Below are 50,905 nucleotides of genomic sequence, written 5' to 3'. Positions count from 1 at the left end.
AAATCTCTCCTTTTCCTCTTTTTTATCAGTGTTGACACATAAAAAGAGGTTCAGACACAAAAATAGGCTGTGGAGAAGACTTTCTCCACAGCCTGGAAAAAGCCAAGGATATTTTCCTTGGCTTTTTTCTATGTAGTTAATTAATCTTTTGAAGTCAAATCATTAGTTACAGCATGATCAGCATCTTCAATAGCGGTTTCTGGCATTCCGTATAATCCGTTCATTGCTTGTTCTTCGATATTAAGATTTGCAGTATTATTATTTTGAATAGGTGTCGTGTTTTCGATAACATTTTCTTTTTTAGTTACATTTTTGTTATTCATGTATGAATCCTCCAAACATCAGTTGATTTATGTATAGTATGTGGTTGGATTTCAAGAAATATGTGAATAGATTTTTGCAGATGTTATATAATTAAATAAAAACTTGAGGATAAATTTAAATTGTAAGGAGTGAATAGCTGTGGTGAAAACAAGAAAGTTAGCCTTCTAAAATAAAATGGAATTTTAGGAGGCTATTAAAATGAGGTTTCATATAATTGACAGAGAAAATTGGAATAGAGAGCAGTATTTTGAACATTATTTAAAGTTGAAATGTACATTTAGTATGACTGTGAATGTTGATATCACGAGGTTATTAAAGGGATTACATCAAAAGGGAATAAAGTTTTATCCCGTTTTTATATATTTAATTTCTAGAGTAGTAAATAATCATAAAGAATTTCGAACATGTTTTAACGATGAAGGAGCTTTAGGATATTGGGAAGAAATGATACCAAGTTATACAATCTTCCATAAAGATGATAAATCTTTTTCAAGTATATGGACGGATTATTCTAGTGATTTTCACATTTTCTATAAAAACTATGAAGAGGACATGAGGTGGTATACTAATGTTCATGGTCTCTTCACGAAAGAAAATATTCCGCTAAATGTTTTTCCGATTTCTAGCATACCTTGGACTAGTTTTACTGGATTTAATCTAAATATTAATAATGATGGTGATTTTCTATTACCGATTATAACTTGTGGGAAATATTTTAATGAAGAGAATAAGGTTATGCTACCAGTTTCATTACAAGTACATCATTCGGTTTGTGATGGATATCATGCGAGTCGATTTATAGAGGATTTACAGAAGTTAAGTAATAGTTGCAACGAGTGGCTTAAGTAATATCTAATTTTTAATTATACACAATTGAAAATGAAAAAAGAAGAGAACATGTTTATATAGCATGGTCTCTTTTTTTCATTAATACTAATAAATAGTGGAAGATATAGGTTGATTTGTAGTTTAATAGTAAATAGGACTATCGATTTTAATTTTCTGTATTTTACATCTATTTCGTTCGCAAAACTTATTATTTTGTAACAATGAAGGGGAAAACAAAAATGACAATAATATCTATAGAAAAAGCTACAATTTTAGATGCCGAAAAGTTAACAGAAATAATGACAAAAACATTTGATGAAGAAGCAAAACGATGGTTATGTGGTCAAGATGATGTTATTGACTATAACATCCAACCACCAGGATATTCTTCAGTTGAAATGATGAAATATTCGATTGAAGAATTGGATTGTTACAAAGTGATAATGGATGAAAAAATAATCGGGGGAATTATAGTAACAATCTCTGGTAAGTCATATGGCCGAGTTGATCGTATTTTTGTAGATCCTGTTTATCAAGGAAAAGGAATTGGATCACATGTTATTAAATTAATAGAAGAGGTATATCCGAGCATACGGATTTGGGATCTCGAAACATCTAGTAGACAAATAAGTAATCATCATTTTTATAAAAAATTGGGCTATGAAATCATTTTTAAATCTGATGATGAGTATTGTTATGCAAAAAGAATCACTGTAAAGTCAGCTGAAGAGAACCAAATTAAAAATAAAGATTTGAAAAATAGCCAATACGAAAACTGTAATCTAGCAAATACAGAGTATTATCAAGTGAATGCAAAAAGCAGCTCATTCATTGGGAGTAATATAATGTATTTGAATATGAGTAATTGTAATGTAAGTCAATCAAAATTTAGAAATATAAATTTTAGAAGTTCTTTATATGCCGATTTAAATCTTTCGGGTAGTACATTTAATTTTGTGACTTTAGGTGGGGTTCAATTTAAAGATACAAGTCTTGGAGAAGATAAACATCCTATTTTATTTAATAGATGCGATTTAGAAGGTAGTACGATTAGTAATAGTAATCTGAAAAATATGGAAATAGAAAATTGTGATATATCCGGTATGAAAATAAATGGTATTCCAATTGAAAATCTACTTGAGTTATATAATAAAGTAAAAAGTTAACCTGTATGTGGAGTAGATATGCTGTTCGTAAATCGGGTTTTATACTGAAATAATTGTGTAAAAATAACACAAAGAAACACAGAAGAGAAGGGGTTTCACCTAGAGGGCTAGAATGGAAATGTATTGTAATGAATATGGAGGGAAGAAATTATGGGGATTAGAGTAAGAGCGGTAGAAATTCAAGATGCTAGAGCCATTCATCGTATATGCATACAAGATGACGTTTTACCTTATATGGTTTTTTTACCGAGCATGCGTGTGGATGCGATGGAAAATAGAATTCGTAATTTAGCGCCAAATCAATATGAATTTGTTGCAGAGTATGATGGAGAAGTTGTTGGATTTGTTGGGTTAACCCAAAGTCCTGGACGTAGATCTCATTCGGGTGATTTGTTTATAGGGGTAGATAGTGAATATCATAATAAGGGCATTGGAAGGGCGCTTCTTACAAAAATGCTTGATTTGGCTGATAATTGGTTAATGTTAGAGCGAGTGGAACTAGGTGTTTTAGAAACGAATCCGAAAGCGAAATCGCTATATGAAAAATTCGGATTTGTAGAAGAGGGAGTAAAGATAGGGAATTTGAAGGCTCACGGAAAGTTTATTAATGAAATTATGATGAGTCGTTTTAGACCTGATGGTTTAATCGTACATAACGGATAGTGAAAAGCATGACAGTATAATGTCATGCTTTTTATTTGTTAGTTGTGATTAGGCAGTTTTGGTTGCATTAAAAATAATACTAAACCAATGAAAATAATTGAAATACCTAGTGCTTGTTGTATTGAAATAGCCTCATTTAATATAAAGTACGCTAATATACAAGTTCCAATTGTTTCTCCTAAAATACTCATAGAGATTACAGTAGCACTCATCCATTTTAATAACCAATTGAATATTGTTTGACCTAAAATCGTTGCAACAAACGCTAAGCCAATAAAGCATAGCCAAGTTTGTGTAGAGTAGTGAATGAAAGATTCATTTTGCATATAAGCAAATATACCGAGAAAACAGGCGCTACTTCCATAACTAATTACCGAATACGGAATAAGTGATACATCTTTACGAACATGTTGGCTAATGAAAAAGTAAGCTGTAATAATTCCGGCAGCAATAAACGCTAAAATATCCCCGTATAAAGCTTCTCCACTAATTTGGAAGTCTTGCCATCCGATAACGATACTTCCTGAAATAGCGATGAGGCAACCAATAATCGCTCCTTTTGTAAATCTCTCTTTAAATAGAAAGTAACCACCCATCATTGAAAATAAAGGTTGTAACGTTACGATAACTGTAGAACTTGCTACAGAAGTATATTGTAATGATTCAAACCAAAGTACATAATGTGCAGCTAAAAATAGCCCAGATATGAATCCGAATCCCCATTGTCTTCTTGTTACTGTTTTTATCTCGTTTCGATTATTTTTATTAAAAAGTAACAAGGGTAACAGAATTAGTGCAGCAAAGAATAATCGATAAAAAGCACTGATAGCAGCAGGAGCATCTGCTAATTTTACAAAAATTGCTGAAGTTGATAGGGCGAATACGCCGAAAAATAATATGCAATATGAAAGAATAGGTGATTTCACAGTTTGTCCCTCCAATAGAATGTTTATTATAATGAACTTGATACGATATAATGTACAAAGGTTAGTATATAAGTCCCTGAGAAGTTAGGAAAGGATTATTTGCCTTTGTTTACTATGTCAGCACAAATGTAATGAAACATGCAATATGATGGACGAAAGGAAGTTTTTACAATGATACATGATAGACTCGGACAAACTGTATTAAGTTATCGCAAGAAAAATAATATGACGATTCGTGAATTTGCTGATTATGCCGGGATTAGTACTTCATTAATTAGTCAAATTGAACGAGGATATGCGAATCCTTCTTTAAGTGTATTGGAATTAATTGCGAAAGCATTAAATGTACCACTATTTACACTTTTTATTAATGAAATCGATACAGATTCACTCATATCTAAGAAAAAAGATCGAAAAAAAGTATATCGAGAAAATAATGATCACATTGTATATGATGTATTAACACCAGATTTTATGAAAGCGCGTATTGAAATGTTAATGATGGATTTAAATAAAAAAGCAATTACAACGGAAAGTCACTATTCACATGAAGATAAGGAAGAGATTGCTGTTGTTATGAAAGGGGAAGTGTATGTGGAATTAGAAGGAAAAGAGTATTTTTTAGAAGCAGGTGATGTTGTACGTATTCCGCCAAATGTGAAACATCGTTTTTTAAATAAAAGTGATGAATCTAATCATATTTTATTTGTATTGACGCCATCTTTAGGATGAGTATAAAGTGATGAGGGATAAAAAGATGGAAAATAAAACTGTTTTAAGAGATGGCCTTTCAATTATTTCTCAATGTAAAAGACAAACAAATGATATTTGGCATGCACATTTCGGAGCAGCTGCAATTGCTAGTTATTTTTTCATGAAAGATAATAATATGGAAGAAAAGATAACACGTAGTATGTATTCCCAAACGAAAATGATGCTAAGCAAGCATAACTTAGGTGACATCATCGCTCAAAAAGAAGAAATTGATTTTAAAATCGCTGAAAGAATGATTATAGAATCATTGGAACAAACAATTGATGAACTTCATTGGGTGGGGCATAATGTCATTTATGCTGCATTAAGTTTATTAGCTATAAAAGAGTTACAAAAATGGGGAGATAATCAAGAGATTGAAGGGATTACTAATCTTATATTATCGTTTCGAAAAACAATTCCAGGTAGATCATGGATTGGTTTTACAACAAAGGAAGTAAAACAATTACATATAAATGATGAGATAGTAAATGAATTAAGAAATCCGAAACAATTATCTAAGTTTATTTTAAAGGAGCTCTCGCAATTTAATATTATTTATAGAGCGGAAGCACACCATGATTTAATTGGTCATTTACTTACTTTTTCTCATGCAATTAATATAATGTATGACTTAGGGCATAGTGATATATTTCATCGAGGGATACGCCCACTGTTAAAGCTAGTATACGTGTTACGTGCTAGTCAAAATCTTATGCCGAATACTGAAATAAACTTGCACTCACCTATAGATCGTTTACCTTTAATCGAATCTAGACTTGCTCATGTATTACCAACAGAAAATCAATTTTGGCTAAAAGACTATAGTGCATTTGATTGGGATTTCGGACATGTCTTTAAATTTTCATATAGTTACTTTGATCATATTAAGAGGGCTCCAAAATATAAAGATATAACATTAGAGAAATTTCAATTTATTATTAATACGTAGTGAAGTTTAATGATTTATATAAAGGACTCAATTTAAATTTCTTGTTGATAGTATATTATTTTAATATTTGTAAGATTTTACATATGTATTTTACTTTTACTAATTATGTAAATAGGCTATACTAAAATACATACATTTTAGTATTGGAGAGAGAAGTAAAACGACATGGAATTAGTGAAATTGGAAAAAGTAATTGAAATAAAGAAAGAAGAACTTTTTTATTTAGTATCGGATTATGGAATTCAACATGAAAAAGTATTGGAATTAAGCCAAGAATTAGACAAACTGATTAATTACTTTATGTTTTTAAAATAGAAAGAACTATGACATGATGTGAAAATGTTATAGTTCTTTTTTATTTGGAAATTCAAATGTATATTCTATATACTAATAATAGATAGAATATTCTGTTTCAAAGAAGGGGGATATATGATATTACATACGCACATTTCAGGTGAAGGGGAACCAATGGTACTATTACACTCTGGTGGTATGACAGGTTTAGTAGAATATGAAGAGCAGGTAGCATTTTTTCGAGAAAAAAATTATCAAGTCATTCGTCCTGATTTAAGAGGGCATGGAAAGTCAGGGGGGACATTGGAGAATTATTTCCTAAGTTCCGTAAAGGATTTACATGATACGTTAATGCATTTACAAATTGATAGATGTCATATAGCTGGTGTTTCACTAGGAGGATTAATCGCTTTACTATTTGCCAAAAAATATCCAGATAGAATGAGAACATTAACTTTTTCAGGTATCTTTCCAATTAAGAGAGACAATTGGGAGGAGTCTCAGGAGTATGAAGAGAATTGTCATCAGAAACTGATGGAAAACGAAGAAGTAGTAACGTATATGAATCAAATTCATGAAAAAAGTGATTGGAAAGCATTGCTGGAATCGTGGCAAGTTAAAGATTGGTACCCATTCGACGAAACTGGTGATGTAGCTAATCTTCAAGTACCTACACTTTGTATTGCTGGGGGAGATTCAGAAGATGAAGTTGTAGCTGCTACAACGTTCAAACAATTAAATAACAATATTCATATTGCTGTTATTCCATTTGCTGGTCATCTAGTACATAATGATCAACCAGGAGTTTATTCGAATATATTGTCTAATTTCTTACAGAATGCGCAAGCTGCTAGTCGAATATAAGGACTTTTGGGTATAATAAGAAAGGAATTATTAATTGTATCGGTTAGGAGCGCAGCACATATGAAAACAGTTGTTGTTATCGGTGGAGGTATAACGGGACTTTCTACTATGTTTTATTTAGAAAAATTCAAAAAGGATAATAATATAGATTTAAATTTAATCCTTGTAGAAAAAGAAGAGTGCTTAGGTGGTAAGATCCATAGTGTAGAAGAAAAGGATTTTATTATGGAGTCAGGAGCAGATTCAATCGTTGTTCGTAATGAATATGTTATGCCGCTTGTGAAAGATTTAAATTTAGAAGAAGAAATGGTGTATAACGAAACGGGTATTTCTTACATATATTCTGATAATACTTTACATCCAATCCCTTCTGATACTATATTTGGAATACCGATGAGCGCCCAGTCATTATTTAGCAGTACATTAGTATCAACGAAAGGGAAAATTGTTGCTTTAAAAGATTTCATAACGAAAAATAAAGAGTTTACGAAAGATACTTCACTTGCTGTATTTCTAGAAAGCTTTTTAGGGAAAGAGTTAGTGGAAAGACAAATCGCCCCAGTGCTTTCAGGTGTATATTCCGGTAAATTGAATGAACTTACTATGGCATCGACATTACCGTATTTACTGGAGTATAAAAATAAATATGGAAGTATTATTAAAGGTTTTGAAGAGAATAAAAAACAGTTTCAATCAGCAGGAAACAAAAAGTTCGTATCATTTAAAGGTGGCCTATCTACGATTATTGACCGTTTAGAAGAAGTACTGGCTGAGACAGTAGTTAAGAAAGGCGCTATAACGACAGCTGTAAGGAAACAAGGTGATCGCTATGAAATCTCCTTTGCAAATCATGAATCGATCCAAGCTGATTATGTTGTTGTAGCAGCTCCGCATGATATCGCAGAAAATTTGTTGCAGTGTAATGAGTTAAATGAGCAGTTTCATACATTTAAAAACTCATCTCTTATAAGTATTTATTTAGGATTTGACATATTAGATGAACAATTACCGGCGGACGGTACAGGATTTATCGTAACGGAAAACAGTGATTTACATTGTGATGCTTGTACATGGACAAGCAGGAAGTGGAAACATACATCTGGAAAACAAAAGCTATTAGTAAGAATGTTTTATAAAAGTACCAATCCAGTATATGAAACGATTAAAAATTATAGTGAAGAAGAATTAGTACGAGTCGCTTTATATGATATTGAAAAGAGTCTCGGAATTAAAGGTGAACCAGAAGTAGTTGAAGTTACAAATTGGAAAGATTTAATGCCGAAATATCATTTAGAACATAATCAAGCGGTTCAAACATTACAAGAAAAAATGGCGGATCTTTATCCGAATGTATACTTAGCCGGTGCTTCATATTACGGTGTCGGAATCGGTGCGTGCATTGGAAATGGCAAGAACACTGCAAATGAAATAATCGCAACATTAAATGAATCGTCAAAATAGAATACATATATAAATAAAACGTCCCTCCAGTATATTGGACGGACGTTTTATTTATTTCACTTGAATGGAGATTTTTTTATTAGTTGTATTATTTTCAGTAATCGTTAATGTAATGTCCCCGGACTCTTTAAATGAATAGGAGGAGAGTTGATAAAGTTCTTTTATACCGTGTTTTTCTTTTAATGTATTAGCAGGAAGTAACGTTATGTTCGGTTTCCATGATTCTTGTTTTCCTGAAGGATAGTTTACTATTATTTCTGGATTATTTAATTGCATTTGTTTCCAAGATGCCAAATGTAGTTCAACTTCTTTATGTTTTTTTAGTAACTCTTCTGAGAAATATCCAACCTCTCCAATATTACCGAAAACAGTAAAGTTTTGATTTTGTAGTTTGATATCTAAATGTTTAGGTTGATATGTTGCTGCGTGGTAGATTCCATAGGAAAGTGAAAGAGTTGCGGCAATTAAAATGGTGATTGAAAATGTTTTAAAGCTATTGCCTTTAAAACTAGTCATCATGAATGAGTTTGGAGCGAACTTTTTTGCAAATAAAAATATGAGTAATATGAGTAAGAGGGATAAACCGATGAATATATACATAGAAAATATACACCTCCATAACAAATTTAATTTTAACTATATTTTACCATAAATGTATGGTGTAGGATGTTAATTTAGAAGGGAAAAGTGAGCAAGGAATCGAATTAATAAGACATATTACTATGAGCGGAGTGATGGAAATAATACAATTAATTTTAAAATTAGAGAATAAAGAGATGGTCATACTATTTTGATCATCTCTTTATTTTTTTAATCATATAAAAGCAAGAAGGGTTACTCTTAGTTCATATTGAATTAAGAGAATAAGCTTCTCTTGAAATATTTGATTAATGGGACATTAAGGACTTTCCTAATTATAAATATTTTTTCTGCTATAATGAATAAGTAGAAAGAAAGGAATGATTCTATGGCATTTCCTATATTAGAAACTGAACGTTTACGTTTAGTTGAAATAGAACAATCTTATTGTCAAAAAATATATGAAATCTTTTCATTAGATGAGGTAACATGTTATTACGGTATGAATTCTTTTACGGAGTTTGGACAAGCTTCACGTATGATTGAATCTTTTTCAAAAAATTATTTCGAGAAAAAGGCGATACGATGGGGAATTGTATTAAAAGAAACTAATACTTTAGTAGGTACAATTGGATTAAATAATTTACAACTATGGAGTAAACGATCTGAAATTGGATATGACTTACATCCTCGTTATTGGGGGAATGGTTATGCATCAGAAGCGGCCGGGGAAATTATTCATTATGGATTTCAAGATTTAGGCTTATTTAGAATTGGAGCTATTACATACCCTGAAAATGTTACTTCTTGTAAAATGTTATCTAAAATAGGGTTTCATAAGGAAGGGTTATTACGTGGATATATTCATCAAGGAAATAAGCAACATGATGCACTGCTGTATTCTATAGTTCGAACGGATGTAGAGGAAATAAATTTATAACAAAAAACCCCTCTTATAAAAGAGGGGTTAAGTAAAAGTTAACCTAACTTAGGTAATAAACGTTCTCCGCTTTTCATACTACTTTTACATAAAGGGCATTTAGGCTCTTCTTCAAATGAAAAGTTCTTTCTCATCCATCCTAAACAATCCTCTGCTTCACATTCCCAAACAGGGGTTTGTTCTGGTGGTACTTCTGCTACATCGTTCTTTCGATTGCGATACATGTAACCACTCCTTTTATGTAAAAAATTTTTGTTATATATTAAAAAGGTTGTTAACCGTGCTGGTAACAACCTTTTTATTGTTTGAATTATAGCTTTACAACGTTTTTAGCTTGAGGTCCACGGTTACCGTCTTCAACTTCGAAGCTAACTTCTTGACCTTCGTCAAGAGATTTGAAGCCGTCGCCAGTGATAGCTGAGAAGTGAACGAATACGTCGTTACCGCCTTCAACTTCGATGAAACCGAAACCTTTTTCGCTGTTAAACCATTTTACTTTACCTGTTAATGTCATGGTAATGCCTCCTAAAATTTAAAAAGATTACAATATGATCGGCCTTATTTGAATGAAAAATAAAAGTTCACATATTATCAAAAACCAATAAGTAGTACAAAATGTTCCTGATTGATACTTGATAATATGCAAAGAAAATATAGTGTTAAATTGACCTTAATTACTATCTTACAACAAATGGTGGGAAATAGCAAGTGCTGGTAATACCAGTAAATAATCTTGGTGATAATAGTAAAACGCACAAAGTCATCTCTTTTATTTATATATTATTCCTAATTTGGGTTTATGCTAAACTAAGAACATTTTTATTGGGAATTTGTATTAGAAAAACGATATGTAGTATTGATATATTTGTTATGGAGGCGAGAATATTGCAATTTACTCAATTTAAAATAATTGAAGCAGCTAAAGAAGGAAGAAAAAAAGTTCATCCGGTATTCGCTGTTATACTTGCAATTGTATTTTTAACTTTAGGTGAATTGTTCATGTTATTTATGTTGTTTTTACCGAAAGCAGAAACACTTTTAATGAAGGCAATTTATAGTGATATTGAGATGATATTAACGTTTGGAGGAGCTATATTTTTTATTTTTTTATGGATTAGATTTGTAGAGAAAAGATCAATTTCATCCATTGGCTTTTGGAGAAACGAGTGGATTAGAAAATATTTGAGAGGTGCATCATTAGGTTTTATTTTCATTTCAATACCAGTCCTGGTCCTTCTATTAACAGGAAATGTACAATTACAAATGCAACAAATTACACCAACAGCTATACTTGGAATTGCGGGGTCTTTAGTTGCTTTTTTAATACAAGGTGCAACAGAAGAAATCGTTGTTCGAGGTTGGTTATTTCCAGTCCTTTCTGTTAGAAGCCGTATATGGATTGGGATTGTTGTTACTTCTTTTTTATTTGGCTTTCTTCATTTACTAAATCCAGGTATTACAATTCTTTCAATATCGAATATAATATTAGTTGGTGTATTTGCAGCTTTTTACGTTTTGAAAGACAGTAGTCTTTGGGGGATATGTGCATGGCATTCCATTTGGAATTGGGCGCAATATAACGTATTTGGTTTTGCAGTAAGTGGAATGGCAATGTATTCTACACCACTTTTTAAACCTGTAACAAACGGATCGGAATTCCTTCATGGAGGTTCGTTCGGAATTGAGGGGAGTATCATAACGACAATATTGCTTTCGATCGCTTCCATTGTTCTATGGAGACAGTTATGGGGCAGAAAAGTGAAGCAAAGAGATTAACTTAATGAAAGTGGGAGAAATTATGGGGATTATAGCGTTTGAGGGAGCGAGCGCGGTTGGTAAGAGCACCACGTGTCGTGAGTTAGAAAAAAATTATGGTGCGTACATTATACCTGAAGTGAATTTATTATTTGAAAGACCAAAAAACGAACATAGAACATGGTATTTTGAAAAACAAGTAGAGCGCTGGGAAATAGCAGTGCAGAAGTCAAAGCAATATGAATTAGTAATACTAGATGGGGATATTTATCAGTCACTTAGTTATAATTGGTGTTTCCATTTTGATATATTTGATCAGCCATTATCTTTAATAGAAAACTTTTATAAAGAAAAGCTGATCAATAAGGAAATTGGTTTTCCTGATCAATATTTTTATTTATATACGAATGATAAAGAACTTAGAAAACGGAAAGAATGTGACAAGACAAAAAGAAGAAGAAACTTTGAAATACATTTACATATATCAAAATCGTTTCAACGTTATTATGAAAATTTAAATACCGTTACAGACGGGTACTGTAAAATGATTGACGCGAAAAGTGTAAAATCGAATGAATTAGAAATTGTAAATAGTTTGAATAGTTTAAATGTGTGTGAAAAGAGCCGTTATGATGTTTCGAGGTTAGATGCAATTACGAAGTGGTTGAAAGAACAACGTGCATAAAAACGACGAGTGCCTTATAAGGCGCTCGTCGTTTTTTTTATGTATTATATATTGAATTTAAAATTTGTAAGTTTGCTTTTTCATTTTTTTAATAGCATTTTTATATTTAGCTAGAAAGAGTTGAGAAGGATAAACTGGGAGTTCACCGCAAATATCAATACCATAGATAGATTTATTCATAATAAGACAATGAATAAATTGTAAAAGTATAGATAGTTTCATATGCCCTTGATCCCAATTTGTAATAGTAACTTTTGGATCTAAAACATCCTTATCAATACTTACATATATTGTTTCTGTATGAATATGTGAAAGTATTGTATGTATCGATACTTCATGTGAGATATCAATCGGAAAAACTTCTACGTATGAACAATCATTAGAATGAATTGTTAGAGAAGAAGGCCCGATAATAATTACTTTCTTTAAATTACCATTATTTCGAAGAGAAAATGATACCCAAGATCCGCAGGAAATAAGAGTCTGTTCATTTGCTTCCTTTAAGTTCATATCAGTATGATGATCAAATAGTATAAGGGTAAAAGGTTTGTCTATTTCTTCTAGTAATAAATAAGATACATAATGATAATTTCCAGAACCGATAAAAGTGATTCCTTTTTGCTCTCTACGACATAACTCCCTTTTTATATGCATTAAAGAAGGGGTCTCGCAATATAGATTTGAGTGCTCTAAATGACTAAAATCAACATCTTCATGTGAATAAGAATGAAGTTTATTTTGTAATAAATATGTATCGTCAAAGTTTAAAAAAGTTAATCCGCTATACAATAAACTCATATTTATTCATCTCCTATATATGTAGGCTAGCATATATTTTTATAAATGAAAAACGAAATGCTTAGAGGTGGATTTGAAATAGGTGGATTATTTTGACAGAATAATCTTTCAATTTGTAAAGAAAAGAAATATAATATAAGGAAATATGTATGTGTTTCAGGAAATAGAAACTATGTAATAAATGAAAATGAGACTTGAAATGGAATTGAGAAAAAAGTAGGTAAAGAATAACTACCAGCCAAAGCTCAGTTAATTCAACAAATAATTAATGTTCAAGTTATTATTTGTGAAAGGAGAATAAATGTAAGTATGAAAAAGATTATTATTTCAGATCTTGATGGGACTTTATTAAGAAGCGATAAAACAATTTCAGAGAAAACTATAAATATTTTAAGGGAATGTAAAAATAATGGAGACGAATTGATTTTTGCTACAGCAAGGCCGCCAAGAGCTATAAAACAGTATATTCCCAACTTGTTAAAGAGTGAGATTATAATTTGTTATAACGGGGCTTTAGTTCTTAAAGGTAATGATATTTTATATGAAATGAAGATTTCTAAAAAAAACATTTTAGAAATCATAGAAATAGCAAAAAAGTATAATCTTCATGAGATTTGTCTTGAAATAGGTGATAAGTTGTATTCAAATTTTGATGTTACTGGTTATTTTGGTAATGTACCATGTGAAATTATGGATGTAAGAGATTTAGACTTTGAAAAAGCTTCTAAAGCAATTATTTGTACTAAAGGCTCAATAAACAAGGAGTTCATTAAAGAATTGCCTCGTGAATGCAAGGCGGTAATTACAGATGACGGGACATTGTGTCAAATTATGCATGCAGAAGTTTCAAAATGGAATAGTATTCAACATGTTTTACAGCACTTAAATCGAGACGTATCTGAAGTAATTGCCTTTGGGGATGACTACAATGATATGGAAATGATAGAGAAATGTGGGATTGGTGTAGCGATGAGCAACGCTGTTGAGGAATTAAAGGCAGTCGCTAAATTTATTGCTAAAAGTAACGATGAGGATGGAGTTGCTACATTTTTAGAAAGTAAAAGTTATGTTTATGTTAACTAGTATGAAAAAAATTGTAGTAAGCAGCGAAAAAAGAGATGCTGCATCTGTTTATGATAAATAGATACTATGAATGGGATACGTGGGAGGAAACAAGCAAGATGAAAACATTATTTAAAATAATAGGTATTATAGCTGGTATGGCGATAATCGGCGTAGGTGTAACATATGGTATGCTGTATTATTTGAATAACAGTAAACCAGCTGCGAAAAAGGCATCTCCAGCCGCTCCAGCAGCAGAAGTACTAGCCGATAGTAATGTAAAAACTGAAGATGCAAAGCTTTTAGAAAATGGCAATCATTCATTACCGAATAGCGGTTTTAATAAAAATTTCAAGTGGACAGATGAGAACATACAGACAGCATTACATGAAATGGCTCATCAAAAAACGAAAGCTGATCAAAAGTGGGGCTATATTTTTATCACACAAGAACGTATTGAAAGTTTACTTGATATTGTAAAGAGTAATGATTTAGTACAAGGAAATACATATGCAGACATTTTAGAGAGATGGAAACAAGGGAAATATGAAAAGATGGACGCGGATCACAATAAGATTTGGAAATTACAAAGCGGGAATTTAGGTGAAGGGAAAGGAGTACTGTCAGAAGCGGAACAAAAAGAGTTAATTAATCAACTGTTTATGCAAAAAGGCACATATTCAGGCAGTAAATTAATTGCAGGTGGGGGACAGGCTAATAAATAAGATAATATTGGAGGAGAGTAATTGCTTTTTAGGCAGTTACTCTTTTTTGTGTGCACTTTTATTCTTTCTCTAGTAAGGAAAGAAACGATTGTAAAACCGGTGAAATCCATCTCGATTTATGATAGATTACATGACTTTGAATAACTGCTGGCGTTTCGATAGGCTGAAAACAGAGTTGCTCTTTTTGACAACTTTCTTGTACAACGATGTAAGGAAGAATTGAAATGCCTAACTCGCACATGACAGATTGTTTAATGACTTCAACGTTGGAAGTTTCAAATGTTTTAGCTGGAATATTCCCGCTTTGACGTAAAAAACGATCTACCATCGGTCTATAGCCGCAGCTTTGTTCCGTAAAGATAAATTGGGTATCGTTTAGTAAACAAAATGGATTAGAGTGTGTTGAGTAATGTGTAGGTAAAATCCATCCAAATGATTCATTACAAAAAGTACGTGTAATAAAATCATTATGTTCCATACTTTCCCCAATTATGAAAATAACATCTGTTTCTCCTTCACGTAGCTTATTCATTGCTTGTTCGTTTGTATTTGTTTCCAGTACGATATTTACTTTCGGATTTTCCTGTTTGTAAGTACGTAATAATTGTGGTAATCGGTACACTGCTAATGATTCGTTAGATGTAATGCTTAATGTTCCCTCTAAATTATCACTATTTTGAGGAATTTCTTGTGCTTTTTCATAAATAGTAAGTAACTCTAGGGCATAAGGATGAAATTGATGACCTGCTTTTGTAAGAAGTACTTTTTTCCCTAATCGATCAAAAAGGGGGAGGTGTAAATCGTTTTCTAATGCTTTCATATGCGCTGTTACAGTAGATTGCGCATAACCTAACGCATGAGCAGCTTTAGAAAAGCTACCATACTTAACGATGGCACAAAAAGTTTTAACATGTCTCATTTCCATAAGCAATCCCTCTTTTATTATCATGATTTGTGAATGATTATATCACATATTTCAATTTTCCAAATGATTAAATTCTTTATAAAATGAAATTATAGAAATATTCATTTAAGTTATATTGGAGGAGAAATGATGATCAAAAAGAGCTATCATGTAGCTGTAGTTGGTGCTACAGGTGCAGTTGGACAGAAAATTATTGAACTGTTAGAGAAAGAAACTAATTTTAATATAGTTGAAGTTACATTGCTTTCGTCAAAACGATCCGCTGGTAAGGTAGTGCAGTTTCAAGGACGAGAGATAATAATACAAGAGGCAAAAACAACTAGTTTTGAAGGTGTAGATATTGCCTTTTTTAGCGCTGGAGGAGAAGTTTCAAAACGATTTGTTAATCATGCAGTGTCTAGTGGCGCAATCGTAATTGATAACACAAGTGAATACCGAATGGCTCACGATGTACCGCTCGTTGTTCCAGAAGTGAATGCGCACACTTTAAAGGAGCATAACGGTATCATAGCGGTTCCAAATTGTTCAGCATTACAGATGGTAACAGCTCTTCAGCCGATACGAAAATCATTTGGTTTAGAACGAATTATCCTTTCAACATATCAAGCTGTATCTGGCTCAGGAATTCATGCAATTCATGAATTAAAAGAACAGGCTAAATCAATGCTTGCAGGTGAAGAAGTGGAGAGTACTATATTGCCCGCGAAAAAAGATAAAAAACACTATCCAATTGCATTTAATGTATTGCCTCAAGTAGATATATTTACAGAGAATGATTTTACATTTGAAGAAGTAAAAATGATTCAAGAAACGAAGAAAATTTTGGAGGATCAAAACTTGAAAATGGCAGCAACTTGTGTGCGTGTTCCAGTTGTTTCAGGGCATTCAGAATCGGTGTATATTGAACTTGAAAAAGAAGTAACTATTGAAGAAATAAGAGCAGTGTTGCTGGATGCACCAGGTGTTATATTGCAAGATAATCCCAGTGAACAGCTGTATCCTATGCCATTATATGCAGAGGGGAAAATAGATACATTTGTCGGGAGAATTAGAAAAGACCCTGATACGCCAAAAGGGTTCCATCTTTGGATTGTTTCCGATAATTTATTAAAAGGGGCTGCTTGGAACTCAGTTCAAATTGCAGAGACGTTAGTAGAGGAAGGTATTATTTAGTATAGAATTACACAAAAATAAGAACTAGGAAACTATAGATTCCTAGTTCTTATTTTTGTGAAAATTTAATATAAATTAGTTTTTATAGAGTTTTTATAAATATCTATCTTATTGGCGGAAAATATTAACGTTTTATGTTCTTCGTTAATAGTAAGATTTATATGAATTGTTACAGGTAGTTCAAGCTTTTTTACTACATCTTCTATAGCGATATACTCATCTTCTGTTTCATTATAGTAAACAACAGATCTAATTGATACCTCTTCATGTTCTATATCAATTTCACACATCATAGAGAATTTTTCGTCATTATGTAAGAGTAATTCGCCAAGTACTATTGAACCGTTTAACTCTTCTGTAAAGTTAGTTGTTGACGCTGGTTTCACCCATGTTTCATCATATTCTTCGTTTTCTTCTTCATCTATTGCCCATTCCCATATTGGGTTTTGTTTCAAATCTTCAATCGTTAATTCATCAATCGGTTTGCAAATACCCATAAATATGTTCTCCTTTTGTAACGTAAAATAAGTTTTTATCACAATAATTAGTTGATTAATTATAAGTAGATTCAATATAGAATTTTCTTCATTTAATATAAAACTACTTTATTTTGAAATAAAGCTATTACGGTAATATTAACAAGTGTCTAGTTATCTATCAAATAATTATTAGAAGAGATTTTTAAATGGGATTGTTTTAAGGGGGGAATAGTAAAAAACATTAAGAATGAATAAAATTCATTTGGTATGATATGGATATAATCAATGCGAGGGGGAAATGTGATGTATGAAGTAAAGGGGTATTTTTCATCATTAAAAGGAAGTCATTATGATATTGGAAAGCAACAAGGGGAGTTTGTGAAAAATCATCCGTACCTTATTCCGCAATTTATACAAAAAGAACATTTAATATCAAATAACTATTGGACAGAATCTAGAAATATATTAAATCAATATTGTCCTGGAATTAATGAAGAAATTGAAGGCTTTTGTGAAGTGTTGAAAATTCCTGCTAAACAAATGATGTATTATTATCAAACATTATTAAAAGCAGGATGTAGTCATTGTGTCGTATCACCTAAAAAAACAGATTCAAAGCACACATATGTATTAAGAAATTATGATTTGTCGCCAAAAATAGATGATATGCGTTTCTGCTCGACACATGTTGAAGGTGCATATGTGCATAGTGGCTTTTCTACTCAATATTTTGGACGAACAGAAGGAGTTAACGAGCATGGGTTATCTGTTACATTTTCAGCATGTGGTCAACCGGTAGGAAATATTGCAGGTTTACGAAAGCCAGTGTTAAGTGGTTTACAATGTTTTGCGGTAATTCGATTATTATTGGAGAAATGTAAAAATGTGCAGGAGGCGAAATCACTTATAGTTGAAATGCCGATTGCAAGTAATATTAATCTAATTGTAGCGGATCCATTAGACGCGGCAAGAATTGAAATATTTGACGGGTATAAATCCATAACCACAATCGATGAGGAAAACCAAGATTTTATCGTATCAACAAACCATGCGATCAGTTTACCTATTCAAAAATTGAATAATAGAAGATTAGAACAATCTATAAACAGATATCACACATTGTATGATCATTTAAATAGAAATGAACAAATGAGTATGGAGTCTTTAAAAGGATTAGTAGAAAAAGAGTATCCTACTGGGCTGACAGTACACAATTATGAAGAATGGTTTGGAACTTTACATTCTGTCTTATTTGATTTACATAATCGTACAATGAATATTTGCTACGGATCTCCACTTTTAAACGACTGGTACTCATTGAAAGTTGGAGAAAGTCTATCTTTTTCTAAGGTGAATGTGAAATTTAAAAATAAAACGTATGCTGACTTTTGGAGAGAAGAGCGTTATTAATTGATTCCAAAAAGAGCAATGGGGTAATATGGTAATAGCGAGGCGTACATACGGGAGGGAATGCCATTGCTAAAAGTTATGTTACCGGTTGTTTTTATCTTACTTGTTGTCGTTTCAATGTATATTACTTACGAAAAAAGAAAAAAAGCAGGGGTAAAAGGATTGAAGAGCGCGTTAACTTCAATTTGTTTCTTTACACTAGCAATCTTAAATTTGTTTGCATATTGGTTTAACTTTGGCGGGATTTTTGTTTGGTTCATTTCAATTGTTTTATTGCTCGTTGGAGCATATTTTACGAAATATATTCCAATAACTAAAAAGGTACATTGACATTTATATGAGTTTAAATATTTTGTTTTGAAAAGAGGTTATTCTACTAAGTCGTTGTGAAACGGGTTCATAGGATAATCTCTTTTGTTCGTTTAGCTTTGTAAAGAGCGTACTGTTCTTTTTAGTTGCTCAATAAATTCTCGAGTTGCAGCACACATATATTTATCTTTTCTGTAAATAAGTCCTATTTCAATTGTGGGAGTAGGATTTTCTATCTTAATAGCTTGAATGCTTTTATTTTGTAAAAAGTCTATATAAGGTTTTGGTAACACTGTAATTCCCATTCCTTTTGAAACCATTTGGATTAAAGATTCCATCGTACTAATTTCTAAAATTGGTTTTGGTTTAAAGTTGAATTTTTGACAATGAGATGTAATTAGTTCGGTTAAAAAGAAATTTTTAGGTAATAGAATTAAAGGGTAGTTCTGTAATTCAGCAATAGATACATGATTACGTCCATCTAATCGATGACCGGTCGGTACGACTAATGTAAGTTCACTTTTGTATAGAAGGATAGAAATAATCTCCTTATCTTGCACCGGGAGAAATGTAATGCCAATGTCTAGTTCATTTTGTAATAATTTTTCACGAATATCTCCGGTGCGAAGCCCTAATACAGAAAGTTCTATATTGGGATATAAATGATTAAAATTTAAAATAGTTGATGGTAGTAAATAATTTACGACGGTTAGCAAAGATCCAATTGTTAAGGTACCTTGCTGTAATCCGTTTAAATCTTGAATAGCAGAACGAGCTTGTTCGACTTCATGAAAAATGGTTTTACTATGTAATAATAAAATCCTTCCTGCATCAGTTAAAGATATTTTTTTGCCAATGCGATCGAAAAGTGGCATTCCTATTTCGTGTTCTAATGCACGTATTTGCTGACTTAGAGAAGGCTGTGAAATATTTAATTTCTCAGCTGCTTTTGTGAAATGTAATTCTTTTGAAACAGCTGAAAAATATTCAAGTTGTCGTAATTCGATTGGGATCACCTCAAGTTTAATGATAGGTTATACCTATCATTATTATATAAATAATTGGATTGAACAATGATTTTTCAGGTTTTATAATCATCTTTATATAACAGAGATAGTTGTGAAAATAAATCGAGAAAGAAATTCATGTGACACCTTTAAAGGAGGAGAAAGAATGGCTAATGAATATCAATTATTATCTTTAAATATAGGGTTACCAAAAGAGGTTACATACGGCGGAAAGGTAATTCATACAGGCATAAATAAGAAACAAGTAAAGGAAGCGGTGTTTTTATCCTTTGTAAAATTTATTGGGGATGGTCAGGCGGATTTGGTTCATCATGGCGGAGTAGATAAAGCGGTGTGCGTATATTCGGCGGAACATTATGGCTATTGGGAAAAAGAGTTGAATCAAGGTCTTGTATATGGAGCATTCGGAGAAAATATAACAATTAGTGATATGCGTGAAGAGGATGTTTGCATTGGTGATACATTTCAAATTGGAGAAGCAATTGTACAAGTAACGCAGCCAAGACAACCTTGTTTTAAATTAGCAAAGAAATACAATATTCCAAAATTACCATTATATTTTCAAGAAACAGGATATACAGGGTTTTATTTTCGTGTATTAGAAGAAGGCTGGGTATCACCTGTTGATACGTTAAAGTTAATAAAGTCTGATCCGAAAGGTGTTACAGTAGCATTTGCTAATCGTATTATGCATAAGGAAAAACAAAATATGGAAGGGCTAAAAAGGATCTTAGAAGTACATGCGCTTTCTACAAGTTGGAGAAATACATTTGAAAAGCGAATGAGGGGGGAAGAAATTAATACGAAGGAGAGACTAGAAGGAAAAAAATAATAAAAAATATTTTTTTATAAATGGTGCATTTCTATGAGTAAAAACGAAGTAGAAAGCACTATTTTTATATAATAAACTTATTAATATTCAAAAATCTTAATATTGTTTTATTCGACTTAGTTTCGAATAGTCAAAACATAAAATTAATTAGACTCTTTTTTTATATTTTATGATAGTATATTGATTGGTAAGACCTATTACATTAAGAGCAGGTTATATAACTAAATCTAATTTGATGGAATTAACGTATGGAGGGACAACATGGGGAATGTTGAAATTTTTGAAAAACTTCTTTTAGAAGAACCGAAAAGAGAGCAGTTATTTCCTTTATTTGAAGAAGTGTTTGGAATTACAATTCAAACATTGAATGATTTTTCAGAGAGAGGTTATTGGGATGATACATACAAAGCTTTATCATTTTTACATGACGATAAAGCGATTGCAAATGTTGCGGTATTTTCGCTACCATTGCTAGTAAATGGTGAAAGAATAAATGCAGCGGGCATTCAATCGGTAATGACTCACCCTAATTTTCGTAGACAAGGACTCATGACAAAATTAATAAGTAAAATGATAGAAGAAATTGATAAGAAATGTGAATGTACATTATTGTTTACGGAAAAACCTGAACTATATGCATCATTTGGGTTTAAAGTTGTGCAGGAGTATTTGATGACTATTCTATATGATAAAAAGAATAATAATGATTCCTTACTTAGAAAGTTAGATTATTATATGGAAGAGGATAGAAAGTTAATACATGAAACTATTGATAGTAGCCAAAGGCTTTCAAATAAATTTTCAACATTAAACTTCCATCCTTCGTTTTATTTGAATATGTACAATTCGGAATGGAATAAGAAATTGTATTATTCAGAGAAACTAGATGCTCTAATTGTATATGAAGTAGATAATGAAAAGTTGAAATTATATGGGGTGTTTGCATCAGTAATTCCAGTTTTAGATGAAATATGCGGAGAAATCGCTGAAAGATTTACAGAAATCGAATTTTACTTCTCTCCAGATCAATTAGGGGTTGAGGATGTCCAGTTTACAGAATTACAGTCTAGTAAGTATTTAATGGTTCGAAGTAGTAGAGAGTTGGATTTGAAAGGTTATAAATTCCCAGTATTAGTAGAATTTTAAATGTGCATACAGATGCTTTATTATGGAGGAACTATGAAAATATCATATATACCAGATCATATTGCGCAACTTACTATAATGAATGTACCTGAATATTATAAGCTTAATAACAATCATGCGTTGATTGTCCGCTCGAAAGCCGAAACAGATTTTTGGCTTAAAACACATTATGGTTTTGATGTAATGAATGGTCATGTATTTTATACTGAGATGATGACAGATTTTCAAGCTGAAGTTCAATTGCGTATGAATCCAAATTCAAAATTCGATCAAGCTGGTCTTTTTGTTATGATTTCGGAAAAGTGTTGGCTGAAAACTTCATTAGAATATATTCCAGATGGTCCATCTCATTTAGGAGCTGTCGTAACGAATAATGGATATTCCGATTGGTCCACACAAGACTTTCCAACAGAATTAGCTAACGAGCAACTTCGTTTTCGAATTGTTCGTAAACGTGGTGATTATACAATATATGTGAAGAAGATCCACCAATGGGAACAAATAAGAATCGCTCATTTGATGGAGGATATAGGAAATGAGCCTGTTAAAATAGGTTTTTACACGTGTAGTCCTTCTAAAAATAATGGATTTGAGACTGAGTTTTTAGAGTTTACAACTGAAAAAATATAGATGAAAAACCGTATTCTTTTCATTAAGAATGCGGTTTTTATATTTATATAATACAAAGCACATTTATTGACCGGAAAGTCATAAATGCTTATCATTTAATAATGTTAAATATTAATTTGCATAATATAATAGAGGTAATGAAAAAATCAAAAATTATAGGGCTTAAGTAGAGGAGGGTATGTATTATTAAATGGTAATTTCATAGAAAAAAGGAGATTATGTATGAAATCATTTCGCAAATTATTACAGTATTTAAAACCATACATGTTCTTCGCTATTATTGGACCGCTATTTATGGTACTTGAGGTTGCGATGGACTTGATTCAACCGACTATTATGCAACATATTATTGATGTTGGGATAGCGAATCGGGATATGAATTATGTAATAAAAATGGGGCTTCTTATGATAGGGGCAGCAGCACTCGGTTTAGTTGGAGGACTTGGGTGCATGATGTATTCTACAAAAGCAGCTGTTAATTTCGCTACAGATATACGAAAAGATGTATTTGCGAAAATAGAAACATTTTCTAGTGAAAATCGTGATTCATTTGGAACTGGGAAATTATTAACGATTGTGACAAATGATATTACTTCTATCCAATCGGCGATGACGATGACATTACGTGTACTTGTTCGTGGCCCGCTGTTATTTATCGGAAGTATAATAATTGTTTTTGTAACAGCACGTGAGTTATTTCCTATATTACTCGTAGTCGTTCCAATTTTATTGCTTGCGATTATATTTATTGCAAGTAAAGCAAGCGGGACGTTCAAAAAAGTGCAAGAAGCTTTAGATAAAGTGAATACAAAGTTACAAGAAAATTTATCTGGTGTACGCGTTATTAAAGCGTATGTAAGACAAAAATATGAAATCACTCAGTTTGGAAAAGTGAATACAAATTTAACGAAAATAAACATTCGAGCAGTGCAGCTTATTTCCATAATGATGCCAATTATTATGTTAGTTGTAAGCGGCGGGATTGTCGCAACCTTATGGATTGGTGGAGAAAAAGTATTTAATGGAACTCTTCAAGTAGGAGCTATATTAGCATTTATAAACTATTTGAATATTATTTTAATGTCACTTATGTCTATAAGTATGGTATTTATGCAAATCGCGCGAGCATTTCCGTCTGCGGACCGTGTACAGCAAGTGTTAAATACTGAGGTTGATATTACGAGTGAAACAAATGCGCTTGTACCTAAGCAAATTGAAGGTCAAATTGACTTTAAAAATGTAAGTTATAGTTATACAAAAAATAATGAATATGTTTTAAAAGATATTTCATTTCGCATATGTAAAGGTGAAAAAGTGGGGATTATTGGTTCTACTGGGAGTGGTAAATCTACTTTAGCAAAACTGTTACCCCGTTTATACGATGTTGATCAAGGTGAAATATGTATTGATGGAATAAATGTTAAGGCGTATGATTTACAAAAACTTCGTGCTTCTATAGGTTTTGTACCTCAAAAGGCATTGTTGTTTTCAGGTAGTATAGAAGAAAACTTACGTTATGGTAAAGAAGATGCAACGAAGGACGAACTGGAAGTAGCAGCTTCAGCAGCTTGTGCGACTGAGTTTATTAATAAGCTAGGAGATTCTTATCAATATCATTTAACACAAGGTGCTACGAATTTATCAGGAGGACAAAAACAACGTGTATCAATCGCAAGGGCGCTTGTGAGAAAGCCATCTATTCTTGTATTAGATGATTCAACATCTGCTGTAGATGCTAAATCAGAATCTAACATTCAATCGGCATTAAGAACAGAATATAAAGGAACCACAACGATATTAATCGCCTCTAAAATTTCATCTATAATAGATGCTGATAAAATTCTCGTTTTAGATAACGGTGAATTAGTGGGTGATGGCACACATGAAGAACTGGTAGAACAATGTGAGGTATATCAAGAAATCTATCTTTCCCAAGGTGGTAATTTATATAAAGAAGGTGGGAAAGAACATGCGTAATTTTCAAGGGCAATTTGCTAATAAAGGTGGGCGTAACGCACCTAAGGTGGGTAAAGCTAACAATACGAAAGGAACTGTAATGCGCGTATGGAACTATATGGGCTATCAAAAGGTTGCTCTTACGTTCGTTATATTTTTAGTATTTGTTACGACGTTACTCGGGCTGTTAGGTCCATATTTAATGGGAGTAATTATCGATCAATATATTGTGCCGAAAGATTTAAGTGGTACGGCGAGAATGTGTTTGTTACTTATTGCGATTTACGGTGTAACAGTATTATTAACATGGTTGCAAACATTTGTCATGGTTAACGTTGCATTAAAAACGATACAAAAAATACGACAAGATATTTTTGAGAAAATCCAAACGCTTTCTTTACGGTTCTTTGATGTACGTTCTCAAGGGGATTTAATGAGTCGTGTGACAAATGATATAGATAATTTGAATCAAGCCTTGACACAAAGTGTTGTACAAATTATTTCATCAGCGCTAACCTTTATAGGTGTAACGATTGCGATGTTCGCGTTAGATTGGATTTTAGCGATTGTTACTTTAATTACAGTACCTATTATGTTTTTCGTTACAAAAAAACTAGTTGCTTATAGTGGTAAAAACTTTGCGAAGCGTCAAAAAGATTTAGGAGAATTAAATGGATTTATTGAGGAAGCTATAACAGGAGCAGATGTTACAACGTTATACGGGAAGGAAAAAGAAACCGTACAAAATTTCAATAAAATTAATGAACAATTAAGAGTTTCAGCTACGAAGGCGGATACATTTTCAGCTTTCATCTTTCCGAGTATGAACTTTATTAACAACTTAGGTATGGGACTTGTAATAGGGACGGGATCAATTATGGTTTTAAATGGAATGACAACAGTTGGTGTCATTGCCGCTTTTATTAATTATTCTCGTCAATTTTCAAGACCACTCAGTCAATTTGCAACTTTAATGAATACGATTCAATCAGCAGTTGCTGGTGGAGAACGTGTCTTTGAAATTATGGATGAAGTACCAGAAATCTATAATAAAAAAGATGCATTTATCGTACAAAATTTACAAGGATATGTTGAGCTTGATAATGTTTCATTCGGTTATGAGGAAAATAAAACAATTTTAAAAGAAGTGAGTCTTAAGGCGCAGCCAGGGGAGACAATTGCTTTAGTTGGTCCAACTGGATCGGGTAAAACAACAATTATTAATTTGCTAACACGTTTTTACGATATACAGCAAGGGAAAATTCATATTGATGGAAAAAATATAAAAGATTATGATATTAATTCGTTACGCAGTAAAATAGGAGTAGTTTTACAAGATACGTATTTATTTGCTGGGACGATTATGGATAATATACGTTATGGTCGATTAGATGCTAGTGATGAAGAAGTAATCAATGCAGCTAAGGCAGCATCTGCGCATTCTTTTATAAAGCATTTACCGAATCAATATGAAACAAAAATAGCTTCAGAAGGATCGAATTTAAGTCAAGGACAAAAACAACTTCTTGCGATTGCACGGGCAATTTTAGCAGATGCAGATATATTAATTCTTGACGAAGCAACTTCTAATATTGATACGAGAACAGAATTACAAATACAAGAAGGACTAAATAATTTAATGAGAGGTCGGACAAGTTTCGTAATCGCTCATCGATTGAAAACGATTGAAAAAGCGGATCAAATCCTTGTTATAAAAGATGGAAGTATTTTAGAAAAAGGAAATCATGAATCTCTTATGGAAGATAGAGGATTTTACTTTGACCTGTATACGAGTCAGTTTAAAATTTAATAACAATTTTGAAATGGTGCGGTTTCTCTAAGAAGGAGAAACCGCATTTTTATATTTGTAAAGATAATTAGAAATATAGAATTGAAGTTTTTAGATACACGGATTGTTAGTAAAAACAAGCAACTTCAGTGCCAAATAGAAGAATTAATTTACGTGAAATTGTAATAATCTCAAGAGCCATCTGTGCTGAACAGAGAAGTATTGGAGTTAAGTCTAAAGCATGAGTTAATAATAATAGAAAACTTGTTAGGATTGTAAAGCTCCCCCAAAAGAAACTTTTTGAAGTGTTACGGAAATCTTTTATTAGAGAAAAGAAAGAAAAAAATGCTGTAACAATGAGTATCAAAAATTTATATTTATCTGCCATTAAACCCCTCCTAAAGAACAGTAACTTATATTATAACGTATTTTTCTGTATTACAATAAAAAGATTTCTAAATAAATAGTTTAAATAGATAAATGTCGTAACTTAAAATATTTGTTTTAGAGAATAGATTAGTGCCCTAATTATTGTTTGCTTGAGCTGTACAGGATATTTGACCGGACAATAAGACGAGCTTTGAATATATTAATAAAAAAGGATGTGGAACAATGGCTAGATATAGTTTACATGGAGGTCATAATAGTATTGTACAAGGTGCAAATTATGGGAATCGGAAAGAACACATTATGGATCGACAAGTTAAGGATGCAGTTGTTGCTAAATTAAGAGCTTTAGGGCATACAGTTTATGATGACACTGATGAAGTAGGGACAACACAAGCTCAAAATTTAAATAACATCGTATCTAAAACAAACTCACATGATGTAGACTTAGTAGTTTCATTTCACTTAAACTCATATGATACGAATGCTAATGGTGTTGAAGTTCTGTACTATGACCAACAAGCTTTATCAGCAAAAATAGCAGCGCAACTTTCAAAAGATATTGGCTGGACAAATCGTGGTGCTAAGGAACGAAAAGACCTTTATGTATTAGCGAATACGAAAGCACCTGCAATTTTAATTGAACTTGGATTTATCGATAATGAAGCAGATATGGCAAAATGGGATCCAGATAAGATCGCAAATTCAATTGTGTATGCTTTAACTGGGCAGTCTAGTGGGACAACTCCGCCATCTAAACAAAATATCATTCAAACAGGAGCTTTTTCCCCTTATGAAACACCTGATGTGATGGGAGCATTAACATCCCTTAAAATGACGGCCAAATTCATCTTACAATCGGATGGTCTAACATATTTTATCTCTGAACCAACTTCAGATGCGCAGCTTAAAGGAATGACGGATTACCTTGATCGTAAAGATTGGTGGTATGAGGTTAAGTAAAAGTTTTAGTTTGAGGAACAGTATATTTAAAATACAATCGGCACAAAAAAGAGGATTACTCATTAAAAGTAATCCTCTTTTTATAATTTTATCCCGCATTAACGGGCAGTAAGACCCCCATCCGAAAATTCAGCGGAAGCAAAGAAGTTAGATGGGGGTCGGGCTGATTAAAGTTTCACTTTATTTCGTATGAATTAGATTAGATAAAGGTGACTCCTGCCTTGAAAATTAATAAGTATTGTATGAGAGAGTTTTATTGGTAACACATAGTATTAAATAGAAATTTAGAATTTGAATTTAATTAGCTAAAATTGAAATAGCGCTAAAAATTAATAAAACGGCCATAATGATATTAAATGATTTCGTATGCTTTAATAAAAGTTTTTGAAACATGGAACCAAATAAGCTCCAACTAAATGTACTCATTAAGCCGACTACACCTAGAAATAATGAAAAAAGTAGATAGCTTGAATATGAATTGTAGTACGGGAGAATAAAAGTTGATACTACAGTTAGTCCGAATAGTATCCCTTTAGGATTAACAAACTGAAGGAAAATCCCCACTGTGAATAAATTTTTATTATATTTTTCATCGGGATCTGCACTAGTTTTACTAGTGAGTATTTTAAAAGCTAAATATAGCATATAAGCTACACCTAAAATTTTTAAAGGGAATTCGATTATAGGTAAGATATTGATGAGTACAATATTAAAGAAACTACATAAGGAAGTGAGGATGAAAAATCCGAAAGCGACTCCGAAGCAAAATTGCATACTTCTTTTTAACCCATGTTGATTGGCGTATGTCATAGCTAAAAAATTGTTAGGTCCGGGTGTGAAGCTACTTATAAAAACAAATAACAAAAAAGAAAATATAGGCATTTCAAAACCCCCTAATTATTTGGTGTATGTTATAATGACCGAAAAGAACAATATAACGTGTGCTTTTTATTATACATAATGGTCGTTATATTGTATATAGTGTGGGAGTGTTTCTTATGGAAGAAATTCAACTTATTCTGGCGAAAAATTTAAAAACAATACGAGAGAAAGAAAAATTAAGTTTAGAAAAAGTTTCCCAATTAACAGGTGTAAGTAAAACGATGATTGGACAAATTGAACGTGGAGAGTCAAGCCCGACATTAACAACGATATGGAAAATAGCTAATGGGTTGAAAGTATCTTTTACTTCTTTAATCAATAATCCGCAACCGGATACGAAAGTTGTTTTACGAAATGATGTCCAAGTATTATTAGAAGACAATGGAAGGTATAAAGTGTATCCTTCTTTTCCTTTTCAAGATGATAGGAACTTTGAAATCTATACGGTTGAAATTGAAACGGAAGGAAAATTAAGTTCAGAAGGTCATAAAGAAGGGACCGAAGAATTTATAACGGTATTTGAAGGGGAGTTGACAATTGAAATAAATGATTGTCAATATAAATTAAATAGCGGGGATGCAATGTGCTTTAAGGCGGATAGACCACACTTCTATCATAATTCCGGAAGAACGCTAACTCGGTTAAGTATGACCATCTATTATCCGGTTATATAAATTTATTATTGCATAAAGAATATAAAGAAAAGTGCCCTGATAAACCATCTATAAAAGATGGTTTTATTTTTTGAAATTCATAAAAAAGGACACTCGTTTGAGTGTCAACATAGTATTGCTCTCGCGTATAGGATTGGAGTTTGTTTCTCAAATACATTTTGAGATGGTTCGCATTTAAGAAACTGTCTTCTTATTCAATGTAACATTGGCGGGGGGCAGTGTAAATTGATAATGTATATACGGAAAATTTAGTATAGATAATTTCTACTATGAATATAGTGTAATGTATTTATTATTCCGTATTAACGAGCGGTAAAATTCCTATCTCAAAATTCAGGTCGAGCAAAGAAATTAAGTGGGAGTCGAACTTGATGTAAACACCCAATTGATTTAACTAATTATATATAGGTGATGTACCAAACTCCTACTGATTCAACTTTCGCTTTTTTTACTTAAGTTTTTAAGATGGTGTTTTATAAAAAAAATGAATCATTTTTTAATCGATTCGTATAATTGATAGAGAGACATATGGTGAAGTGAAATTATAATATTAATTTGAAGTTGATATTGTGGAATAAAAAAGTAGAGCCAGGAAGTGAAAGTTTTTGTAGTAGTTATAATAAAGATAAAAAGTTTAATAAAGTAATCACTTGGAAAGTAAAAGAAAATAGCAAATAAGTTATTCTATAATAATAGATTTATAATGATTTGAATGAATAAAAAACATGTGGAATGAGGTATTAAATTGAACCGCAATGACAAATCATCGTTGAATAAAGGTATGATAGGACCTGAAAATATTGGACCTACCTTTCCGGTTCTTCCACCGATTTATATTCCAACAGGAGCAACAGGACCAACAGGAGCAACAGGCATAACAGGGGCAACAGGTCCAACAGGAGCAACAGGCATAACAGGGGCAACAGGTTTAACAGGAGCAACAGGACCAACAGGAGCAACAGGCATAACAGGGGCAACAGGTTTAACAGGAGCAACAGGACCAACAGGAGCAACAGGACCAACGGGAGTAACAGGAGCAACAGGAGCAGAGGGCAAAACAGGAGCAACGGGAGTAACAGGGGCAACAGGAGCAGAGGGCAAAACAGGAGCAACAGGAGTAACAGGAGTAACAGGAGTAACAGGAGCAGAGGGCAAAACAGGAGTAACAGGAGCAACAGGAGCAGCGGGCATAACAGGAGCAACAGGAGTAACAGGAGTAACAGGAGCAGCGGGCATAACAGGAGCAACAGGAGCAACGGGAGCAACGGGTATAACAGGAGCAACGGGAGCAACGGGAGCAACGGGAGCAACGGGAGTAGCGGGCATAACAGGAGCAACGGGAGCAACAGGAGTAGCGGGCATAACAGGAGCAACGGGAGCAACAGGAGTAACAGGAGTAACAGGAGTAACGGGCATAACAGGAGCAACGGGAGCAACAGGAGTAACAGGAGTAACAGGAGTAACGGGAGCGACAGGTTTAACAGGACCGACTGGAGTTATCGGTCCCATAACAACAACTAATTTATTATTTTACACTTTTGCAGATGGAGAGAGGCTTATATATACAGATTCAGATGGGATAGCTCTATATGGAACAACTCACATATTATCTCCTGATGAGGTTTCATATATTAATTTGTTTATTAATGGAATACTTCAGCCACAACCATTTTATCAGGTCAGTACAGGTCAGCTAACTTTATTGGATGATCAACCACCCTCGCAAGGTTCATCAATTATTTTGCAATTTATTATTATTAATTAAAAAAGACAGATTCTTAAATTAATAAAAAGAATCTGTCTTTTTGTTCTACATTAAAATAATTAACATTAAGTGACGATAAATTCGATTGTGATTGGAATTCCGCCGTCTAATGCATCTCCGCCAGGAATTGTAATAGCACCAGTTGGTCCAGTAGTAACACTGGAGTTCACACTAGGTTGAAGAATGCCGTTTACATATAAGTTGTAATACGTAAAAGTGGGAAAAGCAGTTGCAGTAGTACCGGCATCATTTAAACAAGCCGTTGCAGCAATTGCAAAAGCTGCACCTGTTCCTGTTCCAGCTCCTAGTGTAGATGTAAATCTTCTAGATGCCATAAATGGTTGGATGATTGGCAATTCATTCTCACCTCCTAAATTATTTTTGAACAAAATATAGAATAACTTGTCCGATATATTTTATGTGAGTTTTCTATAATAGAAACGGCTTCATGATAATAGAGGGAACAAAATTTTAGTAAAGGTATCATTGTTACTAATCTGAAAAGGCGGTGTTGTTACTTGTTGTTTATATGCTAATGCTTAGTTATTACATACAAATTAAAATGTGCTTTTGGACCTAAGAGATAAACGTGGAAAAATAAAATAAACTCTTAAGTTTAGGTGTTTAATCTAAGCAGTCAATCAGGTCCAACAGGAGACACAGGTCTAGCGGGAGCGACAGGAGCAACAGGTCCGACGGGAGATACAGGAGCAACAGGCCCAACAGGTCCAACAGGTCCAACGGGAGACACAGGTCCAACAGGAGCAACGGGAGCAACAGGATTAACAGGAGCAACTGGTGCAACTGGTGGCGGAGCTATTATTCCGTTTGCTTCAGGTACAACACCAGCTGTATTAGCTAACGCGGTATTAGCTAATACAGGAACCCTCCTTGGATTTGGATTTAGTCAACCTGGCATAGCTCCAGGAGTTGGAGGAGAACTCACAATACTGCCAGGTATTGTAGGTGATTATGCATTTGTAGCACCACGTGATGGGATTATCACGTCGTTAGCAGGATTCTTTAGTGCAACAGCGGCATTAGCTCCATTAGCACCTGTTCAAATTCAGCTGCAAATATTCATCGCACCTGCTGCAAGTAATACGTTTACACCAGTAGCGCCACCTCTATTATTAACACTAACATTACCAGCAATAGCAATTGGTACTACAGCAACAGGAATCCAAGCTTATAATGTTCCAGTAGTTGCTGGGGATAAAATACTGGTATATGTTTCATTAACAGCAGCTAGTCCAATAGCTGCAGTTGCTGGATTTGTAAGTGCAGGTTTAAATATCGTCTAATTCGTTACACTATTTAGTTGAAATTTAAACATTGATTTGTATACAGTCCTTCCTAATTTTATTAGGAAGGACTGTATTTTTTTGGGGGAAGAAGTAATCAATTAAAAATTCACTCAAAAAAATTGTGATTTATGATTTACACTTTATAGCTTCTGGAATAAGTTATATCATTAAAAATTTCTCATAAGCAAAAAAAGATGAATTCTATTAAAAATAGAATTCATCCATTAACCTATACTAGTCAAGTAAATGGTTTATCGTGATTAGTGAAATTTCATTTCTCAAATTAGAAATAAACTATTTGTTTTTATTACAGTTACATCCTTTTTTCTTTACATAGCCTTGATTGGCTAAATCTCTTTGCGATTGGGAATTGGAAGATTGAGAATTGGAAGACTGAGAGGATGTTGATGAACTACTATTTTTATTATAGGAGTAGTTTTTTCGGTAGTTATAATTACTCATAGTACTATCACCTCCAATTAAATATATAAATAGTATATGTATGTACTCTATTAATTGTTACGATAAAAAATCTCCTAGGTATTTTCCGAGGAGATAAATAGTTATTTATTTTTGATATAAATCAATATCCCCAATAAAGAGGGAAATAATAAGAATCATGATAGTATAGATTTTGTTGTTGAGTAGGAGGCAGAGTTGGCTGGCTTTTTATTTCGCGGTTTTGATTACAGTTTGCAGGAGGACCAATTACTGTAGTGGATTGAATAGGGGATACCGCTTGTTTCCATTGTTGTTCATCGAGACAGTAAGTATGAGCCATAATATTAGCGGGAGTTAATCTTAAAATATCAGAACCAAAAATAACTTCTGGGGTTGGGGCGTCGAAAATAGCTAATAAATGAGTGCCATCTGCTGTAGCAATTTCATAATGCCACCACGCTTGTGGGATGTTGGCAACTTGCCCTGGTTTTATCGGTAAGTTTAATATTTGATTAGTAAAAGGATTTAGTAAAGAAACAATAGCAGATCCTGAAATACAGTAAACAAGTTCAGCTGCATTTTGATGAATATGTGGCTCTATAACATTTCCTGTACTTAAATAGATATCTAATAAAGAAGTATTTTCTAACGTATTTAATTGTTTCATGCCAAGTACGTTTATATAATTTTGCGCATCTTTCTGAAAAAAATTACTTTCACTTAAATCATGAGTGAAATTAGTTGAGGGGGAAGTGTAGTCGATATTAGAAGTCATTTGTATTACCCGCCTTTCTATAAGTAAGTTAGGTTACAAAATTAGGGTATGTGTCTAGTCTTTATTTTGTGCAGTTGTCGGTAGCTTAATAAATTCGCTTATTCCATAAAGAATAAGGTATTAAGATTAAACTATATTCGTATTCCCGTTCATACTTTGGATTGATGGAAAAAAGTAATGAAAGTGTTACTTTAAAATTACATCAATCATTTATAAGGAGTGAATGTCCATGTCATTTAGTGAAATGATTAGAAATGAAGTGCTCAGCTGGGCGGGTGTTTCTGAAAAACCGCATCGATTTGGTGGCATTGAAATAAATTATGGTAAGAAGGAACTTGGTCATCTGCATGGTGATAAGTTAGTTGATTTACCATTTCTAAAGTTAAAGCGAGATGAATTAGTGAACCAAGGATTGGTGAAACCACATCATGTATTACCTGAATCAGGTTGGATAAGTTATTATATAAAGAGTGAAGAGGATATTCCATTTGCAATTGAGCTATTCCGTATGCAATATGACCGAATAAAAAAGTAATGAAATAAAGTAGAGTAATAAAAAATTTTTATGTCACATCCCTCCTTAATCGTTCGTCTTGTATGTAGAACGGATAAGGAGGGATTTTATTATGAAAAATTTTGATGTAGCTATTGTTGGTGGTGGGCTTGCTGGATTAACAGCATCTATATATTTAGCGAAAGCTGGAAAGAAAGTTATTGTATTAGAAAAGTCAGGTCACTTCGGTGGTCGAGGGATGACTATAAATAAAAATGGCATTTGTATGAATCTTGGCGCACATGCTTTATATAGAGGTGGAGAAGCGTTGATAACTTTTAATGAGCTCGGTATAAATCTTCCAGGTGGAATTCCATCTACAAAAGCACATGGTATATGGAAAGGGGATATTTTTACCATCCCAACAGATTTTCGCTCTATTTTATCAACACCGTTACTTTCATGGTCTGCAAAAGTACAGTTCTCTCGTCTAATGATTTTTTTAGGGAATTTAGATGTAGGAAAAGTTCCCAAAATGAGTCTAACTACATGGGCGGAAAAGGAAATTAAAGATCCAATGGTTCGGAATATATTTTATGCATTATGCCGAACGACAACATATACGTATGCTCCTACAATACAATTAGCATCTTCTGTACTAAAGCAAATACAGCTTTCTATGAAAGAAGGAGTACTTTATGTAGATGGGGGGTGGGAGACGATAATAACAAATTTAAGGAATATAGCGAGTGATAGTGGTGTGCAATTTCTAGCTAAAAAGCATGTGTTGAAAATAGAGCATTGTGAAGGGAAACAAAGAATACAATGTTTTGACGATGAAGTATTTGAAGCAGGTGCAGTCATTGTAACAACTCCGCCGAAAGAGGCTTGTAAAATTATAAAAGGTGCAGAGGGAACAAGTTTGCAAAAATGGTGTGAACAATCTATACAAGTGACCGTAGCAGCATTAGATATTGGTTTAAAACAATTGACGAACCCTTTGCATCATTTTGCATTGGGGCTAGATCAACCTATATTTTTCACAAATCAATCGAGAGCAGCTAAATTAAGTGAAAATGGATCAATTGCAGTGAGTCTAATTAAGTATCATAACCCTGTACTAAAGCTGAATCAAATTCAAGATGATAAAGAGCAGTTAGAAAATACGATGGAATTGTTACATCCGAATTGGGAAACGGAAGTAGTTGCAAAGCAATATTTACCGAAAATAACAGTAGTACATGATTTTCCTCATATTAACCGTGTTGAAAATCCTGGGCCTAATATACATGAAATGCCAGGTGTTTATGTAGCAGGAGATTGGGCAGGGCATGATGAAATATTAGCTGATGCTGCAGTAGCAAGCGGAAAACGTGCAGCGTTACACATTTTAAAGCAATTCGAAAGTGGGGCAGTACATCATGGAAACGGAGCAGTTATATGAAACGTACCAACCATTATTATTTTCATTAGCATACAGAATCCTTGGGAGTGTTATGGATGCTGAGGATATCGTTCATGACGTTTTTATCTCGCTAAATAATATAGAGGACGTTCAATCTATAGAAAATATGAAAGCATATTTATGTAAAATGGTAACAAATCGTTCAATTGATAAATTACGTTCAGCAGCACATAAACGGAACGTATATGTCGGAATGTGGTTACCAGAACCATTTGTGGAAGAGACTGATGACCCATCAGAGTCATTTGTAATGAAAGAATCAATTTCTACGGCATATTTATTACTTTTACAACAACTGACTGAGGTAGAGAGGGTTGTTTTCATATTAAGAGAGATTTTCAGTTATGACTACGAAGAAATCGCATCAATTGTAGATAAGAGTAGTGTGAATTGCCGAAAAATCTTTCAACGTGCACGAAAAAGTATTTTAGATAAGCCGAAGCAGTCAAAGTTAAGTACGAAAAAAATGGCTGCTTATGTTGAAAAGTTTGTATCATCATTACAGTGTGGGGATGCGCAAGGCATGTTAGAAGTATTAAAAACAGATGCGATATTGAAAGCAGATGGTGGGGGTAAAGTTACAACTGCAATTCATCCAATTTACTCTGCAGATAGAATTATACGTTTATTCTTTGGAATTGGGAAGAAGTTCCCGCCAGTGTACAATGTTGAGTATAAGATAGTAAATGGCGCCCCTGGTGTTATTGTTAAAGTGAAAAATAAAGTGACTTATGTGCTTTCATTTACATTTGAGAATGAAAAAATCGCAAACATTTATATGATGGTTAATCCTGAAAAACTTATACACTTAAATGTGTAATAGTATAAAAAAGACGCATTTCTTTAGAAGTGCGTCTTTTTTATTATTTCTCTAACATTTCAAGAGGTACATCTTTTTCGCCTGCTACTTCAAATTTAATTTCCCCGTCTTCTTCATAAATACGTGAAATAATCGGTATAGTAATCATTAATTTTTTATGCTGTTTTCGCTTTCGAGCAGCATCTAAGCTAATCACGTTCATTGTAAGCATCCTTTCTTCTAGAAATATATAAACAAAAGAAAATGCGTCCGGAAAGGGCGCTTAATTGAATTTGAAATACCGATTCATTTAATTGGGGTTTATATGATTTAATAACTGCAATTGAATTAAAAATAGTATGAATGGAATAATTGCACGTAGAAATTAACTTTACCAAAAAACGAAACAATATGCTATAAAAAAAATTAAATCTTTGTCATATAACGAGAAAAAGGTTTTCGTTTCGCATATAATGAAAGTAGACGGGCAACAAGAGCTTTTTCATCATATTGCTTTAGAAAGGCGATGAAAAGAATGGATACGTTAGATTCATTATTATTTCAACTTGAACAATATGGAGAAGAGCATGATCGAAATAAAAAAACACGGGAAGAAAAATTACGGAATATTTCTCGTGAGATGGGGCAGTTTTTATCAATTTTAGCAAAAGGGTGTAGCGCAAAAAACATTTTAGAAATTGGAACTTCTAATGGTTATTCTACATTGTGGTTAGCTAACGCGGTAGAAGAAACAAATGGAAATGTAACAACTGTAGAGCTTTCTTCAGAACGAGTTGGAGAGGCACTTGTTAATTTTGAAAAGGCAAACCTGTTGCAAAGGATTGATGTTCATAATCAAGAAGCAGGGGCATTTTTAGATGCGCAGCTAGATCATTCATTTGATTTTATTTTCCTAGATTCAGAGCGTACGCAATACATGTGGTGGCTTGAGCATATAAAGCGCATTTTACAACCAAAAGGTATTCTTGTTGTTGACAATGCAACTTCTCATGCAAGTGAATTAGCCGAGTTTAGAAAAATGATTGAAGAAGATGAAATGTTTGAAACGGTATTACTGGCATTTCAAAATGGAGCATTTGTAGCGCGTAAGAAGAAATAAGATAGAGCGTAATATAATTATCACATTGAAAAAGGGTGTATGTCAAAAGATTCAGTACAGTAGGATAGGAAGAACATAGTTTTTATACGTAACATACGAAGAATCCGCCTTCAGCATGTTGTTCTCTAGGTCTTAAGTCTGAGGAAAATTATACTGAGAACAGGTATACTTATAGTAAGAAACAGGGAATGACTGCATAAACAGGCATTTCTAAATAAATCGATTTCAAGCAATCAGAATGTATATGAAATACGATATAATAGATGAAATATAGTGCATATAAATTCGCACATATAAATAAAGGAGCGATTTTGTTGACTGAACTCGAGAAAAAAGAACCTGTATCGATTGTGAAAGATAATAATGTAGAAGTAGTCGTTGATACAGTTATAAAAGATGCGGAATTAGAGGAACTGAATAAAGAAGCGGATCTTTATGTACAAAAGTTAAATAGCGAGCAAAATACAGATTTATCAAAAGTATTGTCTCAACTAGGAGATTTAGGGGATAAAGAGCAACAAGCAGCAGGACAAACGTTGTCAGCATTAAAACGTCCTGTCACAGCGATGATGAATGGAAAGAACGAAGAAATTCCAAATACATTGTTAGAATTACGCAAAGTGGTATCAGAGCTTGATCCGAATTCACTTAAAGCAAGTGGTATGAAAAAAATTATGTTTAAAGTATTCAAGAAAAACCCACTTGAAACATACGTGCATAAATATCAATCTATAGATAAGCAAATTGAGGAGATTATAAGATCCCTTTTAATTGGTCGTGACAACTTACAAGAAGATACAGTAGGACTTGAAATGCTTAAAGAGCAATCGCACGATAAAATTCACGCGCTTGATAAGCAAGTATACTTAGGGAAAAAACTTGCTGGCATGCTGGAAGCTGAGAAACAAAATCCAGAACGTCAAAGAGATATTCCATTAATTAATGATGCTTTAGAAAAGATTTTAGTGCGTACGCGTAATATGCAGCAAGCGAAAAGTGTGTTATTACAATCCATCGCATCTGTAGACATTATTAAGAAAAATAATGAAAAGCTAACAGAGGCAATTCGTAATGCAATTACGATGACGCAAAACGTTGTAACAGTTTCTGCTGCTATCCAGTTAGCATTAACGAATCAACGTAAAACAATTGATGCAGTGAATGCAACAAATGAAGCAATTGAATCAATGGTATTAAGCAATTCTCAAGCATTAAAACAAAATACAGAAGAAACAACAAAACTTCTTGAAAATCCTGCAATAAGCATGGATAAATTACGCGAGTCATTCCAAAACGTATTCGCTGCAATTGAAGCTTCTGAGAAATCGTCAGAACGTATTATCGAGTCAAGTAAGAAGTTTGTTATTGAACTAGACACATTTAATGATGAAATGAAACAAAAACTCATTCAGCGCCCAAGAAAATAGCAGACTTTTAGAGGAGGTGAAAAAATGAGTTTCATTCAAACCGTATTAGTACTATTGGGTACATTGCTTTTAATCGCATTTACTGTCGTTGTTTTAGTTGTATATTTCGGACGTAAACTGTATTTTTCATGGGCGAAGCCATATAAAAGAGCACATGATTCTTTAGATAAGTTATCGAATAAATCATTACCATTTCTACAAGAATTTACACAACATCCACTCTTTTATCGCTGGGTTCGTACGGAAGGAAAGAAAGAACAACATACATTAAACACTCTTTTCTGTACATCGGGTCAACGTACGAGAGAGCAAGTATTCTCAATGTTACCGAAAGAAAAACAGAAAAAAGTACATGTAATGGCAAAAACAACGAAAAAACTTACAAATGAAGATATTGATGTAGCGGCGATGAAAGTAAAAGAATTTTTAAGACAAGAAACGCAGCAAACAGTAAAACCGACAGACTTATCGTTTTATAAATTGTATTTTTATGATCGATATCCAGATGCATTAAATACAATTCAAGCGTATAAACGCTCAATAAATCCTTCATTACAACGCACGGTTGATGATATTACAATTTCAGTATTAAATGCCTTGCCGTATTATCAGGAGCAGCGTATGTTTGAACAACAACATAAACTTGAAACGTTTTTAATGAAAGATTTAACGGCGATGCTGTCGTTAGTCGTACAATTACCCCCTTCACAACGACCAGAAAAAGAAGAAGAGTTAAAAATCTACTTGCAAAATTTCCAAAAAGAAATGGAAGTAGTCGAGCGAGATATTCGTGATTCCATTGATCACGATTTGAATGTGAAGATGAGAGCAGCAACTGAGAAGTTTAAGAATAAATAATAAAAGCGCCTTAAAGCTATAGTTCTTAGCTTGTAAGGCGCTTTTTTATTAGATGTTATTTTGCTTTAACGGTTGTATGACTAGATGCAACACTTTCATTATGCAATCGATCAACTGCAGTTACTACATACGTATACGTTTCTCCAGAAATAGCTGTTTTATCTACATAAATTTCTCCAAGTTTTGTTTTTCTTACAGTAGTAAGTAAATTTTTTGGATTTTGTATATCCACTTCATTTTTTCCATTCACACGGTAAATGGCGTAATAAGCAGAGTCATTCTCTCTATCATCAATGATACCTACAGCAATACCTTCCTCTCTTGGAATGGCTCCTTTTAAAGTCGGTGGTTTTGGTGGTTCATGATCAAGCCAAGGCATAGGCGGGATTAATGCAGGATGTTTATATACGTCTTTTACGAGTCTATCTTTAACTCCAAGTGGATTGTTATTAATATCTTTTAAGCTAAAATGCATACTACCTTTTATTTCTGGATATAACCAGTTTAATGCAATTTGTCTTGGATATTCTTCCGGATCAGACCAAGCGGGGACAGAATTATTATTAATTTTATAGGCCGCCTGACCGATGTATAGGTGAATCGGTTTATTATTTGTTTCTTTTACCCACCAGTCTACTAATATGTCATATGCAGCTGGTGTGAAACCAATATTCCAATATATTTGCGGTGTAATGTAATCGATATAGCCTTTTTGTATCCATTCACGTGTATCAGCATAAAGATCATCATAGTTTCTTTGACCTGCAGTTGTGTTAGATCCAGTTGGATCGTCAGCTATATTTCGCCATACGCCGAAAGGGCTTATGCCAAACTTTACGTATGACTTTTCTTGTTTTATAGCAGTATTTAAATCTCTTACAAGTTCATTTACATTGTCACGTCGCCAATCCTCTATATTTGTAAATCTACCGTTATTATATGTTTCGTACGTTTTTTGATCGGGGAATTGTTCACCCGCCACTTTATATGGATAAAAATAATCATCCATATGCAATGCATCTACATCGTAATTTTGTACAATTTCTAAAGCACCTTCAGTTATAAATTTTTTTACTTCTGGAATGCCAGGGTTGTAATATAACTTTCCTCCATAAGGTACAACCCAATCGGGATGCTGTTTTGCAGGGTGATTATCCGCTAATCGATTTATATCAGTGTGATTCATCGTTATTCGGTACGGATTAATCCATGCGTGGAATTCTATATTTCTTTTATGTGCTTCTTCAATCATAAATGCGAGTGGATCATAACCAGGATCTTTTCCTTGTGTACCTGTAATGTATTCAGACCAAGGACCGTAATTGGAAGGATAAAAAGCATCAGCGGTTGGTTTTATTTGTACAACTACTGCATTCATACCAGTGTTTTTTACATCGTCTAATAATCTAATAAACTCTTGTTTTTGATTTTCGATAGGTAAGCCAGTTTTTGAGGGCCAATCAATATTAAGAACAGATGCAATCCATACAGCACGTAATTCATGTTTTTTGTAAGTAGTACTTACTTCAGCGTAAGTAGAGTGAGGGGACATGAAAGGAATAAAAAAGATGACGATACAACATATCATTAATATACGTTTAACGATCATTTATACGCCTCCCTATTATATCGTTAACTAATATAATATCTGAGGCGAGGTTGGCCTTACAATTGAGAAAAATAAATATTGAAACATTAATTTAATAGGAAAAATATTTTTACTGAAATTTACTTTCAGTATAACTAAATTCTTTCACTTCTTCATATGCTTGTTAATAAAGTGAAACTTCCTTTCATCCGAAGGGGATAATTTATAAGTATAGGAGGATTAATAAATGAAGGTTTTATTCGTTTGTTCTGGAGGGATGTCCAGTGCAATTATTGTAAACGCTTTAAAAAAAGAGGCGGAGAAAAAAGGTGTAAACATGGAAGTGCATGCGATTGGAACAAGTGAGGTGGAAGAAGAAGTAAAGAATGGCTGGGATGTTGTAATGGTTGCACCTCAAGTAAGACATCGATTTGACTCTGTTAAAAAATTTGCAGAAGAGGAATCTATCCCGTGCGGTATTATACCGCCACAAGCATACACACCGCTTGGTGGACCCACTTTATTAAAAACTGTAAATGATTTAATTAGTTAGGGGGAAGTGTTATGAATAAGTTTGTCACGTTTCTTGATAAAAATTTATCTGGACCGATGGCAAGGCTTTCTGAACAGAGGCATTTACAAGCAATTCGTGATGGAGTTATTTCGGCGTTACCATTTATTATTGTAGGAAGTTTCTTTTTAATCGTAGCATTTCCACCGTTACCGAAAGATAGTTTCATATCTGTTTGGGCATTAAAAAATCAAACGAGTATATTAATACCATATCGTTTAACGATGTTTATTATGTCTTTATATATAGCATTTGGAATAGGATATAATTTAGCGAAAAGTTATAAGCTAGATGCTTTATCAGGAGCACAGCTTGCAGTATGTTCATTACTATTAACATTAACGCCTGAATTGATTGATAAAAAAGGGTTTATGCTTCCGATGACAAATCTCGGAGGTCATGGATTATTTGTGACGATGATTGTTTCTATTTTATCAGTAGAGATTTTAAGGTTTTGTAAGAAGAAAAACGTAACGATCAAAATGCCAGAACAAGTACCACCATCAGTAGCGCGTTCGTTTGAAGCACTTATACCTGCGGCTTTCGTTATTATAATTATGAGTCTTATTACGGTTGTTTTTAAAGTGGATGTACATTACGTTGTGGATAAATTAGCAGCACCGTTAGTTAAAGCCGGTGATAGTTACTTTGGTGTTATCATCCCTGTATTTTTAATTACATTTTTCTGGTCTTTCGGGATACACGGTGTATCTGTTGTAGGTACTGTCGCAAGGCCGCTTTGGGATGTGTATTTAGGGAAGAACGGTGAAGCTGTAGCAAGTGGGGCGAGTCATTTTCCATTCATTGCACCAGAGCCGTTTTATCAATGGTTTATTTGGATTGGTGGCTCGGGAGCAACGTTAGGACTTGTGTTAGCTATGATTGTATTTGGCCGGTCAAAATATTCGAAAGCACTATCGAGAACTTGTATTGTGCCCGGCATTTTTAATATTAATGAACCGGTTATATTCGGTTTACCAATTGTCCTGAATCCAATCTTAATTATTCCATTTGTTATTACACCATTAGTAACAGCTACTATAGCTTATTCTGCAACTGCAATGGGATTTGTAACGCCAACGCATATTATGCCACCGTGGACCTTGCCAGCTCCGATTGGTGCATATTTAGCTACAGGAGGAGATTGGCGTGCAGTTGTATTAGTGTTAATAAATATAGCAATATCATTCCTTATTTATCTACCATTCTTTAAAATGTACGACAAAAATATGCTTGAAATTGAAAAGAATGGAGACGGAGAATCTGTTAATTCGTAAGCTTCATACTGTATTTATGAGTGATAGGCATTCTGTCTATCACTTCTTTTACATGAAGTTCAGAGAGGATGAATTGGAATGAATATAAAATTTAGTTATAAAGGTGTATTTTTATTACTATTTGGAGTAATATGTTCAAATTTTCTTTTTGTACCTTTATTAAGAATGCTAAATCTATCACAAATGCATAGTATATGGCTCGTTACAAGCATTGCGGCAAGTGTTTTGCTTACAGTAGTTGTTTCTTTTATTGATGGATCGTTTGCATCAAAAACGCAGTTGTTTTTTAGATTTATATTATTTTCGGTCGGTTGTACGTTTGTAACTTACATCATTGTTTTTTTAGTAATGGGAGGTCATGCATGTTATGTATATTGCAGGGATAATGTCCGGTACTTCGTTAGACGGAATAGATGTAGCGCTCGTTCATATAGAAGGGAGCGGTGTAGATTCTAAAGTTGAACTCATCCATTTTACTACTGTGCCATTTTGTAATGATATGAAAAATGAGATCCAGCAGGCATTATCAATAGAAAATTCAAATGTCCAACTCATATGCAGTTTAAATTTTAAACTCGGTTTACGTTTCGCAAACGCTGTAAAGGAAGTTTGTAAAGAGGCCAATTTTCCTTTGGGACAATTAGATTTAATTGGTTCTCACGGACAAACGATTTATCATCAGCCACAGCAAGATGGAAGTATGATTCCTTCCACATTGCAAATTGGAGAACCGGCAGTTATAGCGTATGAAACGAATACGACGGTTATTTCTAATTTTCGAACGATGGATATGGCAGCAGGGGGACAAGGTGCACCACTTGTACCATATTCAGAGATTATTTTGTATCGTCACCAAACTAAAAATAGACTACTACAAAATATTGGCGGGATTGGTAATGTTACTGTTATACCAAGTGAACGAAGTGAGAAGAGCGTTATAGCATTTGATACAGGTCCAGGGAATATGATAATTGATGAAGTATGTCAAAGGTTATTCCAGTTGCCATATGATCAAAATGGTAAGATTGCAAAACAGGGTGTAGTTGTAGAAAAAATTTTGACATTTTGTATGAACCATCCATTTTTGAAAATGAATCCACCGAAATCAACTGGTAGAGAACAGTTTGGAGAAGAATTTGTCAGTGAGTTATTGAAGCAGTTTGAAAAGCATAGTAAAGAAAATATATTGACGACTGTCACAATGTTTACAGCAAGTTCAATTGTTTATCATTATAAGGAGTTTATTTTGCCGTATTATGAAATCGATGACGTAATTCTAGGTGGTGGCGGAAGTTATAATGATACACTTGTAGAAATGATACGATATGGATTGAAAGAAGAAAAATGTGCATTATTCCTTCAAGAAGATATAGGCTATTCTTCAGAAGCGAAGGAAGCAATCGCCTTTGCGATTTTAGCAAACGAAACGCATCATCGTAATCCGAGCAATGTGCCGAGCGCAACAGGTGCAAAGCAATCTGTAGTTCTAGGGAATATAACATTCCCTCCAATTTGAAATGAATGAGGCGAATATATGAAATATATGATTGGAGTAGACGGCGGGGGAACGAAGACAGAAGCAATTGCATTTGATAAAGACGGAAATGAACTTGTAAGAGCTACAAGTGGTTTTGGGAATATATTAATAGATTTTGAAGAAGCTCTTGTGCATATTATGGAAGCTATCGATGAATGCCAGAAAGGTTTATTAAATGAGCATTGCGTTTGTATTTGTTTAGGATTGGCTGGTGTAAGTGGAGCAAATACGAATGAATTTACATTACCTTTAAAAAAGAAGTACGGAACACCAATTGAAGTATTTAATGACGCAATGATCGCACATGCAGCTACTTTAAAAGGGAAAGATGGAATTTTAACAATTGGCGGTACAGGCGCGATTTGTATTGGAAAGAAAGGAGAAGTGTACGAGTATAGCGGTGGATGGGGGCATATTCTAGGTGATGAAGGAAGTGGGTATTGGATTGCGTTACAAGGTTTAAAGAGAATGGCAAATCAATTTGATCAAGGAGTTATACTTTGTCCATTAAGCATAAGGATTCAAGATGAGTTTCAACTTTTGACGTCGTCTCATATAAAAAGACTAGTATATAGTTCTTCAAAAGATAAAGTGGCTGCAATTGCACCATTCATTATTGAGGAAGCGAGAAATGGGAATGATGATGCACATGAAATTATAGTGCAAGCGGCTAAGGAATTAACGAGAATTACGGTGAATATTTATAATAAAATGCAGTTTGATGTAACAACTTCAATTGCAGTAAGTGGCAGCATTTTGCGTTTCGTTCCTGAAATATATGCTGAATTTAAGAGATGCTGTGAGAAAAGTATGGGAGACGTTACATTTGTACCACAATCAGAACTAGCAGTGAAAGGAACATATTATTTAATGAAGAATAAATATTTTAAAATATAACTGCATGAGAATTTTTGTATGATTTGTAAATATATGATGTTAAAATGTATGAAGGGATGTAGATAAAAAAGTACAATATACATAGTTCTTGAATATTGTATATGTATTCCCATATAGAAAGTGAATGATTACATGATTAATAGTATGCAGTTTTTGTATTTGGTCGCTTCTTATTTATTTGGAAACATATTGACCGCTTATATAGTAACGAAATGGAGACATAACGTTGATATTCGGGATGAAGGAAGCGGTAATCCTGGCGCAAGAAATATGGGGCGTGTATATGGAAAAGGATATTTCATCGCTACATTTTTAGGTGATGCAATTAAAGGGGCAATCGTAGTTTCTATTGCAAAATACCTTTTTGGAGATTCTACATTTGTAATGTTAGCTTTACTGGCTGTTTTACTTGGACATATTTATCCAATTGTATTTAAAGGCAAGGGCGGAAAAGGCATATCAACTTTTATTGGAGGATTAATCGCATTTGATTATTTGATAGCGCTTACTCTTGTTGTTGTTTTCGTTATATTTTATTTAATCTTTAAAGGGTTTACTAAGCCAGGGTTAATTACAATCGCTTGTTTGCCAGTGTGCATGATTTTGTATTCTTACTCTATTGTTACGACTATTTTAAGTGCTCTTATCATTGTACTTATTTTATATGTAAATCGGGAATGAAATGAATTTTTAATAAGTGGAGTTAAGCTCCACTTATTATTTTTATTAAATACATAAAGGAGATTAGGCATGGGGTTAATTTATAAAGTTGCTGATCAAGCTTGGGAATTTGAACGTATACATAAATTGAATTACAAAACATTTGTAGAAGAAATTCCGCAACATGAAGAAACGAAAGAGCGTGTTCGTATTGATCGTTTTCATGATGAAAATACATATTTAATTTGTTTAGATGACGATAAGTTAGTAGGTATGGTTGCGTTGCGAGGGAAACGACCATTCTCATTAGATAATAAAATTTCAAATTTAGATTTTTATTTGCAAGAACATGGAGAAAACGTATATGAAATTCGTTTACTTTCAGTAGAACGTGAATATCGAAATGGAAGAGCGTTATTAGGTTTAATTCGCTTTTTACATCGTTATTTGCTTCTAAATGGATATGAATTAGCACTCATTTCTGCAACAACACGTGAACTACCTTTATATGAGCAAATGGGATTCAAATCTTTCCATTCGTTAGTTGGTACAGAAGAAGCAGCCTTCCAGCCAATGTATGTTACCCCTGCTATGTTTGAAGCATCGAGTGTTGGGGGTATTATGACGAAAGAATATACGTTTTTACCTGGTCCAGTAGATATTGAAGACAATATTCAAAAAGCATTTTCTGTTAAGCCTATTTCGCATCGTTCTAAGTCATTTCAAGTGACGATGGAAAATGTGAAAAAACGTTTACTGCAAATGACAAAAGCGAAACGTGTGCAAATTATGTTAGGAACAGGGACGTTAGCAAATGATGCTATTGCTTTACAGTTACGTTCTTTAAAAGGAAAAGGGCTAGTATTAACAAATGGGGAATTCGGTAATAGATTAGTTGGACAAGCAGCGCGCGCGCAATTACATTTTGATACGTATAAAAAAGAAATGGGAGAACCATTTATTTATACCGAATTAGAACAAATAATGGAAACTGGAAATTATGAATGGCTTTGGTTTGTTCACCATGAAACATCAACTGGTATGTTAAATGAGTTAGACGAGTTAAATGTTTTATGTAAAAAGTATAAAGTGAAACTATGTGTAGATTGTATTAGTTCAATTGGAGCAATACCGATAGATTTAAAGGATGTATATTTTGCGAGCGGTGTTAGTGGAAAGGCAATTAAATCGTTTACTGGTTTATCTTTCGTTTTTTATAGTCATAATGTGAAAGTAAACGAGACTTTACCGGCCTATATGGACATTGGCATGTACGAAGAAAATGAAAGTATTCCATATTCTCATTCATGGAATTTAATTTATGCATTGCAAGAAGCGTTGAAGAGATTTGAAGATGAAGAAGTATTTGAAAAAATAAAAGAGACGTATGCATATATTGAACAAGCTATTACTACTATGAGTTTAAAACTTGTTTCACCTAAAGAACATGCTGCGCCAATTATACTTACCATTCAATTAAATAAAGATCTTTCTTCTAAATCGGTAGGTGATGCGTTAGCGTTACAAGGATATATCGTCCATTATGAATCAGCGTATTTACAAAAGAATAACTGGATCCAAATCGCATGCCTGAATCATTACAAAGAACGTGATATGAAGAGGATGTTAAATTGTTTACAAATGTTTGTATTACAGAGTGAGGTACATATATAAAGACTTTTTCTTAATATTGATGGTTTCGTATAAAGGAGTTGCTACATACGAAAACTTAGGAATAGATCATTGGAAGAGGTGTTAGTATGATAACTAAAAAACTACCGTTACAAATAGAGGATATTAAAAAAGCTCAAACCATTATAGACAGAAATGCTCGTAAAACGCCATTAGTAAAATCATTTTATTTGACTAGTAAAACAGGCGGAGAAATTCACTTGAAATTAGAAAATATGCAATTAACGGGTTCTTTTAAATTTCGTGGTGCATTTAATAAAATGTCACAGCTAACAGTTCAGGAAAAAGAGAGAGGAGTAATTGCTTGTTCCGCTGGTAATCATGCACAAGGAATTGCTTTATCAGCTCATTTACTTAGTATTAAGAGTAAAATTGTTATGCCAATTTCTGCACCTCAGGCGAAAGTTGAAGCAACTAGAGGATATGGATCAGAAGTGATTTTATATGGTGAAACTTTTGATGATGCGAAGGCAAAATGTGAGGAGATTATTAAGGAAACAGGTGAAACATACTTACATCCATATGACGATGTAGAAGTAATGGCTGGTCAAGGTACAATAGGATTAGATATTCTTGATGATATGTGGGATGTTGATACTGTCATTGTACCAATTGGTGGAGGTGGAATTATTTCTGGTATTGCTGTTGCATTAAAATCTTTTAATCCATCCATTAATATAATTGGTGTCCAAGCAGACAATGTTCATGGGATGAAGGCATCTTATGACAAAGGTACAATTGTAGAACATTATGAGGCACCTACAATAGCAGACGGCTGCGCAGTTAAAATACCTGGCGATTTAACTTTTGAAGTAGTAAAAGAATTAGTAGATGATATTGTAACGGTATCAGAAGGTGAATTAGAAGTAGCGATGAAAGACTTATTACAACGTGGTAAAGCTGTTGTAGAAGGGGCTGGCGCATTAGCTACTGCTGCTCTACTTGCGGGGAAAGTGGATCCATATATTAAAGGGAAAAAAGTAGTCGCGGTTATATCTGGTGGAAACGTAGACTTGCAGCGCATTTCCAGTGTTTGTGAGCAATTCTTTGTAGCTAATGAAGTGAAATAGTATTTTTAAAAATAGTGTTAAGAATGAGGAGCTAAGAGGATTGATCTTAGCTCTTTTTAATTATGCCTGAGCTGAAGTAAATAATGACTCCATTTTTATTTTACTCTTTTCTCGAATTTCAGCATCTGCATGGCGCATTACAAATTTATGCGCTATAGCGATTGCTAAAACATCATCTAATAAGCCAATCCCAATAATAGCAGCTATATCTGGAATGAAGTCTATTGTTAATACGTAATAAGATAAAGCGGCTAATATGATGAATTTCGCTTTAGTAGGTAACCCTTTTTTTCTCATTGTGTAGTATAAAATAATACTTTCATATACGCTTGATTTCCCGAGGTTTGCTGAGCTTTTTTTGAATTTTTTCCAAAGTGTCTGTTTCTCCATATAAATACTCCTTTTACAAAAACATAGATTTTTTAAAAGGATAGACAAAGAAGTGAGGAAATAATCAATTTTATTGTTTTTCTTATTTTATATTTCCATAAAAATAGGGAATTACCTGTTCAAAATAATAGACTGATCAAAGTTACTTAAATTCACGCAACCACCTTATTCATTAGGATAAAGATTCTGATATGTTTCCACTGTAAGTTTGATTAAATTCTTTAAAACATCGATGTCGATATTAGCTAGTTTATTAACATAAATGCAAGCCTTACTTTTTGTGTGTTTACCAAAGCTTTCTAATAGTTTTTCTCTTTCCTCACTTTCATAGGTCAAATAAAGACTAATTTTCGCTTTTCTTGGTGAAAAACCGACTAAAGGCGCATCGCCTTCACGTCCTGATGCATACTTATAGTGATAGCTACCAAAGCCTATAATACTAGGACCCCACATTTTTGCATCGTAACCAGTTACTTCTTCAAAAATTTCTAATAACTGATAGGCATCTGCCTTTTTCTTCTCATTTTCCACACTTTCAATAAATTCAATTACACTATTTTCAGTTTCTTTCATCTTAGGCTCATTCATATATACACCCACCTATTCTCTGAATAAATTTATCTTAACATAAAACTTAAACTCAGTATTCTAACCAAATGTATCTGTACAATACATAGTTTTTGTAATATGTTAATGTACATGTCGTAAACTATCCTATGACATCAATATTTCCTCTTTGTTTTGTAATGATTGCACAAACCCTATTTGCAGTTGTTCCTTCATATCTTTAGTTACAATTAGTTTCGGTATTTTATTCGAATTATTCAGTGTTTCTCTAATCTTTTCGTATAGTTCCCGTATTCTAGCCATTCGTTATCAAGACCTAAACCTTAAAAAGCAATAAAAAATAAGGGATGACGCATAGTATACATGACTAATTCATGTTCAAGAGCATCCAATGTGGTAGGGGCTAGAAGTGCTGGAGGAACTAAGGCCACAGTTGGTCATTATGAATAAGAGCCCAATAGAAAATCCCTTGTATGCAAGAGGATTTTGTTTTTGGGAATAGTAAGCGTGAGGGGAGGTGCATTACATATGGGAAAAGGTAGAAGTAATAATGCTGGTAAAAAGCAACCGAATTTCGATGATTCATCTAATTTCGCTAAACAAAGCCAACCAACAGAAAAAAAGAAGAAATAAGAAAAGGAGCTCTCTTGATATAGAGAGCTCCTTTTTCAGAGTGTTGGGAAACCCTGAAGGGGTTCCCAACACTCCGGAATCTTTTTTGATTTTAGTGAAAGAAAACAATATAAAATCATTGAATTTAGAAAATAGCCCACCACTAACCCCTTTTTGGTTAGATGGAGGGCTATTTTTTTCATGTTTTGACAAGCAGCGGTGAGGTAAGCTTGCAT

General features: G+C 33.3%; 54 protein-coding genes and 3 pseudogenes. 39 read left to right on the top strand and 18 right to left on the bottom strand.

Going from position 1 to position 50,905, the window contains the following annotated elements:
- Window positions 1-140: 140 nt before the first annotated feature.
- Window positions 141-323, bottom strand: coding sequence for a DUF4021 domain-containing protein (locus ACUXEY_RS25675; RefSeq protein ID WP_166705307.1), 183 nt, complete (start codon window positions 321-323; stop codon window positions 141-143).
- 199 nt (window positions 324-522) lie between these two features.
- Between ACUXEY_RS25675 and catA the strand changes: the two genes are divergently transcribed.
- The 3 genes from catA to ACUXEY_RS25660 all read left to right on the top strand — a co-directional run bounded on the left by catA (window position 523) and on the right by ACUXEY_RS25660 (window position 2,981).
- Window positions 523-1,173: a type A chloramphenicol O-acetyltransferase gene (gene catA, locus ACUXEY_RS25670; protein ID WP_461301887.1), complete on the top strand. Its 651-nt coding sequence runs from the start codon at window positions 523-525 to the stop codon at window positions 1,171-1,173.
- A gap of 200 nt (window positions 1,174-1,373) precedes the next feature.
- Entirely contained in the window at window positions 1,374-2,318 is a 945-nt protein-coding gene (locus ACUXEY_RS25665) for a GNAT family N-acetyltransferase (RefSeq protein WP_461301886.1), read from the top strand.
- A 150-nt stretch (window positions 2,319-2,468) separates the two neighbouring features.
- A complete protein-coding gene (locus ACUXEY_RS25660; RefSeq protein WP_166705304.1) occupies window positions 2,469-2,981 on the top strand; it encodes a GNAT family N-acetyltransferase in 513 nt (170 codons plus the stop codon).
- Window positions 2,982-3,019: 38 nt separating this feature from the next.
- Here ACUXEY_RS25660 and ACUXEY_RS25655 read toward each other — a convergent pair whose 3' ends face one another.
- Window positions 3,020-3,907, bottom strand: coding sequence for a DMT family transporter (locus tag ACUXEY_RS25655; protein ID WP_429601371.1), 888 nt, complete (start codon window positions 3,905-3,907; stop codon window positions 3,020-3,022).
- A 171-nt stretch (window positions 3,908-4,078) separates the two neighbouring features.
- Here ACUXEY_RS25655 and ACUXEY_RS25650 point away from each other — a divergent pair, with 171 nt between their 5' ends.
- From ACUXEY_RS25650 to ACUXEY_RS25630, 5 genes are all read left to right on the top strand, one after another.
- Window positions 4,079-4,639, top strand: a complete 561-nt coding sequence (locus ACUXEY_RS25650) for a helix-turn-helix domain-containing protein (protein WP_461301885.1) — start codon at window positions 4,079-4,081, stop codon at window positions 4,637-4,639.
- A 25-nt stretch (window positions 4,640-4,664) separates the two neighbouring features.
- Window positions 4,665-5,612 carry a hypothetical protein gene (locus ACUXEY_RS25645; RefSeq protein ID WP_429601370.1) on the top strand — a complete coding sequence of 316 codons (948 nt, stop codon included), beginning with the start codon at window positions 4,665-4,667 and terminating at the stop codon, window positions 5,610-5,612.
- A 165-nt stretch (window positions 5,613-5,777) separates the two neighbouring features.
- Complete coding sequence (locus ACUXEY_RS25640) at window positions 5,778-5,927, top strand: Spo0E family sporulation regulatory protein-aspartic acid phosphatase (protein ID WP_429601369.1); 150 nt, start codon at window positions 5,778-5,780, stop codon at window positions 5,925-5,927.
- 114 nt (window positions 5,928-6,041) lie between these two features.
- The gene (locus ACUXEY_RS25635) at window positions 6,042-6,770 is read left to right on the top strand and encodes an alpha/beta fold hydrolase (RefSeq protein WP_461301884.1); all 729 of its coding nucleotides are present in this window, start codon (window positions 6,042-6,044) and stop codon (window positions 6,768-6,770) included.
- A 60-nt stretch (window positions 6,771-6,830) separates the two neighbouring features.
- On the top strand, window positions 6,831-8,231 hold the full coding sequence (locus ACUXEY_RS25630; protein WP_461301883.1) for a protoporphyrinogen oxidase: 1,401 nt from the start codon (window positions 6,831-6,833) through the stop codon (window positions 8,229-8,231).
- 51 nt (window positions 8,232-8,282) lie between these two features.
- On the opposite strand, the gene ACUXEY_RS25625 is transcribed toward ACUXEY_RS25630, so the two are convergent.
- Window positions 8,283-8,831, bottom strand: coding sequence for a hypothetical protein (locus ACUXEY_RS25625; protein WP_429601366.1), 549 nt, complete (start codon window positions 8,829-8,831; stop codon window positions 8,283-8,285).
- Window positions 8,832-9,198: 367 nt separating this feature from the next.
- On the opposite strand from ACUXEY_RS25625, the gene ACUXEY_RS25620 reads away from it, so the two are divergent.
- Window positions 9,199-9,750: a GNAT family N-acetyltransferase gene (locus ACUXEY_RS25620; RefSeq protein WP_166705298.1), complete on the top strand. Its 552-nt coding sequence runs from the start codon at window positions 9,199-9,201 to the stop codon at window positions 9,748-9,750.
- 38 nt (window positions 9,751-9,788) lie between these two features.
- Here the strand turns inward: ACUXEY_RS25620 and ACUXEY_RS25615 are convergent, their stop codons facing one another.
- Window positions 9,789-9,974, bottom strand: a complete 186-nt coding sequence (locus ACUXEY_RS25615) for a cold-shock protein (protein ID WP_000286198.1) — start codon at window positions 9,972-9,974, stop codon at window positions 9,789-9,791.
- Window positions 9,975-10,060: 86 nt separating this feature from the next.
- Complete coding sequence (gene cspD / locus ACUXEY_RS25610; RefSeq protein ID WP_000176368.1) at window positions 10,061-10,264, bottom strand: cold-shock protein CspD; 204 nt, start codon at window positions 10,262-10,264, stop codon at window positions 10,061-10,063.
- 371 nt (window positions 10,265-10,635) lie between these two features.
- On the opposite strand from cspD, the gene ACUXEY_RS25605 reads away from it, so the two are divergent.
- Both ACUXEY_RS25605 and ACUXEY_RS25600 read left to right on the top strand, forming a co-directional pair.
- A complete protein-coding gene (locus ACUXEY_RS25605) occupies window positions 10,636-11,526 on the top strand; it encodes a CPBP family intramembrane glutamic endopeptidase (RefSeq protein ID WP_429601365.1) in 891 nt (296 codons plus the stop codon).
- 4 nt (window positions 11,527-11,530) lie between these two features.
- Complete coding sequence (locus ACUXEY_RS25600; RefSeq protein ID WP_461301882.1) at window positions 11,531-12,190, top strand: chloramphenicol acetyltransferase; 660 nt, start codon at window positions 11,531-11,533, stop codon at window positions 12,188-12,190.
- Between the two features lie 37 nt (window positions 12,191-12,227).
- Here ACUXEY_RS25600 and ACUXEY_RS25595 read toward each other — a convergent pair.
- A pseudogene (locus ACUXEY_RS25595) lies at window positions 12,228-12,988 on the bottom strand (arginase family protein).
- A 309-nt stretch (window positions 12,989-13,297) separates the two neighbouring features.
- On the opposite strand from ACUXEY_RS25595, the gene ACUXEY_RS25590 reads away from it, so the two are divergent.
- Both ACUXEY_RS25590 and ACUXEY_RS25585 read left to right on the top strand, forming a co-directional pair.
- Window positions 13,298-14,071 carry an HAD family hydrolase gene (locus tag ACUXEY_RS25590; protein ID WP_461301881.1) on the top strand — a complete coding sequence of 258 codons (774 nt, stop codon included), beginning with the start codon at window positions 13,298-13,300 and terminating at the stop codon, window positions 14,069-14,071.
- Window positions 14,072-14,169: 98 nt separating this feature from the next.
- Window positions 14,170-14,775: a PRK06770 family protein gene (locus ACUXEY_RS25585; RefSeq protein ID WP_429601361.1), complete on the top strand. Its 606-nt coding sequence runs from the start codon at window positions 14,170-14,172 to the stop codon at window positions 14,773-14,775.
- A gap of 58 nt (window positions 14,776-14,833) precedes the next feature.
- Here the strand turns inward: ACUXEY_RS25585 and ACUXEY_RS25580 are convergent, their stop codons facing one another.
- On the bottom strand, window positions 14,834-15,724 hold the full coding sequence (locus ACUXEY_RS25580) for a LysR family transcriptional regulator (RefSeq protein WP_461301880.1): 891 nt from the start codon (window positions 15,722-15,724) through the stop codon (window positions 14,834-14,836).
- Window positions 15,725-15,829: 105 nt separating this feature from the next.
- Here ACUXEY_RS25580 and ACUXEY_RS25575 point away from each other — a divergent pair, with 105 nt between their 5' ends.
- Window positions 15,830-16,873 carry an aspartate-semialdehyde dehydrogenase gene (locus ACUXEY_RS25575; protein WP_461301879.1) on the top strand — a complete coding sequence of 348 codons (1,044 nt, stop codon included), beginning with the start codon at window positions 15,830-15,832 and terminating at the stop codon, window positions 16,871-16,873.
- Between the two features lie 65 nt (window positions 16,874-16,938).
- Here ACUXEY_RS25575 and ACUXEY_RS25570 read toward each other — a convergent pair whose 3' ends face one another.
- Window positions 16,939-17,370, bottom strand: a complete 432-nt coding sequence (locus ACUXEY_RS25570; RefSeq protein ID WP_166705289.1) for a hypothetical protein — start codon at window positions 17,368-17,370, stop codon at window positions 16,939-16,941.
- Between the two features lie 285 nt (window positions 17,371-17,655).
- Here ACUXEY_RS25570 and ACUXEY_RS25565 point away from each other — a divergent pair, with 285 nt between their 5' ends.
- Together ACUXEY_RS25565 and ACUXEY_RS25560 are read left to right on the top strand one after the other, a co-directional pair.
- Entirely contained in the window at window positions 17,656-18,762 is a 1,107-nt protein-coding gene (locus tag ACUXEY_RS25565; protein WP_461301878.1) for a C45 family autoproteolytic acyltransferase/hydolase, read from the top strand.
- Between the two features lie 66 nt (window positions 18,763-18,828).
- A complete protein-coding gene (locus tag ACUXEY_RS25560; RefSeq protein WP_353840772.1) occupies window positions 18,829-19,092 on the top strand; it encodes a hypothetical protein in 264 nt (87 codons plus the stop codon).
- A gap of 92 nt (window positions 19,093-19,184) precedes the next feature.
- Here the strand turns inward: ACUXEY_RS25560 and ACUXEY_RS25555 are convergent, their stop codons facing one another.
- A complete protein-coding gene (locus ACUXEY_RS25555; protein WP_429601358.1) occupies window positions 19,185-20,087 on the bottom strand; it encodes a LysR family transcriptional regulator in 903 nt (300 codons plus the stop codon).
- Between the two features lie 157 nt (window positions 20,088-20,244).
- Between ACUXEY_RS25555 and ACUXEY_RS25550 the strand changes: the two genes are divergently transcribed.
- The 5 genes from ACUXEY_RS25550 (at window position 20,245) to ACUXEY_RS25530 (ending at window position 26,473) form a co-directional block, all read left to right on the top strand.
- Window positions 20,245-20,931 carry an MOSC domain-containing protein gene (locus ACUXEY_RS25550; RefSeq protein ID WP_461301877.1) on the top strand — a complete coding sequence of 229 codons (687 nt, stop codon included), beginning with the start codon at window positions 20,245-20,247 and terminating at the stop codon, window positions 20,929-20,931.
- A gap of 261 nt (window positions 20,932-21,192) precedes the next feature.
- Window positions 21,193-22,077 (top strand): GNAT family N-acetyltransferase, encoded by an 885-nt coding sequence (locus ACUXEY_RS25545; protein ID WP_353840769.1) that lies wholly within the window; start codon window positions 21,193-21,195, stop codon window positions 22,075-22,077.
- Window positions 22,078-22,110: 33 nt separating this feature from the next.
- Window positions 22,111-22,707, top strand: a complete 597-nt coding sequence (locus tag ACUXEY_RS25540; RefSeq protein WP_429601355.1) for a DUF1349 domain-containing protein — start codon at window positions 22,111-22,113, stop codon at window positions 22,705-22,707.
- 222 nt (window positions 22,708-22,929) lie between these two features.
- A complete protein-coding gene (locus tag ACUXEY_RS25535; protein WP_461301876.1) occupies window positions 22,930-24,684 on the top strand; it encodes an ABC transporter ATP-binding protein in 1,755 nt (584 codons plus the stop codon).
- The gene (locus ACUXEY_RS25530) at window positions 24,677-26,473 is read left to right on the top strand and encodes an ABC transporter ATP-binding protein (protein ID WP_429601353.1); all 1,797 of its coding nucleotides are present in this window, start codon (window positions 24,677-24,679) and stop codon (window positions 26,471-26,473) included. The genes ACUXEY_RS25535 and ACUXEY_RS25530 overlap by 8 nt, the downstream gene beginning before the upstream one ends.
- Window positions 26,474-26,579: 106 nt before the next feature.
- On the opposite strand, the gene ACUXEY_RS25525 is transcribed toward ACUXEY_RS25530, so the two are convergent.
- Window positions 26,580-26,840, bottom strand: a complete 261-nt coding sequence (locus ACUXEY_RS25525) for a hypothetical protein (protein ID WP_166705283.1) — start codon at window positions 26,838-26,840, stop codon at window positions 26,580-26,582.
- 224 nt (window positions 26,841-27,064) lie between these two features.
- Between ACUXEY_RS25525 and ACUXEY_RS25520 the strand changes: the two genes are divergently transcribed.
- Window positions 27,065-27,802, top strand: a complete 738-nt coding sequence (locus ACUXEY_RS25520; RefSeq protein ID WP_461301875.1) for an N-acetylmuramoyl-L-alanine amidase — start codon at window positions 27,065-27,067, stop codon at window positions 27,800-27,802.
- 297 nt (window positions 27,803-28,099) lie between these two features.
- Here ACUXEY_RS25520 and ACUXEY_RS25515 read toward each other — a convergent pair whose 3' ends face one another.
- Window positions 28,100-28,684, bottom strand: coding sequence for a LysE family transporter (locus tag ACUXEY_RS25515; protein ID WP_461301874.1), 585 nt, complete (start codon window positions 28,682-28,684; stop codon window positions 28,100-28,102).
- 59 nt (window positions 28,685-28,743) lie between these two features.
- Here ACUXEY_RS25515 and ACUXEY_RS25510 point away from each other — a divergent pair, with 59 nt between their 5' ends.
- Together ACUXEY_RS25510 and ACUXEY_RS25505 are read left to right on the top strand one after the other, a co-directional pair.
- The gene (locus ACUXEY_RS25510) at window positions 28,744-29,358 is read left to right on the top strand and encodes a helix-turn-helix domain-containing protein (protein ID WP_461301873.1); all 615 of its coding nucleotides are present in this window, start codon (window positions 28,744-28,746) and stop codon (window positions 29,356-29,358) included.
- 745 nt (window positions 29,359-30,103) lie between these two features.
- Window positions 30,104-31,123 carry a DUF4183 domain-containing protein gene (locus ACUXEY_RS25505; RefSeq protein ID WP_461301872.1) on the top strand — a complete coding sequence of 340 codons (1,020 nt, stop codon included), beginning with the start codon at window positions 30,104-30,106 and terminating at the stop codon, window positions 31,121-31,123.
- 65 nt (window positions 31,124-31,188) lie between these two features.
- Here the strand turns inward: ACUXEY_RS25505 and ACUXEY_RS25500 are convergent, their stop codons facing one another.
- Entirely contained in the window at window positions 31,189-31,479 is a 291-nt protein-coding gene (locus tag ACUXEY_RS25500) for a DUF4183 domain-containing protein (protein ID WP_001121647.1), read from the bottom strand.
- Window positions 31,480-31,752: 273 nt separating this feature from the next.
- Here ACUXEY_RS25500 and bclB point away from each other — a divergent pair.
- Window positions 31,753-32,427 (top strand): annotated as a pseudogene (gene bclB / locus ACUXEY_RS25495) (collagen-like exosporium glycoprotein BclB); the annotation flags it as partial.
- 586 nt (window positions 32,428-33,013) lie between these two features.
- Here bclB and ACUXEY_RS25490 read toward each other — a convergent pair.
- Complete coding sequence (locus tag ACUXEY_RS25490; RefSeq protein ID WP_461301871.1) at window positions 33,014-33,646, bottom strand: cupin domain-containing protein; 633 nt, start codon at window positions 33,644-33,646, stop codon at window positions 33,014-33,016.
- A gap of 229 nt (window positions 33,647-33,875) precedes the next feature.
- Between ACUXEY_RS25490 and ACUXEY_RS25485 the strand changes: the two genes are divergently transcribed.
- The 3 genes from ACUXEY_RS25485 to ACUXEY_RS25475 all read left to right on the top strand — a co-directional run bounded on the left by ACUXEY_RS25485 (window position 33,876) and on the right by ACUXEY_RS25475 (window position 36,424).
- Window positions 33,876-34,181, top strand: coding sequence for a luciferase domain-containing protein (locus ACUXEY_RS25485; RefSeq protein ID WP_166705444.1), 306 nt, complete (start codon window positions 33,876-33,878; stop codon window positions 34,179-34,181).
- 91 nt (window positions 34,182-34,272) lie between these two features.
- Window positions 34,273-35,583 (top strand): phytoene desaturase family protein, encoded by a 1,311-nt coding sequence (locus ACUXEY_RS25480; protein WP_461301870.1) that lies wholly within the window; start codon window positions 34,273-34,275, stop codon window positions 35,581-35,583.
- The gene (locus tag ACUXEY_RS25475; protein WP_461301869.1) at window positions 35,561-36,424 is read left to right on the top strand and encodes a sigma-70 family RNA polymerase sigma factor; all 864 of its coding nucleotides are present in this window, start codon (window positions 35,561-35,563) and stop codon (window positions 36,422-36,424) included. The genes ACUXEY_RS25480 and ACUXEY_RS25475 overlap by 23 nt, the downstream gene beginning before the upstream one ends.
- Window positions 36,425-36,467: 43 nt before the next feature.
- Here the strand turns inward: ACUXEY_RS25475 and ACUXEY_RS25470 are convergent, their stop codons facing one another.
- Window positions 36,468-36,626 (bottom strand): hypothetical protein, encoded by a 159-nt coding sequence (locus ACUXEY_RS25470; protein WP_001100983.1) that lies wholly within the window; start codon window positions 36,624-36,626, stop codon window positions 36,468-36,470.
- 303 nt (window positions 36,627-36,929) lie between these two features.
- Here ACUXEY_RS25470 and ACUXEY_RS25465 point away from each other — a divergent pair, with 303 nt between their 5' ends.
- From ACUXEY_RS25465 to ACUXEY_RS25455, 3 genes are all read left to right on the top strand, one after another.
- Window positions 36,930-37,523, top strand: coding sequence for an O-methyltransferase (locus tag ACUXEY_RS25465; RefSeq protein ID WP_461301868.1), 594 nt, complete (start codon window positions 36,930-36,932; stop codon window positions 37,521-37,523).
- Window positions 37,524-37,837: 314 nt separating this feature from the next.
- On the top strand, window positions 37,838-38,950 hold the full coding sequence (locus tag ACUXEY_RS25460; RefSeq protein ID WP_000137396.1) for a toxic anion resistance protein: 1,113 nt from the start codon (window positions 37,838-37,840) through the stop codon (window positions 38,948-38,950).
- Window positions 38,951-38,974: 24 nt separating this feature from the next.
- Window positions 38,975-39,808 carry a DUF3974 domain-containing protein gene (locus tag ACUXEY_RS25455; RefSeq protein WP_461301867.1) on the top strand — a complete coding sequence of 278 codons (834 nt, stop codon included), beginning with the start codon at window positions 38,975-38,977 and terminating at the stop codon, window positions 39,806-39,808.
- A 55-nt stretch (window positions 39,809-39,863) separates the two neighbouring features.
- On the opposite strand, the gene ACUXEY_RS25450 is transcribed toward ACUXEY_RS25455, so the two are convergent.
- Window positions 39,864-41,417, bottom strand: a complete 1,554-nt coding sequence (locus tag ACUXEY_RS25450; protein WP_461301866.1) for a glycoside hydrolase family 10 protein — start codon at window positions 41,415-41,417, stop codon at window positions 39,864-39,866.
- A gap of 226 nt (window positions 41,418-41,643) precedes the next feature.
- Here ACUXEY_RS25450 and ACUXEY_RS25445 point away from each other — a divergent pair, with 226 nt between their 5' ends.
- The 8 genes and pseudogenes from ACUXEY_RS25445 (at window position 41,644) to tdcB (ending at window position 49,100) form a co-directional block, all read left to right on the top strand.
- Entirely contained in the window at window positions 41,644-41,949 is a 306-nt protein-coding gene (locus ACUXEY_RS25445) for a PTS sugar transporter subunit IIB (RefSeq protein WP_461301865.1), read from the top strand.
- 11 nt (window positions 41,950-41,960) lie between these two features.
- Window positions 41,961-43,244 carry a PTS sugar transporter subunit IIC gene (locus tag ACUXEY_RS25440; protein ID WP_048524829.1) on the top strand — a complete coding sequence of 428 codons (1,284 nt, stop codon included), beginning with the start codon at window positions 41,961-41,963 and terminating at the stop codon, window positions 43,242-43,244.
- Between the two features lie 78 nt (window positions 43,245-43,322).
- A pseudogene (locus ACUXEY_RS25435) lies at window positions 43,323-43,586 on the top strand (hypothetical protein); the annotation flags it as partial.
- 25 nt (window positions 43,587-43,611) lie between these two features.
- Complete coding sequence (gene anmK / locus ACUXEY_RS25430) at window positions 43,612-44,760, top strand: anhydro-N-acetylmuramic acid kinase AnmK (protein ID WP_461301864.1); 1,149 nt, start codon at window positions 43,612-43,614, stop codon at window positions 44,758-44,760.
- Between the two features lie 18 nt (window positions 44,761-44,778).
- Complete coding sequence (locus tag ACUXEY_RS25425) at window positions 44,779-45,678, top strand: BadF/BadG/BcrA/BcrD ATPase family protein (RefSeq protein ID WP_461301863.1); 900 nt, start codon at window positions 44,779-44,781, stop codon at window positions 45,676-45,678.
- Between the two features lie 132 nt (window positions 45,679-45,810).
- Complete coding sequence (gene plsY / locus ACUXEY_RS25420; protein WP_044791822.1) at window positions 45,811-46,359, top strand: glycerol-3-phosphate 1-O-acyltransferase PlsY; 549 nt, start codon at window positions 45,811-45,813, stop codon at window positions 46,357-46,359.
- A gap of 69 nt (window positions 46,360-46,428) precedes the next feature.
- Window positions 46,429-48,012 (top strand): aminotransferase class V-fold PLP-dependent enzyme, encoded by a 1,584-nt coding sequence (locus ACUXEY_RS25415; protein ID WP_429601340.1) that lies wholly within the window; start codon window positions 46,429-46,431, stop codon window positions 48,010-48,012.
- Window positions 48,013-48,098: 86 nt separating this feature from the next.
- Window positions 48,099-49,100, top strand: coding sequence for a bifunctional threonine ammonia-lyase/L-serine ammonia-lyase TdcB (tdcB, locus tag ACUXEY_RS25410; protein ID WP_166705455.1), 1,002 nt, complete (start codon window positions 48,099-48,101; stop codon window positions 49,098-49,100).
- A gap of 60 nt (window positions 49,101-49,160) precedes the next feature.
- Here the strand turns inward: tdcB and ACUXEY_RS25405 are convergent, their stop codons facing one another.
- From ACUXEY_RS25405 to ACUXEY_RS25395, 3 genes are all read right to left on the bottom strand, one after another.
- Window positions 49,161-49,490, bottom strand: a complete 330-nt coding sequence (locus tag ACUXEY_RS25405) for a YkvA family protein (protein WP_166705456.1) — start codon at window positions 49,488-49,490, stop codon at window positions 49,161-49,163.
- Between the two features lie 165 nt (window positions 49,491-49,655).
- Window positions 49,656-50,078, bottom strand: coding sequence for a DUF1801 domain-containing protein (locus tag ACUXEY_RS25400; RefSeq protein ID WP_461301862.1), 423 nt, complete (start codon window positions 50,076-50,078; stop codon window positions 49,656-49,658).
- A gap of 647 nt (window positions 50,079-50,725) precedes the next feature.
- Window positions 50,726-50,905: hypothetical protein (locus tag ACUXEY_RS25395; protein ID WP_461301888.1), on the bottom strand; the 180-nt coding region annotated here is incomplete at its 5' end.

The sequence above is a fragment of the Bacillus sp. F9_6S_D1_P_5 genome, assembly GCF_054823925.1.
This window is presented reverse-complemented; position numbering and strand designations above follow the sequence as displayed.

What these genes read in the sequence shown, in the direction of transcription:
- ACUXEY_RS25675 (WP_166705307.1), bottom strand. Translation starts at nt 323, where the DNA reads ATGAATAACAAAAATGTAACTAAAAAAGAAAATGTTATCGAAAACACG.
- catA (WP_461301887.1), top strand. Translation starts at nt 523, where the DNA reads ATGAGGTTTCATATAATTGACAGAGAAAATTGGAATAGAGAGCAGTAT.
- ACUXEY_RS25665 (WP_461301886.1), top strand. Translation starts at nt 1,374, where the DNA reads ATGAAGGGGAAAACAAAAATGACAATAATATCTATAGAAAAAGCTACA.
- ACUXEY_RS25660 (WP_166705304.1), top strand. Translation starts at nt 2,469, where the DNA reads ATGGGGATTAGAGTAAGAGCGGTAGAAATTCAAGATGCTAGAGCCATT.
- ACUXEY_RS25650 (WP_461301885.1), top strand. Translation starts at nt 4,079, where the DNA reads ATGATACATGATAGACTCGGACAAACTGTATTAAGTTATCGCAAGAAA.
- ACUXEY_RS25645 (WP_429601370.1), top strand. Translation starts at nt 4,665, where the DNA reads ATGGAAAATAAAACTGTTTTAAGAGATGGCCTTTCAATTATTTCTCAA.
- ACUXEY_RS25640 (WP_429601369.1), top strand. Translation starts at nt 5,778, where the DNA reads ATGGAATTAGTGAAATTGGAAAAAGTAATTGAAATAAAGAAAGAAGAA.
- ACUXEY_RS25635 (WP_461301884.1), top strand. Translation starts at nt 6,042, where the DNA reads ATGATATTACATACGCACATTTCAGGTGAAGGGGAACCAATGGTACTA.
- ACUXEY_RS25630 (WP_461301883.1), top strand. Translation starts at nt 6,831, where the DNA reads ATGAAAACAGTTGTTGTTATCGGTGGAGGTATAACGGGACTTTCTACT.
- ACUXEY_RS25625 (WP_429601366.1), bottom strand. Translation starts at nt 8,831, where the DNA reads ATGTATATATTCATCGGTTTATCCCTCTTACTCATATTACTCATATTT.
- ACUXEY_RS25620 (WP_166705298.1), top strand. Translation starts at nt 9,199, where the DNA reads ATGGCATTTCCTATATTAGAAACTGAACGTTTACGTTTAGTTGAAATA.
- ACUXEY_RS25615 (WP_000286198.1), bottom strand. Translation starts at nt 9,974, where the DNA reads ATGTATCGCAATCGAAAGAACGATGTAGCAGAAGTACCACCAGAACAA.
- cspD (WP_000176368.1), bottom strand. Translation starts at nt 10,264, where the DNA reads ATGACATTAACAGGTAAAGTAAAATGGTTTAACAGCGAAAAAGGTTTC.
- ACUXEY_RS25600 (WP_461301882.1), top strand. Translation starts at nt 11,531, where the DNA reads ATGAAAGTGGGAGAAATTATGGGGATTATAGCGTTTGAGGGAGCGAGC.
- ACUXEY_RS25590 (WP_461301881.1), top strand. Translation starts at nt 13,298, where the DNA reads ATGAAAAAGATTATTATTTCAGATCTTGATGGGACTTTATTAAGAAGC.
- ACUXEY_RS25585 (WP_429601361.1), top strand. Translation starts at nt 14,170, where the DNA reads ATGAAAACATTATTTAAAATAATAGGTATTATAGCTGGTATGGCGATA.
- ACUXEY_RS25580 (WP_461301880.1), bottom strand. Translation starts at nt 15,724, where the DNA reads ATGATAATAAAAGAGGGATTGCTTATGGAAATGAGACATGTTAAAACT.
- ACUXEY_RS25575 (WP_461301879.1), top strand. Translation starts at nt 15,830, where the DNA reads ATGATCAAAAAGAGCTATCATGTAGCTGTAGTTGGTGCTACAGGTGCA.
- ACUXEY_RS25570 (WP_166705289.1), bottom strand. Translation starts at nt 17,370, where the DNA reads ATGGGTATTTGCAAACCGATTGATGAATTAACGATTGAAGATTTGAAA.
- ACUXEY_RS25565 (WP_461301878.1), top strand. Translation starts at nt 17,656, where the DNA reads ATGTATGAAGTAAAGGGGTATTTTTCATCATTAAAAGGAAGTCATTAT.
- ACUXEY_RS25550 (WP_461301877.1), top strand. Translation starts at nt 20,245, where the DNA reads ATGGCTAATGAATATCAATTATTATCTTTAAATATAGGGTTACCAAAA.
- ACUXEY_RS25545 (WP_353840769.1), top strand. Translation starts at nt 21,193, where the DNA reads ATGGGGAATGTTGAAATTTTTGAAAAACTTCTTTTAGAAGAACCGAAA.
- ACUXEY_RS25540 (WP_429601355.1), top strand. Translation starts at nt 22,111, where the DNA reads ATGAAAATATCATATATACCAGATCATATTGCGCAACTTACTATAATG.
- ACUXEY_RS25535 (WP_461301876.1), top strand. Translation starts at nt 22,930, where the DNA reads ATGAAATCATTTCGCAAATTATTACAGTATTTAAAACCATACATGTTC.
- ACUXEY_RS25530 (WP_429601353.1), top strand. Translation starts at nt 24,677, where the DNA reads ATGCGTAATTTTCAAGGGCAATTTGCTAATAAAGGTGGGCGTAACGCA.
- ACUXEY_RS25525 (WP_166705283.1), bottom strand. Translation starts at nt 26,840, where the DNA reads ATGGCAGATAAATATAAATTTTTGATACTCATTGTTACAGCATTTTTT.
- ACUXEY_RS25520 (WP_461301875.1), top strand. Translation starts at nt 27,065, where the DNA reads ATGGCTAGATATAGTTTACATGGAGGTCATAATAGTATTGTACAAGGT.
- ACUXEY_RS25515 (WP_461301874.1), bottom strand. Translation starts at nt 28,684, where the DNA reads ATGCCTATATTTTCTTTTTTGTTATTTGTTTTTATAAGTAGCTTCACA.
- ACUXEY_RS25490 (WP_461301871.1), bottom strand. Translation starts at nt 33,646, where the DNA reads ATGACTTCTAATATCGACTACACTTCCCCCTCAACTAATTTCACTCAT.
- ACUXEY_RS25485 (WP_166705444.1), top strand. Translation starts at nt 33,876, where the DNA reads ATGTCATTTAGTGAAATGATTAGAAATGAAGTGCTCAGCTGGGCGGGT.
- ACUXEY_RS25480 (WP_461301870.1), top strand. Translation starts at nt 34,273, where the DNA reads ATGAAAAATTTTGATGTAGCTATTGTTGGTGGTGGGCTTGCTGGATTA.
- ACUXEY_RS25475 (WP_461301869.1), top strand. Translation starts at nt 35,561, where the DNA reads ATGGAAACGGAGCAGTTATATGAAACGTACCAACCATTATTATTTTCA.
- ACUXEY_RS25470 (WP_001100983.1), bottom strand. Translation starts at nt 36,626, where the DNA reads ATGAACGTGATTAGCTTAGATGCTGCTCGAAAGCGAAAACAGCATAAA.
- ACUXEY_RS25465 (WP_461301868.1), top strand. Translation starts at nt 36,930, where the DNA reads ATGAAAAGAATGGATACGTTAGATTCATTATTATTTCAACTTGAACAA.
- ACUXEY_RS25455 (WP_461301867.1), top strand. Translation starts at nt 38,975, where the DNA reads ATGAGTTTCATTCAAACCGTATTAGTACTATTGGGTACATTGCTTTTA.
- ACUXEY_RS25450 (WP_461301866.1), bottom strand. Translation starts at nt 41,417, where the DNA reads ATGATCGTTAAACGTATATTAATGATATGTTGTATCGTCATCTTTTTT.
- ACUXEY_RS25445 (WP_461301865.1), top strand. Translation starts at nt 41,644, where the DNA reads ATGAAGGTTTTATTCGTTTGTTCTGGAGGGATGTCCAGTGCAATTATT.
- ACUXEY_RS25440 (WP_048524829.1), top strand. Translation starts at nt 41,961, where the DNA reads ATGAATAAGTTTGTCACGTTTCTTGATAAAAATTTATCTGGACCGATG.
- anmK (WP_461301864.1), top strand. Translation starts at nt 43,612, where the DNA reads ATGTATATTGCAGGGATAATGTCCGGTACTTCGTTAGACGGAATAGAT.
- ACUXEY_RS25425 (WP_461301863.1), top strand. Translation starts at nt 44,779, where the DNA reads ATGAAATATATGATTGGAGTAGACGGCGGGGGAACGAAGACAGAAGCA.
- plsY (WP_044791822.1), top strand. Translation starts at nt 45,811, where the DNA reads ATGATTAATAGTATGCAGTTTTTGTATTTGGTCGCTTCTTATTTATTT.
- ACUXEY_RS25415 (WP_429601340.1), top strand. Translation starts at nt 46,429, where the DNA reads ATGGGGTTAATTTATAAAGTTGCTGATCAAGCTTGGGAATTTGAACGT.
- tdcB (WP_166705455.1), top strand. Translation starts at nt 48,099, where the DNA reads ATGATAACTAAAAAACTACCGTTACAAATAGAGGATATTAAAAAAGCT.
- ACUXEY_RS25405 (WP_166705456.1), bottom strand. Translation starts at nt 49,490, where the DNA reads ATGGAGAAACAGACACTTTGGAAAAAATTCAAAAAAAGCTCAGCAAAC.
- ACUXEY_RS25400 (WP_461301862.1), bottom strand. Translation starts at nt 50,078, where the DNA reads ATGAATGAGCCTAAGATGAAAGAAACTGAAAATAGTGTAATTGAATTT.